This is a genomic window from Halalkalibacter sp. AB-rgal2 (assembly GCF_041821005.1).
GTDB lineage: Bacteria > Bacillota > Bacilli > Bacillales > Bacillaceae_D > Halalkalibacter.
Window position 1 is genome coordinate 1 of record NZ_JBGUAV010000036.1, and the last position, 41008, is coordinate 41008.

Genomic DNA, 41008 nt, shown 5'->3' on the forward strand with positions numbered 1-41008 from the left:
ACAAGCAAACCAACAACCACAATCAGTTCTTCAACTTCTTGGATAATCGATTATTGGTTGAAAAAGACTCTGTATTTTTACAGGGTCTTTTTTATATGCAATGAATGGTCCAGTAATTGACAGGAAGTCCTTTTCTTTAAGGCTAAACTTCTAAGTCTAAATGACGATATAATAAGTAGAAGAGTGTAGAAAGTTGAGGGTTATTTTATGATATTGAAGATTTATGACGAAACGTATCAATATAATAATGAAATATCGGTATTAGAGGATGTTTTCAAGAAAATTAATGACATGATTGAGCAATCAGATGAATTTTTTAGTCATTTAGAAGTAGATCAAGCTGAGGTTTATGAGAATCATGATGCTTATTTAGTGGAACATATTGCTTCAGTGAAAGAAATTACAGTCGTTATGAGAACAAAGAAAGAAATTTTAATCGAAACGATTCAAACGACAGAAGTCTATCTCACGGGCGCATTACCAGAAGTTGAAGCGTTATCTGAAGCGTTTTATCAAAACCCAACAGAGCAAACATGGGATACATTCGGACAATTAGTCGAAGGAATGAATTGGCTCATTCAATTAGTTCAATCTATTAAGCAAATTGACTTGGAAGTACCGTATATGGAGCAATATGTCGAATCATTAACGACGATGGAATCAGAGCTCCCTACTTTATTAGAGGCTGTAGAAAACAAAGATGCGATTTTGATTGCGGATATTATAAATTATGAGGTTCTCCCTGCTTGGCAACAATTGAAATCGACGGCAACGAAGACGATTGATGAGATAGGTACTCGTCCTGAAGCTAACTAGAAAGAAGTGTTCTATATGTATAAAGGAAAGAAGATATTAATTATTGGTGGTACGGGGACAATTGGTCATCATTTACTGCAAGAGTTATTAACGTATAACCCTGATGTCATAAGGATCTTTAGTCGGGATGAGTATAAGCAATTTGAAATGCAACAGCAGTTTCAAGAGTATCGGAACATTCGCTATCTGATCGGTGATATTCGTGATGAGAAAAGGGTTTCAAGAGCGATGGAGGATATTGATTACGTGTTTCATCTAGCAGCGATGAAGCATGTTCCAGCTTGTGAATATAACCCGTTTGAAGCTGTAAAAACAAATGTATTGGGCACGCAAAATGTCATACAAGCAGCATTAGAAAATGGAGTCAAGCGTGTTCTATTTACAAGTACGGATAAAGCGATTGCTCCATCTAATACATATGGAGCAACAAAGCTCACTGCTGAACGGTTAATTTCAGCCGCTCAATATCAAAAAGGACCGAAAGAAACGATTTTCTCATCTGTTCGTTTTGGCAATGTGATGGGCTCAAGAGGGTCGGTTATTCCGCTATTTAAAAAGCAAATTGTCGAAAAGGGACGAATTACGATTACAGATGGTTCGATGATTCGTTATATGATGACTCCTTCGCAAGCGATCCAGTTAATTTTAAAAGCGAATGCAATTGCTCAAGGTGGAGAAGTATTCGTATTAAAAATGCCTATTATTAAGTTACATCATCTAGCTGAAGTGATGATTGAAGAGATAACAAAGACATGCAGAATCAATAACAATGTGGAAATAAAAGAGATAGGCTTACGACCTGGTGAGAAGCGATATGAAGAGCTGATGACAGAGGATGAATCGAGAATTGCAACGGAAATTGAAGAAATGTACATTCTTCCACCACCATATGGATCAAAAAATAATTCTTATCAAGGTGAGCGAAACACCAATCATTATCAGCTTCCAAGCGATTCGGACGCTATCCCGAAAGAAACGGTTAGAAAGTGGCTTATAGAGGAGCAATTGATATAAAACTGCAATACTGATGAAGTGTACGGGAGGTTTAACATGTTAGTAGATAATATTCAATACTTACGAAAGCATTATCGTTACATCCGAGAATTAATACAAAAGTATGAACCTCAACTCAAAAAAGAACCAATGGAATCGATCCAATCTCGTAAAGGCTATCCTACCCTACAAATAACAACAAATGAACGTCAAACGTTCCTCCATAGTAAATATGATCCATTAAATGAAGCGAATAAGTGGATCGAGCAATATGCTGACCAAGTTGATCAATACGAGCATGTTTTATTTTATGGAATTGGGTTTGGTTATCATATAGAAGAATTTATGAAACGATGGCCAAATAAAACCTTCTCTTTATATGAACCGAGCCCAGCTGTTTTCTACCACTTTATGAATCAGCGGAAGCTAACAGAGTTACCTATTCAACAAATGAGGCATTTATTTATTGAATGGACACAAGAAAGTGGTAGTCAATTTGTTCAGCAGTTTGCAAGAGAAATCAGTAAAAAGGTCCTTTTAATCCCTATTCCGAGTTATGAACGGATATTTCCGTCCCAATACGAGCAATTCTTAACAAATTATAGAGACTATGTACAGCTGAAAAGCTATTCACGAAATGCGGATTATTTCTTTGGGAAAAGATGGACGGTAAACAGCCTTATGAACGTACCTACTACGTTAAACACGCCTAATATCTTTGAAAAAAAGGATGTGTTTAAAGGAAAGCCGGTTCTCATTGTTTCAGCTGGCCCTTCATTACAGGATGAGTATGAAAACTTGCGCTATATTAAAGAAAAGAAACTAGCGTATATAATCGCGGTAGGTTCTGCCAATAAAGCATTAATCGCTCAAGACATTATGCCAGATGCTGTTTGTACGTATGATCCACAGCCACATAACTTTACTGTTTTTAAACCGATGTATGAAAAGAACATTTCATCTGTACCGATGATCTATGGTACGACAGTTGGGTTTGAAACGTTAGATTATTATCGAGGCCCTAAGCTACACTTTGTGACAACACAAGATGCGGTAACTCCTGCCATTACTAGAGATGAATCGATCCCGAAAATCGATGATGCTTTTTCTATTGCGATCGTAACATTACAGCTAATGGCTACATTAGAGGCGGGCTCAATTATTTTAGTAGGGCAAAATTTTGCTTTTAGAGAGAACCTTTATTATTCCAATGATATTAATCGAGGGAATGAATCAGCTGAGCTTCAGGAAAAGGATATAAAAGAAAGTCTGTACGTTGAAGATGTGCATGGTGGTCAAGTGAAAACGAACTCAGCCTTTAACCAAATGAGACTTTCAATCGAGTCATATATAAAACGATATGCAAATGTGAATGTTACGAATACGACGAAAGATGGTGCAAAGATTGAAGGTGCACCTTTCATTCCTCTTGAACAAGTCATAACAGAAGAGTTAACAGCGGCAGTAGTGAAGGAAGAGTGGTATGTAGATGAGAATAATGACCGATATCTAACAATGAAAGACTCCATTCAAAGCATGTATCAATCAATTATCCAATTTATGAAGGATTGTTCCAACGTATTTGCTGCTTTGGAGAACATAGAGCATAGCTTAAATCAAAAGAACCGTGCAAAGATTGAGCTAGGGTTTGTGGAATACGACAAAGCCTTTAAGCAATTTGTGTCTAATCAGTACGGGAAAGTGATTATCCAACCTGCTACACGAGATGTTTATAAAACTTTTGTAGACAGGCTACAGGAAATAAAGCATATCCCAGATGTCTTTAGCAAAGCTAGCTCCTTACTAAAGGAATCAAGTTTGTACATGAATGCGTGTCGACTGATGTTTAATGAATTGACTCCATTTGTTAAGAAACAGTTAAGTGAAGGTCAAAATGAAACGATAAATTATCCAAGTAATTGTGGAGTATTCCGTTATTCCAGTCGTTGGGAAAGAGATTATTTAACGATCATTGATGTCAAAAATGGCAAAAAGGCAACTCAGCTCCCAATCGAGCAAACAGCGAAAACAGGAGAAACGATAAAATTTAACTTTAAAGGAACATCTCTTAAAGTAAAGGCATGTACAAGAGAGGATTATGCAGCAAGTATCCTTATCAAAATTGATGGTATAGAGCAAACTTTTTCAACTAGAAATCAAAATATCAAACAAAGCTATGTGTGTGAACATGGTGAGGTTGTATTTACTTGTGAGGAATTAGAGGATCACATGCATCAAGTAGAGATTGAGCTACTCGAGAATAAGCCTTTTGTTTTTACAGGAGTGGAAGTTGGAGAGGGCAGAGTCTTCCATATCGATGAAGTAACGGATGTTGAGTCACTAGAAGTAGGAAAACGAATTAGGTGCCATTATAAAGCTACTTATAATAAGGTTGGGGAGTTTTCTAACCTAGGAAAAGCGGTAGGAGCATTTATTCCACCAGAATCGGCAGCTTATCCAGATGGTGATTTTTATTTTATTATGGTCGATGTTGAAGAGGGGAAGAAGAAGCTGATTGCGGATCGGAATGTGCAGCATAGTATTTCGTGGGATTCATTAGAATATTTTGGAGTCCCTAAAGGGAAAAAGTTGAATTTAGATCGTGAAGAAGCATTTATAAGGTTACTTTTAGGGGGAAGTGCTTTTAAAGATCATAACAGCAACAAAAGCTTTGAAAATCAGCAATTAGGAGCATGGCCGCATACGAATGAATGGGATCAATTTGTAAACACAGAAGATTTTATTATAGAAGGTGTTGCAAGTTGGTGTAAAGATATGGCCGAAATAGGAATGAAAAACACATGGTATATTGGTAATGAATTTACTACAACGATCATTACAGAAGAAAAAAGACAAAATGGAAGAATCCTTAGAGGGAACTTTGATCACAAGTATTTATTATCATTGAATCGAAAGTTAATAAGAGAAAGTGAAGGTTTCAGACCTTTGATTCTAATATAAGGGGAATAAATAAAAGGGAGTTGAGTCCAACTGAAAGGTGTAATACTTGCTGGGGGAAAGGGAACTAGACTGTATCCTTTAACGAAAGTGACAAACAAACATTTATTACCAGTCGGTCAAGAACCAATGATATACAATCCAATTAAGCAGCTTATTTCAGCAGGAATAAATGATATTTTAGTGGTTACAAGTACAGAACATATGGGACATGTAGTTAACCTGCTAGGAAGTGGTAATCAATTTAAATGTGAATTTACTTATAAAGTTCAAGAAGAAGCGGCTGGAATTGCAGATGCCCTACTATTAGCAGAAGGTTTTGCAAACGGAGAGAAGATTGTAGTGATTTTAGGAGACAACATTTGTGACACTTCAATCAAAAGAAATGTACAAGCTTTTGAAAAGCAAGATAGGGGAGCGAGGGTATTACTAAAAAAAGTAGGTGATCCTGAGCGATATGGGGTAGCTGCTATTGATGAAAGGAAAGTTATTCAAATTGAAGAAAAGCCAATGGCTCCTAAGTCTGATTATGCAGTAATTGGTTACTATATGTATGATGATAGCGTGTTTGATTATATAAAAAAAATCGAACCATCGGGTAGAAATGAATTAGAAATTACTTCTGTTAACAATATATATATCCAGGACAATCAGTTGGAATACGATATTCTAGAGGGGAACTGGACAGATGCAGGGACTATTGAATCATTGCAATATGCTAATGAGATCATGTATCGAACAAGTAATAAAATACTAGATTTTTAAGGTGAAGGATAATGGATTTAAAGGAGAAGTAGGATGCTTTATTTTATAACAGGCGGTGCTGGTTTCATTGGAGCAAATTTCATTCACTATATGTTTAATAAATATAAAGATAAAATAACTATAGTGAATATTGATAATCTAACTTATGCAGGTGATGAAGAAAATTTAAAAAATATAGACTCTGTTTCTAAAGAAGGTCAGTACTTTTTTGAAAAAGTTGACATTTGTAATAATGAAGAAATAGAGCGCTTATTTCATAAATATAGACCTGATTACGTTCTTAACTTTGCGGCTGAGTCTCATGTCGATCGAAGTATTAAAACACCGCAAAAATTTTTGAAAACAAATATTTTAGGTACACAAGTTTTATTAGATGCTTCATTAAAGTACGGTGTTAAAAGGTATCATCAAGTTTCTACCGATGAGGTCTATGGATCCTTAACGGATGTAAGTGACTTCTTTACTGAAACCACCTTATTGGATCCTAGCTCCCCCTATTCAGCTTCAAAAGCATCAGCTGATTTAATATGTCAGGCGTACTATAGAACGTATCAGCTGCCTATTACAATTAGTAGATGCTCCAATAATTATGGACCATACCAACATCAAGAAAAGCTGATACCTATGATCATTCATAAAATTATAGAAAGAAAAAGAATACCTATATATGGTGATGGTTTAAATGTTAGAGATTGGTTATATGTAGAAGATCATTGCTCTGCATTAGATATCATTTTACATCATGGGGAAGATAACCAAGTTTATAATATTGGTGCTAATAATGAAAAAACAAATATTGAGGTTACCTTGAGCCTAATCAATCAAGTAAGAGACATTCTATCTATTAATCGTAGTGATTTTATTGATGTTAATGGGGATTTAATAGAATTTGTCGAAGATCGGAAAGGTCATGATAGAAGGTATGCGATAGATAGTACTAAATTAAAAAATTCATTCAATTGGAGCGCTACTATTGACTTTAATGAAGGAATCAAGCGTACTGTTGAATGGTATTTAAAAAGGCTTCATTTAATATAGCGATAAGGAGATAACAAATGGCTGAAAGGTTGATAGAAAACAAACCTATCCCTGTAACAGAACCATCTTTTCCACCTTTAGAGGAGTACGTCGAGTACTTGAAGGAAATTTGGGAAAGCAAACAACTAACTAATAATGGTTCAATGGTGCAGAGACTCGAAGCAGAACTGAGAAAGTACTTAGGTGTAAAGCATTGTTATTTTGTGACTAATGGTACTATGGCATTGCAGTTAAGTATGAAAGCACTAAATCTAACTGGTGAGATTATTACTACACCATTTTCATTTGTTGCTACTACATCGGCTATAGTCTGGGAACAGTGTACTCCAGTATTTGTAGATATAGATCCAAAAACTTTAAATATAAATCCCGATTTAATAGAAGAAATGATCACAGAAAAAACAGAGGCTATTTTAATTACTCATGTTTTTGGAAATCCTTGTGATGTTGATCGGATTGAAGAAATTTCCAAGCGTCACAAATTAAAGGTGATTTATGATGGTGCTCATGCTTTTGGAGTAGAGTATAAAGGACAACCCTTGCTATCGTTTGGTGATATTTCTACTGTGAGTTTTCATGCTACTAAGCTATTTGGTACAGTTGAGGGCGGCGCAGTCATTACAAACAACGATGAAATAGCACACAAAATCGAATACATGAGAAACTTTGGAATGAGTAATGGAGAATTATGGGGATTAGGGATTAATGCAAAGAACTCTGAATTGCATGCTGCGTTTGGGTTGTGTATGTTACCGAAAGTGAATGAACTTATTTCTAGCAGAAAAGTAGTTAGCCAAACGTATGATAAACTATTTTTCACTAGTAGTCTAGGTATTACAAAGCCTTCATTAGTGATGAAGACTAGATATAATTATGCATATTATCCAATCCTCTTATCAAATGAGAAAATATTGTTAAAAGTTATGAACAACCTTCAAACAGAGGGTTTTTTTCCTAAAAGATATTTTTATCCGTCATTAAATACATTGTCATATGTAACTTATCGATCAAAGGCCATTTCTGAAGAAATTTCAAAGAAGACACTGTGCCTTCCTTTATATAGTAACTTAACAATTGAAAATGCAGAGGAAATTGTGAATAACATTATTGAAAGTATATAATTTATGCTTCTAATTTGTGGAGGGTTAGGTGTGGATAAGAAAATAAAAATTTTAGTAACGAGTATTGGCAGTTTAGTTGGTCAAAATATTCAGGAATCTCTTGAATTTAATGCTTCAAATAGAAGAGATAAGGTAAATTTAATTGGAACAAATAGTATTGCGGAAAGCCCTAATAATTATAAATGTGATTATTGTTATTTAGTCCCTAATACAAGTACTAATGAGTATGAATTGATAATAAAAAAAATAATCCGTGAAGTTGAGCCTGACCTAATTTTAAGTGGTAGGGATGAGGATACGGAAGCTATATACAGAATAATGGAATCAAATCCAGACCTAAAAGGGAAAGTACCTTATGGTAATTTAGATACACTATTATTTGCACTTGATAAAATGAAAACATGGGAATTTTCTAAAAAGTACAAGCTTCCCTTTGCGGAATCAATTGAAGTAAAGAAAAATAGTGACAAAAAAAGCTATTTGGATTTTATTAAGAAAGTTGGTTTTCCTTTGATAGCAAAACCGGTAAGAGGTTATGCTTCAAAGGGTGTATTCTTTATTAGGAACAATGAGGATATCAACTTTGTTTTAGAATTGGATGGATACATGTTACAAGAGTATCTGGGAGATCCAGAATTACTTGAAACTTATTTTAGGTTAATGGAAGGTCCAATTCCTTTGTTCTCTCATGCACCCAATGTTATTCACTATTCATGTCATACAATACTAGCACCAAATGGTGAAATTGCTCCCGTATTCATTTCAAAAAATGAGCATGATGCAGGAAGGACTCTAGGATTTACAAAAGTTGAAAATAAAGATTTGGAAAAATTGACATTAGATTATGCTAATGCATTATTTAAAGAAGGTGGAGCAGGCCCTGTAACTGTGCAATTTAGAAAAGATAGAAATGGAAAGTGGAAGGCTCAGGAAATGAATATGAGAACTAACGGTAATACATTTCCACGATTAATGTTAGGTCAAGATGATATTGGATTAATTATTAAATATTTTGTCAGCGACTTTGATTTCCCGATTCTAAAAAATAAAGATGAAAATAATTATCTAGTCAGTAAAAGTCTGCTGAGTAACTTTATAAATAGTAATGAAATAGAAACATTAAGAACAACAAAAAAATGGACAAAAGCAAGTGAGGAGATCGAATGAATTCATCTGATAAAATAGCTCAACTTGTCTGTAATACTCAATATGATGATTTGCCAGAGGAAATTATCTTGAAAGTCAAAAGAGCAATCATTGATACTATAGGAGTTACATTAGTAGGAGCGCAAGATCCAATTGGACACAAAATGAGGACATTTGTAAAGGGTGAATCTCTAACCCCAGACTCTAGTGTTATTGGGGGAGGATTTAAGACTAGCTTATCAGCGGCAACTCTTGCAAATGGGACAATGGCACATATTTTAGATTATGATGATTCAGGGGCAAACACTCAAGGACATCCAAGTGCACCGATTTTACCAGTATTATTAAGCTTAGCTGAACGCTATCATATTGGTGGAAAAAAAATAATAGAGTCATACGTTGTTGGTGTTGAACTTTTTTCGTGTTTATCTAAAGCAATGCCGATGTTACATATGAGAGGTTGGCATCCGACAAAGGTGTTAGGTACTTTAGCTGCCACGGTTTCAGCGGCAAAAATCTTAGATTTAGATTATTCACAAGTTAAAATGGCAGTAGGTATTGCTGGATCTCAAGCATCAGGGTTAACTATGAATTTTGGAACAATGACCAAAGCATTACACGTAGGAAACGCTGCTCAAAGTGCAATTACTTCGGTGTTGCTAGCTAAAGATGGTTTTACTTCATCAGACAATATATTTAAGAATGATGGGGGGTTCTTAGAAGTATATTCGAATCGAGAAGAGGATGATTTAATAAGAAGTTTAGAGTTATGGGGTAAGCCATATTCAATCATTCAACCTGGAATTAGTGTGAAAAGATATCCATCTTGTGCATTAACGCATAGAGCAATAGATGGTGTAATTGATATGAAAAATAGTCATGAATTCACTTACCAAGATATTGAAGAATTAGAATGTCGAACCTCTCCTAGAGCATTACATGTATTGAAATATAAGAAGCCTCAAACTATTTTGGAAGCAAAGTTTAGTATGCAGTATGTATTATCTGCAGCTGTAATATTTGGTAAAGTAGGCTTGAGCGAATTCACTGAGGAGAAGCTTAACAACTCTGAAGTTATCAGATTAATGGAGAAGGTGAAAGTTAGAGTTCATAATGATTGGGAAGAAGGAGACAACCTTAGGGAAGATGAGGTTGTTATTACTTTATATTCTGGTCAAACAATTAAGAGAAAAATTAAATTTGCTAAAGGGTCGGCACTTTCACCTATGAGTCTAGAAGATCTAATTGATAAATATGTTGACTGCGCTAGTTGTTATCTAAATACAGACGAAATAAATAGTTCATTAGAGCTATTACTTGATTTTGAAAAATTAGATAGTATCAATAGGTTGATGTCGATTATTTCAAAAACAGCGTAAGCGCTCAGTTAAAGGAGTGACAATATGAAAAAATTGAATTCAACAGGCCCAACTATACATGAAACTGCTAAAGTTAGATTTAGTCAAATTGGAAAATGGACTGAAATCGATGAACGGGTTCGAGTTACGGAAAGCAATATAGGAGATTACTCATACGTGTTACATGATTCAGAAATGATATACACTACCGTTGGGAAGTTTTGTGCGATTGCCCCTTTCACGAGAATAAATGCTGGAAATCATCCAATTTCAAGGCCTGCTCTTGCCAATTTTACTTACAGGTCTTCTCAGTATGACCTTGGTGAAAATGATCAAAATTTTTTTCAGTCGAGAAGAGAGCAAAAAGTTACAATTGGTCATGATGTTTGGATAGGACAAGCAGCTTTAATTATGCCTGGTGTGTCTATTGGTACGGGTGCAGTAGTTGGAGGGGGGGCTGTAGTAACAAAAGACGTTGCGCCCTACACTATTGTTGCTGGAGTCGAGGCAAAACCGATACGAAGAAGGTTTAGCCGTGAAATTGAAAATGCATTATTAAGGATTGCCTGGTGGGATTGGGATCATAGTAAGATTAAAGACTCTATGGCTGACTTTCGAAATCTGTCAATAGAAGAGTTTTGCGGAAAATATGATCCAAAAGAATATTGAAGGAGGTTTAATGTTGTTGTGGGGAGTTCTCATTGTAACAAGCCTATCATCAGTGTTTGTTGTATGACTTATAATCATGAGAGCTTTATCTCTGATGCGATTGAAAGTTTTTTGATGCAAAAAACTGATTTTGATTTTGAGATAATAATACATGATGATGCATCAACAGATAAAACAAAAGAAATAGTTGAATATTATGAAAAAAAATACCCAAATATCATTAAGCCCATTTATCAAAATGAAAACCAATACTCTAAAGGTATTAGAAGAGTGACTGCACAATTTTTAATCCCCAAAGCAAAAGGAAAATATATAGCTTTATGTGAAGGGGATGACTATTGGACCGATCCATATAAGTTGCAGAAGCAGTTTGATTATATGGAAGCGAATCCTACATGCTCTCTATGTACTCATGCAACAAAGGTTATAACGTTTAATAAAATGATGAATGAAGAAGAAGACATTCGAAAACCATCAGATAATAATATAGTTAGGTCTAATGATGAAATAATTATGCAGGGGGCTGAAATAAACCATACATCATCATTTTTTTTCCAAAAAAGAATATTTAATGACCTCCCAAATTGGTACTTTTATTCTACAGGTGATGATGCTTTAAGGCTATTATGTATATCTCATGGATATGTTAGTTATTTAGATGGAATCATGTCCGTTTATCGGAAAGGCATAGTAGGTTCTTGGTCTAACCGTGTAAGGAATCATAAATGGAATCGTATTAAGCTATATGAAAATAAATTAAAATTGCTTGATGAATTTAACAAAAGCACATTGAAACTACATGATGGAATTATAACTAAAAAAAAGCAAAAAGTATTATATACGTTGGAGTTCTATAAAAAGATAGCAAATGATGGGGAAATATGGGCAAGGGCGATTATTAATTACATGCATAAACAAAAAGATAAAGCAATTAAAGTTGCTATTTTTGGAGTGGCGGATACTGCTAAAGAAATAAAGAAACATCTTAATGATCATAATGTTGGCGTATCGCTGTTTTTAGATAATTATCATTATGGACAGACTGTGGAAAACGTACATATCGTTCATCCAGAAAGCTTAGTCGAAAATAAAAACGGTATTAATTTAGTAATTATTACTGTTTGGGGAAAACAATATGTAGAAATAAAAAAACAATTACTAGATTATAATCCAGCTTTAAATGTACTAACTATGAATGATATTAGCGAATATTAGATTAAGGTAACTTAGTTTATCAATACTTCAAAAAAGGTGAGTAGATGAATAATAGTAAAGCCATTGACTTTTTTGCTTGGAAACATCATTACTTTGAACATTTATTTCCTATATGGGAGTCACTTCCTCCAAAATATAAAGGAAATTTTTATGTGAGTACTCACATACATGAATTGAACCGATTTTCTATACCTACAATTGATGATCATTTTAAGATATCTAGTAATCTACAGCACATAATTCATGAGTTATCTAAACAGAAAAATCGACTTCTTGTTATTCCGAGTATTTATGGTGATTTTATTGATACAATTAATAGACCTATTGCTTTAGTTAGTCATGGCGCTGGTCAAACCTATAAAGAAAAAGAGTATACGTTAGTTCCATTTCGAAAAAATGTTATTCTTGACATCCTTCCAAACGATCATATTGGACAAGTTTTTAAGGAAAGGTATCCTAATACTACAATAGAAGTTGTTGGTTGTCCTAAGTTAGATGAATGGTATAGAAATTTTGAACCTCCTCAAAATCCAAGGCCGGTAATATCTCTATCGTTTCACTATGATCGTAATTTTGTACCCGAAACGAGAACGTCGTTCCCGCATTTTAAAGAGTCTTTAAAATGCTTAGCAGAAGAAGCTGAAAAGAAAAATTGGTGTGTATTAGGCCATGGGCACCCTCTAATGATTGAAACATTAATTCCGTACTATGAAGAATACGGATTTGAAGTTGTTAAAGATTTTAATGAAGTCATGAATAGAGCTGATTTATATATATGTGATCATATGTCTACATTATATGAATTTGCAAGTACGGGAAGGCCTGTAGTGGTGTTAAATGCTCCATGGTATAGACGAAGAGTTGAGCACGGTTTACGATTCTGGGAGTTTGCTAATGTTGGTATAAACTGTGATGAACCTAATCAATTCATTTCCTCTATTGAAAAGGCTTTGGAAGATCCATTAGAGCAGAAAGAATTACGAAAAAAGGCTGTTCAAGGAGTATATAAGTATACTGATGGCAGGGCATCAGTAAGGGCAAGCAAGGCATTGGTGAAATTTGTCGAAGCAAATAAAGTTCACTTACCATCAAGAAGACAGACTCAGGTAAAAGGTTATTCCGGAATTAATACCCTTTTGAAAAAGCAAATAGATACAAGCAATAGCAAAATTATCATATATGGTGCTGGGGATCATACAACAAGGTTATTAAATAAATTGGAAAGCATTAATGTTATTGCCGTTGTTGACAAGGATCCTAGCAAGGTCGGAACGTACATTGATCAAATTCCTGTGCATTCTAAAAATATGATCAATCAATTAGGAGCAGATGTTATTTTAATTTCATCCCAAGCTTACGAAGAAGTGATCTATGAGGATTTAATCAAAGAATTTAAGGATTTGAAAATTTACCCTTTATATAAAAGTAATCAATCCTTTGAAAAAGAGATTTTCCTAGAAATATACTCATGATAGAAAAGGGGATAAGAGATGAATATATCTGCAATTGTTCCTGCTTACAATGCAGAAAAATATTTAAGGTTTGCATTAAATAGCTTAATAAATCAAAGCTATCCACTCGCAGAAATTATTATTATAGATGATTGTAGTCAAGACGATACTCTTAAGATAGCTAAAGAGTTTCAATCAAGGTTCAATGGATTGAAGATTATTCATCAAATAGAGAATAAAGGGGTTTCTTCAGCGCGAAACATTGGCATAAAAAGGGCTACAGGAGATTGGATATTATTTTTAGACGCAGATGATATAGTCGACAAAAACTTGTTAAAGAAGCAAGTAGACATTCTTTTAAGTCAATCAAAAAGTAATGTGGATAAATGGGTAGCGGTTTATCCTTCTTATGAGCAAATTGATAAAGAGGGTCAATCATTAGGGGACCTTATAAAAGGGAAACAAGTCCCTGCGAAGGAGTCATTTGGGTACTTTCTATTAAGAAACCAGATAATAACTCCTTCTGGACTATTAGTAAAAAAAGATGTGGTACTCGATTTAGGAGGGTTTGATGAATCTTTAGCTTTAAATGAAGATTGGGATTTATGGTTACGAATGTCCAAGCATTATGGCTTTTTATATGTAGAGGATGCAATAGCTAAAGTAAGAAGACATGAAAATAATACAACAAATGAAATAAGAAATGCTGTACACGGAGAAAATTCAATTTTAAACAGATTTAAGTTAGAAGAGATTAGGAATGCAATATTTAAACGGAACCTACCTTATAATCTTAATAAACTTGAATATACTTCTATGCTTTATCGTTTAGGCCATTGGGTTGACGGATATAACGAGATACAAAATATAAACGATAACGATTATGTTGCTGACCTGCTCTTCTTGAAAGCACTTTACAAAATAAAGAAAAAAGAATATGTTCGTGCTAAATACGATTTAGAATTAGTAGTAGCTAAGAACAGCAGTAATGGTGCGGCATTAAATAATTTAGGAGTTTTACAAGCTATTTTAGGTGATGTAAAAAGTGCAAAAAGGAATTTTGAAAAGGCGCTTGAATTATTTCCTGGATACTTAGATGCATCATATAATTTTGAGTTGATTAATAAAAATCAAAATAAGCATAATCTTGAATTTAAGATTACCTGGAGAACGTTAAGGAATTCATTATTAAGGTATAGCAAATAATACTATTAGGTTATTCCCCAATGCTTTCATTTGGGGAATTTTGTATGTTTGTTAATTATATCATATGCTAAAATAAATCAATAATAAAGCCGATATTACTAATAGTGATTAAAAGAGGGGTTATATAACATGAACACACAAAAACTACGCACTATCTTCGCAGAAAGCCTAAATATAGATGAATCACTTGTTACAGATGATTTAACTTATAATAGCATACCTGAATGGGATTCGATTGCTCATATGGCACTTGTGGCAGAAATCGATGATCAATTTGACATCATGCTTGATACGGATGATGTCATTGATATGAGTTCATTTGCTGAGGCGAAAAGAATATTAACGAAGTATGAGGTTGGATTTTAATGTTATTAAAAGAGAAAGTAGCATTTATTACTGGTGCATCTAAAGGCATAGGTCGAGCCATCGCTTTAGTATTTGCTGAACATGGTGCTAACGTCATTATAAATGGACGTGATGAAGAAGCATTACGTTATTTAGATCGGGAAATTCAAGATAAGTATAGGTGCTCCAGCTTAGTTCTTCCGTATGATGTAACAGATCAAAATGAGATTAAGTCTGCTTTTCGAATGATCAAAAAAGAATACGGAAAGCTCGACGTGCTTGTTAACAATGCAGGTGTTCTATCCGATGGATTAATAGGAATGATTCAACCGAGCCAAGTAAATCAGGTGATGGATGTGAACGTGAATGCGGCTCTCTATCATATGCAATATGCATCTAGACTAATGATGAGACAAAAGAGCGGATCGATTGTTAATATTAGCTCCATTATGGGAGTAGTAGGGGAAACTGGACAGGTCGTTTACGCTGCAAGTAAAGCCGCCGTTGTGGGAGCAACTAAGTCTGCTGCTAAGGAGTTAGCCTCAGCTAACATAAGAGTTAATGCTGTTGCGCCAGGTTTTATTGATACGGATATGACTCGTTCATTGGATGAGGAGAATTATAATAAGCGTCTATCAGCTATTAAAATGAAGCGAGCTGGTCATCCAGAAGAAGTGGCGACTGGAGTATTGTATTTAGCTTCAGATATGTCTAGTTATGTAACTGGTCAAGTATTGGGCATTGATGGGGGAATGATTGTTTAATGAAAGGGATGAACGTATGAAATTCTGGGAATTACAGCCAAAGGAACATATTGCCATCATTGAACAGAATGGACACACTCATACGTACGGTGATTTACAAAATAAAATTGGTCATTTTATAAATGAGATCGCATCGAATGATAAGAGACTTGGATTGATCCTGTGCCAAAATAGGTTACAGGATATCGTTGCTTATCTAGGTGCATTGCAAAGTGGAGATGCGGTCATGTTGCTAGATGAGAAGGCTCATAAGCCCTTAATAGACACAATCGTTACTACGTATAAACCAGACTGGATACATGCCGATCTTCAAAGTATTCATGCTGACTATGAACAAATAAAACACAATTTGTTCATTCGAAAAGAAAGTGAGAGCCTATCGATTTATCCAGAGCTTGCGGTTTTACTAAGTACGTCAGGTACTACAGGAAGTGTGAAATTTGTTCGTTTATCCTATTCTAATTTAGAAGCGAATGCAGCATCTATTGCCACATATTTGCAATTGGATCAAACAGAGCGCCCGCTATTAAGCTTACCTATGCAATATTCTTATGGGCTTTCAGTTATTAATAGTCATTTGAAGGCTGGAGCTACGTTACTTATCAATAATGAAAGTGTGATCTCTAAAGAGTTTTGGCAGAGATTCAATGAATGTGGAGCTACTTCATTTGCAGGTGTTCCATATACATATCAAATGTTACACCGACTTCGTTTTAATCAAATAGAGCTCCCTACATTACGCTCCTTTACTCAAGCTGGTGGGCGACTCTCGGCTAAACTAATTAATTATTTTCAGGAAAGCGCAAAACAAAAAGATGCTCGTTTCTATGTGATGTATGGACAAACCGAAGCGACTGCGAGAATGAGCTATATGCCACCAGAGTACCTTCAGAACCATATAGGTTCTATAGGAATAGCAATACCAGATGGGGAATTTTCGATTGATAAGGGCTCGAAGGAACTCATTTATAAAGGGCCGAATGTGATGTTAGGTTATGCCTTTTCTCGAATGGATTTAGAAAAGGGAGATGAATGTAATGGAGTGCTTTTTACAGGTGATTTAGCTGAAGTTAACAATGAAGGGCTCTATTCGATTATTGGAAGGAAGAACCGGTTTGTAAAGCTTTTTGGTTTGCGAATTAGTTTAGATGATGTAGAAAAGATGATAGAAAAGCAATTTCAACTTGTAGTTGCCTGCACAGGGACAGATGAACGGATGATCATAGCCATTGAAGAAGACCAATACCTGGATAAGGTGAAACGATTTGTTGGGGACGTCTACAGTATTCATCATTCTTCTTATAGCATCATCGTCGTTGAAGCAATTCCTCGCCTCACAAATGGAAAGATTGACTATACACAATTAATGGGGTGATCATATGGGTACTCATAAAGAGCCTTTTATGTTGAGGGCTAATGTAAAGCAAGGAGTATTATTAAAAGAATTAAATAAACGAACTCAGGATCATTTGCAACAATGTCTGCCCTATCGCAATATGATTCACCATATGTCAGTGTTTCCATGTGATCATCTGAATGAGCTCCCTTTTTTACCTGTTCAAGTATTTAAAATGCTTGACTTATATTCTGTTCCGAAAGAAAGCATTGTGAAGACTTTAACTTCAAGTGGGACAACAGGCCAACAGGTATCAAAGATTTTTTTAGATAAAGATACATCTGTTAAGCAGACAAGAGCGTTAGCTTCGATTATGACATCATTATTAGGAAAGAAACGCGTACCGATGATTATTATAGATAGTAAGAGTGTAATTAAGAACCGTCAAGCCTTTAGTGCGAGAGGAGCAGGAATTGTAGGTTTCTCAAACTTTGGAAGAAAGCACTTCTATTTATTAGATGAAGAAATGAATATTGATTGGGACGGTTTAGAAGCATTTTTAAGAGAGCATAAAGATGAGCAAATCTTTCTATTTGGATTTACTTTTATCGTTTGGCAATATTTTTTACAAGCTTGTCAGAAGTATAATCGGTCTATTGATTTATCAAAAGGTGTTCTTGTTCATGGTGGTGGCTGGAAAAAGCTTAAGGAAGAGGCTGTTTCTAATGAACAGTTTAAAGAAGCATTGTTTAACCAATTTGGGTTAAAGCGAGTTCATAATTACTATGGAATGGTTGAACAAGTGGGTTCCATTTTTATTGAATGTGAGTATGGTCATTTTCACACTCCAGATTTTGCTGATATTATTGTTCGTGATTCACTTACGTATGAAGCTCTACCAGTTGGTAAACAAGGGCTTTTACAAGTAGTGAGTACATTGCCAAAAAGCTATCCAGGACATAGTCTTTTAACAGAGGATGTTGGAGTTCTGCTCGGAGAAGATACATGCTCGTGTGGTAGGTTAGGAAAATTTTTTCAAATAGAAGGGCGTTTACCGAAAGCGGAGGTTAGAGGTTGTAGTGATACGGTTGCATACGACCAGAAGGGAGCGAGAGGATGAACGTTTTATTTCCAAAAGAATTAAAAATAGATTGGAAAGAACATATCCAAGAAATGTCCTCTATCCCTGTATTAAAGCCTTTTTCTCCAGTTGTGTTAGATTTCTTACAGGATTTATCTCGCGTTTTAATGAAAGATGCTGTGATGAGACAATATCCTGAAATGGTTGCTTTAGGGTATTGGTTGAGGAAAGCACGAATTTATGAGATGAAGAAAGATTTCCACAAACAAAATGAAAACAAAGTGATAAAAGCACGAGGTACTGTCTTGCATTTTGCTCCGTCTAATGTGGACACTATTTTTATTTACTCTTGGGTGATATCTTTATTAGCGGGGAACACAAATATAATAAGAGTTTCAAGAAGAGAAAATGTACAGCTTGAACGATTGGTCGACCTATTAGTTCATTTGCTAGATCAAGAAGAGTATGAAGCCATTAAGAATCGAACATGTATATGTCGATATGAGCATGATATGGATGTAACTGCATTCTTATCTCAGTATTGCCATTGTCGAGTCATTTGGGGAGGGGATGATACAGTTCGTACGATTCGCTCGATTCCTCTAGCCCCTCTTGCAACAGAGCTTGTCTTTGCAAATAGGTTTTCAAGTGCGGTTCTTTCGGCAGAATCTGTTTTACACCATTCAGAAGAGCAGCTAGGGAAGTTGGCACATAAATTTTATAACGATGCATTTTGGTTTGATCAGTTAGCTTGTTCATCACCTAGGTTAGTTGCCTGGGTAGGTAAGGAGCAAGATATTCAAGAGGCAAAAGATCGTTTTTGGAAAGCTTTGCTACATGAAATCGATATGCAAGAGTATGCTATTTCTCCAGCTGCTAAAATGCTGCGTACTTCAACAGCGTATGTCTATGCTGCAACGAATGCGATAGAGAAACTTGAAACTCCTCTATCAAGTGAAATTATGCGTCTACATACTAGTGATTTATCCGCTACGATTAGAAGTCAGCACTGTGGTATGGGGATGTTTATAGAAACAGACCTTGCTCATTTGGATGAATTGCTATCGTACATCAGAGATGAAGATCAAACGATTACTCATCACGGGTTTGAAAAGATAGAACTTATACAGATGGTTGAGAAAGCAAGTGGTAGAGGGATTGATCGTCTTGTCCCTGTTGGACAAGCCCTACAATTTAATCATGTTTGGGATGGTTATAATATGTTTATGTACTTCACAAGAGAAATTGATATTTCAATTTAGATAGGAGCGATTTTGTGGAGTTTCTAACGATAAAAGAAGAAGACTTAGAAATGATTCTACGCTGGCGAAAAAGTGAATTTGTTACACGTTTTATGTTTACTGATATCGAAGGAACTATGAAGCAACAAGAAGAGTGGTACCAAAACCTGCAAAAGGATAGAAATAGTATGTATTGGATTGTTGCTTCGAAAGGCAAGAAGCTAGGTCTTGTATCGCTTAATGATATACATTGGTCGCATAAACATGCGAGCTGGGCATTTTATATAGGTGAACCTAAGTATAGTATGATAGCAGGGATGATCGGCCCTCACTTATACAATTACGCTTTTTATGAATTAGGGCTTTTAAAGCTAACAGGTGAGGTTATGGAAGGAAATGATGCTGTTCGAAAGATGCACAAATCTCATGGTTGTAGAGAGGTCGGTTGCTTGAAGAAGCATATATATAAATATGGTACGTTTCATGATGTATATATTTATGAAATGCTAGCAGCTGATTGGGAGAAGAAGCAAGAAAAGTTAAAAAAACTATTTCCTAAAGTAGAGCAAACTACACCTAACTAATTGGAGAGGGATCCGAAATGAAAACCATCATCATCATCCAAGCTCGCATGGGCTCAAGCCGATTGCCTGGGAAAATATTAAAACCTTTAGGAGAGCATGCTGTATTAGAGTATGTTGTTAACCGCTGCAAACAGGTCAATGCCGATAAAGTCATTGTCGCAACCTCTACTCTTCCACAGGATGATCAGATTGAGCTGTGGTGTAAGCATCAGCAAATTGATTGCTTTCGTGGTTCGGAGCAAGATGTTCTTTCGCGTTATATGGAGTGTGCCAAATCGTATGAACCGGATTATGTGATGCGAGTCACTTCTGATTGCCCGTTTGTTGATTATGAAATGGCAAATGAGATGATTGAGCAGATGAAGCTAGAGCCGGCTGATTATGTGAAATTAAATGGTGAGTTGCCACGAGGGTTAGCAGTGGAGCTGTTTGCTTGGCCAGCTCTACAATATATTGATCAACACGGCACTGCTGAACGACATAGAGAGCATGTGACTTATTATGGGTATGAATATGCTGAACAATTTAATGTGACGACTTATGAAGCGCCTTTAGATAGATGTAAACCTAAGCTGCGTATAACATTGGACACGGAAGAAGATTATCAGCTTTGTCAGAGTGTAGCAGAGCATTTTAATGGAGATATGCTTGTTTCAGCAAAAGAAGTCGTACGTTATTTAGAAGAGCACCCCGATGTAGCCAAGTTAAATGCTCATATCGAACAGAAACCAGTTGTTTAGAAGGAAGTGGAAGGCAAATGAACGTATGTATACGAGTGGATAGTTCTGAACAAATAGGAACAGGTCATGTATTTCGTTGCCTTACTTTAGCGAAGCAACTGTGTGATCAAGGCTCTCATGTGACATTTGCGCAAAGGATACAGAATGGAGATATGCTTTCTTTTTTACGGAAGCAGCAATATGAGGTAATTGAGCTTGCTGATGTACAGGATTGGGATGAAGAGAAGGATGCCAATCATTTCTTACAACAGATTGATAGAGATTTCGATTGGGTCATAGTCGATCACTATCAGCTGTCTTATGTTTGGGAGAAGAGGGTTGGTGATGGTTTACAAGCTCGAATTGCTGTCATTGATGATTTAGCTAATCGAAAGCACGATTGTGAACTTTTATTAGATCAAAATTATTTTAGTCAATATGAAGTTCGTTATAAGAATCTCGTTCCAGATCACTGTAAGCTGTTTTTAGGTCCTGCTTATCTTATATTACGTGATGAATTTAAGCATGGGAGACATAATGCCTTGGGCGAGAAGCGGATATTGGTCTTCTTCGGTGGAAGTGATCCAACAAATGAGACAGAAAAGGTTCTTCTTGCGTTAGATCAGAGTGAGGTAGATGGCTGGGAAGTAGATGTTGTCGTTGGAACGGCTAACCCAAACCGTGACAAGATTCAAAGAGAAGCAGATCGTCTAGGGTATCATTATCATTGTCAAATTGACTATTTAGCTGATTTAATGAGTCGGGCGACGTTTTCGTTTGGTGCTGGTGGAGTTACGATGTGGGAGCGATGCTATGTTGGTATTCCATCCTATGTGACAATCGTAGCAGAAAATCAAAGGCAATCAACAATGGATGCAGATGCCTTTGGAGCTGTTAAGTTAATTGGTTGGCATGATGACGTAGGAGTCGAGGAGTATGTTCATGCACTACGTGAGGCTTTTAACCATGAAGAAGGTTTAAAGGACATACGGCAGAAAGGCTGGGACTTACTAAAAAGCTCGAGAGAAAGTGATATCCACCCTGTTGTCCTCGAAATGATGAAGTGGAAATCGAATGAGAGGTGTTAAGAATGAAACAGTTTCATATTAATGGCCGAGAAATTGGTTCACATACAGCGCCATTTATTATAGCTGAAATGTCTGGTAACCATAATCAGTCGCTTGAAAGAGCTTTATCGATCGTGGAAGCGGCAGCCAACGCTGGTGTTGATGCAGTGAAGCTTCAAACGTATACAGCAGATACGATGACTCTTGATGTAAAGGAAGGAGCCTTTTGGATTGAAGATGATTCAAGCCTTTGGAAAGGCAATTCGTTGTATCAGTTGTACCAAGAGGCTTATACGCCATGGGAATGGCATGAAGCGATCTTCAAACGTTGTGAAGAGTTAGGGGTCATTGCTTTTAGTTCTCCTTTTGATGAGAGTGCGGTTGATTTTCTTGAATCGATTGGAGCCCCTGCTTATAAAATTGCCTCGTTTGAAAATGTTGATTTACCGCTTATAAGAAAAGTCGCAGCAACAGGGAAACCTGTTATCATATCAACAGGAATGGCAACTGCAGCGGAAATTGATGAAGCTGTACGTACAGCAAGGGAAGCGGGATGTGAGCATTTGGCTTTATTAACGTGTACGAGTACATACCCAGCGACTCCGGAAAATACGAACTTAAGAACGATGCCACATATGAAGGGTTTATTTCAATGTGAAGTAGGACTCTCAGATCATACGATGGGCGTAGGGGTTGCAGTTGCGAGTGTTGCGTTAGGAGCAACGGTTATTGAAAAGCACTTTACATTGTCACGAGCTGATGGTGGAGTGGATTCTGCTTTTTCTATGGAGCCGGATGAAATGGCGTTGTTAGTATCTGAAACGAGGAAAGCATGGCAAAGCTTAGGGGTCATTCATTACGGACCAACAACAGCAGAAAAGCCTTCCTTAAAGCATAGGAGATCATTATACTTTGCTGAAGATCTGAAGGTTGGAGAAACATTAACGACCAAAAATGTTCGAGCGATCCGTCCTGGGTTAGGTTTGCCAACAAAATACCTTGACTTCGTTATGGGCAAATGTGTAAGACAAGCTGTAAAAAAAGGTCAACCCGTTTCATTTGATGTGTTGATGGAAGAAGGAGAATCAAAATCATGAATGTACTAGTAACAGGTGGAGCTGGCTTCATCGGTCGTTGGGTTGTGAAAAGACTGTTAGATGAAGGCCATCAAGTAACAGTTTTAGATGACCTTTCCAATGGTCAGGAGCGTAATATTGAGGAGTTTCGTTCACATCCGTGCTTTGTTGAATTTGTAAAAGGTGATTTAAAGGATGAAACGTTATTAACAAAGCTGTTTGCAGGCGGTGAGTTTGAGCTTTGTTATCATTTAGGGGCATCTATTAATGTACAGGATTCGATCGACGACCCACGTACGACGTTTAATAACGACACGTTTGGGACGTTTTATATGATGGAGCAGTGTCGAACGTATAACGTGAAAGTGGTCTTTATGAGTACATGTATGGTATATGATCGCTGTTTGGATGAAGAAGGAATTACAGAGGAACATCCAACGAAGCCAGCCTCTCCTTATGCAGGCGCAAAAATCGCTGCGGAGAACATGGTGCTATCTTATTATTATGCGTATGATCTCCCCGTGGTTGTTGTCCGTCCCTTTAACACATATGGTCCCTATCAGAAAACAGGTGGTGAAGGTGGCGTGATTGCGATCTTTATTAAGAAAAAACTAGATGGTGAAAACGTACATATTTATGGAGATGGTACGCAAACACGTGATTTGCTTTACGTGGAAGATTGCGCAAGATTTGTAGTAAATGCAGGTTTTCACGATGAGGTGAACGGGGAAATTGTAAATGCTGGTTTAGGTAAAGACATTACCATAAATGATTTAGCCTATCAAATTGTTGGTGATAAGCAGCGAATTAAACATGTAGAGCACATCCACCCTCAAAGTGAAATTCAGAAGCTGTTGTGCAATTATAAGAAAGCTTCCAGCCTAATGAATTGGCAGCCAGAGATTTCATTAGAGGAGGGCATTAAGCGCACAGAGTCATGGATTAAAGAGGGACACCTTGATGGTTAAATTGGCGATTGATGGTGGTGCACCGGTTCGTGATTCATTTCTTCCTTATGGGAAGCAATCAATAGACGAGAAGGATATTGAGTCCGTTTTCTCAGTCATTCGAAGTGCAATGATTACGCAAGGACCGATGATTGAAAGGTTTGAGCGGAAAGTGGCCAAATCTGTAGGGGCAAAATACGCTGTAGCGTTTTCCAATGGAACTGCTGCTCTTCATGCGGCTTATTATGCAACTGGATTAACTAAAGGTGATGAGGTAATCACAACTCCGATCACGTTTGTCGCAACTTCAAACGCAGCCTTATATGTTGGAGCAAAGCCGGTTTTTGCTGATATAGATGAACAGACGTATAATTTATCCGTTGACCAAGTAGAGAAGAAAATCAGTGTCAATACGAGAGCGATTGTTTCAGTAGATTTTGCAGGGCAACCGGTTGAATATGACCGTTTTCGTGCATTAGCAAAAAAGCACAATCTAGTTTATATCAGTGACGGAGCTCATTCGCTAGGAGCCGATTACAAAGGGAAGCCAGTAGGAACTCAAGCAGATATGACCATGTTTAGCTTTCACCCTGTTAAGCCTGTGACGACAGGAGAAGGCGGAATAATTGTGACAGATAGTCCTGAATATGCAGAGCGTTTAACGTTATTTCGTTCTCATGGAATAAAAAAAGAGGGTCTACTTGATTATCATGGCCCATGGTACTATGAAATGCATGATCTCGGTATGAATTACAGAATGACAGATATACAAGCTGCACTAGGGTTTACCCAAATGGATAAATTGGATTCATTTATGAAGAGAAGAAGAGAGATAGCTACACTCTATTCGGAGTCCTTCATTGCAGAAAAAGGAATTGAGGTTCCGACTGTTCACCCTGATGTGCTATCTGGTTGGCATTTATATATAGTAAGGCTTCGTAGTCGATGCTTTGCAGTTGACCGAAGAGCGATTTTCGAGGCGCTTAGAGCTGAGAATATCGGTGTTCATGTCCATTATATACCTGTTTATTTGCAGCCTTATTATCGACAGCTTGGGTATCAAGCAGACTGCCCGAATGCTAATGACTGGTATGAAGAAGTCATAACGTTACCGATCTTTCCGTCAATGACGAATAGAGATGTGACTGATGTCATAGAAGCTGTGAAAAAGGTGGTTCATTATTATAGAATTGAGGCTTAACGAATCTCGTTAAGCTTTTTCTTTGTCATTTACTTAATAAAAGTGAATGATAAGCCGATATAAAAGAAAAATGAGCGAGTTTAGGAGGAAAAAGGATGAGTATCCAAACATCAAACTCGTCAATTACAACATCTAGTGTTTTCTCACATAAGCCATTGACGAATGAAGCCGTAGGCATACAGCATGATTTAAAGCAAAAAGAATCAGTATTACCTCAAGTAAAGGAAGAACGCATTAATAGAACATATTTAGAAGAGCAAGTTGAAGTCATGAATGATTTCTTAGATGTAAGTCAGAAATCGTATAAATTTCATATACATGATGATTTAAATCGGCTGTATGTTCAAGTAGTAGATCGACAAACAGAAGAGGTTATTCGTGAAGTGCCTCCGGAAGATTTTCTCGATATGTTTGCTTCTATGCTGAAGCAGGTAGGGTTACTAGTTGATAAACGGATTTAATCTAGGAGGGAATTAAATTATGGTAATGAGAATGACTGGTTTTTCCAGTGGGATGGATATTGAACAAATTGTTAGTGATTTAATGAGAGCTCGTCGTATTCCGGTTGATAAGTTGATCCAAGATCGTCAAACGATTGAATGGAAGACTGAGGATTATCGTGAGATCAACCGTAAATTAAGTACGTTTCATACAAGTATATTTGATACGATCTTACGACCATCAAATATGCTTGCGAAAACCGTTTCAAGTACGAATTCTGGCCTTGTGTCAGCTACAGCTAATTCAGAGGCAGGTAATATGTCGCTACGAATTAGTCAGGTGTCACAGTTAGCTACAGCAGCATCTAACAATAGTACAGGACGGATTACACAAGAAGGTGAACAGCTTTCTACGACGCAATTTCTAATGGATCAACCATTCAACGCAGATGGTGAAACCGTATGGAGAAAAGGGATTGTTAGAGATGAAACGATTAGAATGTCTTCTACTTCTAATGTGGTTTCCTTAGATCCTGGTGATGAAACGATTGTGAATCCTGAGGACGCTGTTGTCAAAGTGAATGGGCGTCTATATCATATTACGGAAGATGCGAGTGACCTAGATGGGCCTGATGGAGAACAGTTAGTCTATTTTAATGCTAACGAAGGTACATTGCAGTTTAAGAATGATATTGCGAGAGAAGCGTCTGTATCTGTTACTTATATAACAGAAGCACCTGAGGATACCACTCATGCCGCTTATCATTACACAACTGGAAATGTGACAACGTATGATCGGAATGGCGAAATAAATGATAAATTTGTTGTTAGAGGAAATCAGTCATTAACATCAGTATTTAATCAATTGAATCGTTCATCGGCAGGGGTTAATGGGTTCTATGATCAGGAAACGGGAAAAGTGTCCGTATCAAGGACTCAAACTGGTCAATTTAATCCAAATGCAGAGGGAACAGAAGGTTTTACGGGCGAGATGAGATTCGATGGTGCTTTGTTTAATGAGTTATTTAAGCTTGATTCAGAGCAAGAGACAGCGGCAAAAAATGCAACATTTACAATGAATGGACTGGAAACTTCTAGACAGTCTAATACGTTTACAGTTGCAGGCATGACCGTTACGCTTAAGGAAGAATTTACTCAGGAAGTAACTCTTAATGCCTCTACTGATACGGACCGAGTAATGGATACGATTAAAGGGTTTGTTGATGAATATAATGAGCTTTTGGATCATATTAGTGGCAAGCTAAGTGAAAGCCGTAATCGTGATTTCAGACCTTTAACAGATGAGCAGCGAGCAGCGATGTCTGAAGATGAAATAGAAAAATGGGAAGAACAAGCTCGAAGTGGATTGTTGAGTAGAGATCCTGCACTCAGATCCATCCTTGATAAAATGAGAATGGATATGTATAGTCCGGTTAATGGCGAACTTGAAACGGTATTTAATCAATTAGCGACTATCGGTATTACGACTACTCAAAATTACCTAGACGGTGGTAAGTTAGAAATTAATGAAGAAAAGTTGCGTCAAGCCATTGAAGCCGATGCAGAAGGTGTCTTCCAATTATTTGCGGGTGGAGAGTCTGATGGACCTGCTAATGAGCAAGGAATTGCACGACGAATCAGAAACTCTGTCGACAATGGAATTACAACATTAGCTGAACGTGCAGGTGGCTTTAAAGGGAAAATGCAGCCGCATCAGTATACACTAGGTCGTAATTTAAATGATTTAAATGATCGTATTTCTGATTTTGAACGTCGATTGACAATGGTAGAAGATCGCTATTGGAGACAATTTAATGCGATGGAAGCTGCAATGGCAAGAGCCAATCAACAAGCAGAAACGCTATTTTCTGCTTTAATGCCAATGCAATAACGATTTTAAATTAGGAGAAGGGTGAATTCGTATATGGCAACTCAGTTACAGTCAGTTTATAAGCAAAATTCAATGCAAACCGCTTCACCTGGTGAATTAACATTAATGCTATACAATGGTTGTTTGAAATTTATTAAACAAGCGAACAAAGCGATTGATGAAAATAATGTAGAAGCTAGAAGTCATTCGATTCAACGTGCTCAAGATATTATTCGTGAATTGATGGTCACATTAAAAACGGAGTCAGAAACTGCTGAAAATATGATGAGGCTTTATGATTTTATTTTAAATCGTTTAATAGAGGCTAACGTTAAGAATGATGCAAAGGCTTTGCAGGATGCAGAAGAGCTTGTCATCCAATTCCGTGATATGTGGAAAGAAGTCATTCAGCTAGATCGTAAGGAGAGACATGGTGAAGGTGGAAAAGCCTAATGTCCATTATCAAGAAGAATCATGAAGAATCTCAATCGTTATTGACGTTTTTGAAGACGGATTTGCCAGAGGACCCAGATAAACGTGATCAGTTCATAAGTGAACTAGAGACAAAGTTAGATGTTAGGGAGGCTCTCATTAAGCAAATCAAACGTCCACCAACAACGGATGATGAAAAGGAATTAGCGAAGGAAATAATCATGATGAATGATGAGATATCAGAATTACTCGTATCTAAAAATCGAGAAATTCAGCGAGATATTGAACAGACGAAAAGAAAGAAACAAACCGGACGTAAATACGACAACCCATATGATGGCCCAACTTCAGAAGGGATCTTTTTCGATAAGCGTGGGGTTTGAACGAGAGAAGTTCGATTTCAGCATAAAGATATGTTGAGGTCGAGCTTTTTTTTGACTAATCAGAATGAGTGATTTTAGATTTTTACTTTTCGGATATAGAGGGTATGGATACAAAACGTTTTAGGACGTGTTTAAACAAGGAGAGATTCTTCACCTACTCTTAAAGGAAGAGATGAAAACATTTCGTTCCTTGTGGGAATCCGCAAAAACGGGTTTCAAAGCTACCATGCTTGTGTGATAGCACGGTCTCAATATGACGTCAGTCTCGTTTCAATTTAAAGAGCTCGAGTTCATTCTCTGCGATTTTATATGTTTGGAATGCTAATCTTCCTTCAATGTCTGTGAGTCTGGATGTAACCTCTGAATGAAACTCGGATAGTTTACCTGTTTGTTCATAGATGAGATTTTGTTTGTTCTCGATGCGTGAGGTCGTCTCATTTAATTGCTGTAAATTGCTTTCCATCTTGGTTAAACGTTCATTCGTTTGGGTTAGACGTTCATTCGTTTGGGTTAGACGTTCATTCGATTTTTGTTGCTCCACTTTTATTTCGGACATTTCTGCTAATATTTGCTTCAATAGTTCCTCGCTCATTGGTTATCCTCCTTTTGATATTAAAATTTATTGTATAATCATTTGTATTTTTTCTGTCATGTCCTGATAGTTGATGGTATTTCTCTGACTATCTCTCTAATTCTCTATCTTAGTGCTGTATTCTCCTGCAAGTCATTCAATTATTGCGTATCTTACTGATTCGCTAGATATCATTTAGATCTTTTACAACAAGAATATTGGAGTTTTATTCATTTTCTATATCAAAAAGCGCTACATTTATATCAGAATCAGTAAGTGCCTTATGATTTCTTACCATTACTATAACATATTATGATTTGATGTAGAATTGAAAGATGATAAGGATCATATTAGAAAAAGTCAAGCCATTTGATAATAGATTGAATGTCATATTCGTTGACCTGCAATAGGAATAGCTCGGATCGTTGAATATGACGGTTAAATGGAAGGGCATTGAAAAAGTTCGATATTCATTTTTTCAATGCCCTTTAAGGAATGTGTGTAGCCCGTTGCCAGAGCTTTGCTTGTCAAATTAATGGTTCCCCACTTTGCTATGTTGATTTTTGTGGAACTATTTAACGTAATATAGCTCAAATAGCGGAATGATGATTACCTTTGTTGTAAGGTGTTATCATCAAAAACTTTAATCCTTAAATACGTTTTTATAAAAAACATAAAAAATCCCGATATCATCTATTGTCTATTGGGAATTTCATGTATAATAAAAAAGAGAATATATGTTCGTATTCGTGCGTGGTGTCTATGATATAATAAAATGTATAATAAGGGGAAAAGAAGATCATGACAGGACAGCTATCTGTTGACTGGTTGAAGCCGAAGAATGATTTTGTGTTTAAGGTATTGTTTGGCAGTGATGATGAAAGCTCAAATCAGCTGTTACTTGCGTTCTTAAATGATGTGTTTGTCGTTCCAGAAGGACAAAGCTTTGTCAAAGTCGAAGTGTTAAATCCGATCCTAAACAAGAGAAGTATAGAAGATAAAGAAGCTATTCTCGATGTTCGCGCAAAAGTGATTGGTTTTGGATATATTAATATAGAGATTCAATTGTTAAATCAGAAAAACATCCATAAACGTTCTCTATTTTACAGTTCGAGATTATTTGAAAGGCAGTTAAATGAAAAGGGGAAGTATCATCTTTTAACAAAAGTTGTGGCGATTAATCTTATTGATTTTATTTATTTTCAATCAGAAGAGTATGCTAGAAAATTTGCTCTAAGAAATGATGTTACATTCGAGCAGTATCCTGATGATTTAATGCAGTTGTACTTTTTTGAGTTGCCTAAGTTTAGAACATTAGAACAAAACGGGAATATTGCAGAGGATGATCGTATGGCGAAATGGATACGCTTTTTAACAAATACTGATGATAAGAGGTGGGAAGAAATGGCTAAACAAGATCCGATGATCGAGCTTAGTGTGGAAAAATTACGAATTGCAAGTATGGATCCAGATATTCGTATGCAGTATGAAGCACGCGAAAAGGCACTTCGAGATATTGAATCGATTCGAGGTGAGGCTTTTGAAGAAGGGATAGAAAAAGGAATTGAAAAAGGAATTGAAAAAGGAATTGAGAAAGTCGCGTTAACGCTACTAAAAGAGGGAGTGGAACGTGCATTTGTCTCTCAAATGACTGGTCTTTCAAAAGAAGAAATTGAAAAAATGATGGCGGAGATGAAAGGCTAAAGAGCTTTCGTCTCCGTATTTCCTTTTTTAAGCTCAATGAGTTTATTAAATTTCAAAAAAATGAAACCGATTTCGAGCGAATGATTTTATGCTATAATGTAGCCAAAAGCTAAGAAGTGACTGAAAAGGGCAAATCGACTTTTCCAGTCTGACATGTGAATATCCATGCTCACAATTGTTGCTCATTTTGATATGAGCAGTCTAAACGTATCAAGCTTTTCAAGCAGACAATAAAAAAGGGGACCGGAAATGAATGCCCTTAAGCTAAGTAGGGAGAGGTTTGAATGAAAAAGGGTGTGACGATTTACGACATTGCAAAAGAGGCTCAAGTGTCACCAGCTACCGTTTCAAGAGTTTTGACAGGCAATGCGAAAGTGAAGCCGGCGACGATGAAGAAGATTACAGCAGTGATTGAGAAATACAATTTTAAGCCGAATGGATTAGCGAGAAGTTTATTGCACAAGAAAACCAAAATGATCGGATTTATTCTGCCAGACATTAACCATCCCTTTTTCTCGACATTTGTGTTAAAAGGGGAAGCGCATGCACTTGATGCAGGTTATACATCTTTTGTTTGCAACACGATGAATGATAGTGAAATGGAATCGAAGTATTTACATGCATTGTTAGAAAAACAAGTCGATGGGATTGTGTTCTTAGGTGGGCGGATTAATGCCGTTGATGTGAATCCTGCATATGTCGATGAGATGAATACAATCATGGAGCGCGTTCCTGTTCTGTTTGTGAATGGACAAATGCCAGGGGTGGATGCACATATTGTGCGAACAGATGAAGCCTTAGGTGTTCGGCAGCTAGTTGAATTGTGTAAAAATTATGGGCATCAAAAAATAGGTTTTCTTGGTGGTGTTTTCGGGATTACATCGACAGAAATGAAGATTGAAACGTTTAAAGAAGAGCTGAGGAAGCATGGAATGGATGTTGTCGATGATTGGGTGATTGCTTCTAACTTTACGATTGAATCAGGGGAGGAAGCGGCTGCGAAGCTGATGAGTTTAGATGAAAAGCCAACAGCCGTCATCTGTGTCAATGATTTTGTTGCGATGGGTGCCATTAATCTGTTTCAGAAGCATGGTTTATCCGTCCCGGATGATATGTCTGTCGCTGGTTTCGATGATATTTATTTAGCGCAGCATTTTCCGCCTGGAATAACGACGGTTTCGCAAAATTATGATCAATTAGGGAAAATGGCAATCAATCAATTAGTTGATTTAATCGAAGAAAAAGAAGTGTCAAAGGAGACGATCGTGCCTACTTCATTAATCATTCGCAATTCTTATAAATCCATACCAAAAATGAATTGACAACATAGGATTCATCTATGTTACGATAAATGAAACGGGTTTCATAATTGTGAAAGTGAAATCGGTTTCAAATGATAGTAATATTGGTGAAAAGCCACAGCATATTTTTATAGGAGAGCTGAGGGGACGACATGAAATATGAAGAGATGATGAGCAAGCTTCATTCATATGCACCGATCGAAAATTGGTTCTCTTCGCATGAAGGGAAGGAACGGTTTTTTCAACAAATTCAAATAGAGAAAACGTATCAAACGATTCTGGAAGAAGTGAAAATGGAGACTGTTCGACTAAGGTCGTCAGAAATACCGGACCTCCCCTACTCCCTTTTTAAACTCTTTTCACAAACAGGCTCACGGAAAGAATACGAAGCTGCTTATTTTGAAAGAAGACGACGATTAAATACGTTTGCGCTGATGGTATTGATTGAGCCTAAGAATGAGGAGAATCTAGCAAACTTGCATGAGATCATTTGGTATATTTGTAATGAGTATTCGTGGTGCTTGCCAGCGCATATGTCTAATGATGGTGAAAGCTCACGTCGTATCCAAGAGGATAAGCCAGAATCGAGAGAGATTGATCTATTTGCCTCTGAAACAGCTTTTGCGCTCACCGAAATCGCAGTTTTACTCGAACCATCACTCGATCCTCTTATTCGAAAACGAATAAAGGAGGAAGTGAGAAGACGTGTTCTGCAGCCTTTCTATTATTATTCCTACCATTGGGAACAGGCGGATCACAATTGGGCTGCGGTTTGTGCTGGTTCGATTGGAGCGGTAGCGATTTATAGTCATGGAGATGATCATGAATTTGCGACAATTTTAACAAAGGTTATGAAGGCGATGGAATCGTATTTGTCAGGCTTTTATGATGATGGTGCTTGTTTAGAGGGATACGGCTATTGGCAGTATGGATTTGGGTTTTATGTCTATTTTGCCGACTTATTAAAAAAGAAAACAGCCGGACAGATTGATTTGTTGCAGTCTGAGAAGGTGCATCAGATCGCCTTGTTTCAGCAAAAGGCCTTTTTGACTGGGAATCGAACTGTTCGTTTTTCTGATTCAGTTGCGACAGGAAACGTTTGGTTAGGACTGACACATTACTTGAATCAACGGTTTTCGGATGTCGATATACCGAAGAAGGAGTGGGGGGCGAAGTATACGGATGATCATTGCAGTCGCTGGGCTCCTGCTATTCGAGAAATTCTTTGGCTTCAAACTGATGTGAAAGGAAAGCCGTGGTTGCCTCAAAGCTACTATTTAGAGAAAACGCAATGGTTTGTATCAAGGTATGAAGTGAATGAAAAATTGTATGCGTTTGCAACAAAGGGTGGTCATAATGATGAACCTCATAATCATAATGATGTTGGGCAATTCATCCTAGCATGTGATGAGGACATCTTTCTCACAGATTTAGGAAGTGGGGAATATACAAAGCGTTATTTTAGCAAAGAACGTTATTCGTATTTGTGTAATGGTTCTCACGGGCATTCGGTGCCGATAGTAAATGGTCATCACCAAAAGGCTGGTGCTCCTTATCGAACGAGCTCATTTCACGTTGTTGAGAATGAGCAGTGTGATGAGGTTGGAATGGAATATGCTGATGCTTACGGTTTGGATTATGTCCGTCAGCTTGAAAGATCATTTAAGTGGGAGAAGACGTACTCACCGGCTTTAATCATTGAGGACATGTATTCAGCAGACCGACCTGTTTCATTTGTTAGTCGGTTTATGACACAGATTCAAAAGATAAATAAAGTAGTTGGAGCTGTTCTATTAGTAGGGAATGAACAGTGCTTACGAATCACATATGACGAACAGCTTATTCAAGTTCAGGAGAACGTCTTAACATTTTCCAATCATTTTGGTGAAGAAGAGCAAGTTGTTGCATTGGATTTTACTGTAAGAAGACCGATGGATGAGGCACACATTCATTTCGAATGTCGATTTGAGAAGAAAGGGTGAAGGGAAATGAAAGAGCAACAGTGGGTAGAGGAAGCATGGTCACAGATTACGGCGAAATTAGACAGAACCTCGAAGAAAATTGGAGCGTGGTTTCCTCATGTGAGTGTAGATGGTACATATGAGTGCGCTGATCCGCATTGGTGGACGGCGGGTTTTTGGCCTGGACAGCTTTGGCTTGTGTATCGTGAAACGAAAGACGAGTCGTTTAAGGCAATTGCGGAGAAATGTGAGCGGCAATTAGATGATGTGATTACGGGCTTTGATCGACTTGATCATGATATGGGATTTATGTGGACGTTAACAAGTGTCGCTCGCTATAAGCTGTTAGGGGAAAAAGATTCACGGCGTCGGGCGTTATTAGTCGCGAATTTGTTAATGGGGCGGTTTAATGCGAATGGGAATTATATTCGTGCGTGGAATCCGTGGTTTGAAGGGGATGAAAATACAGGCTTTGCGATTATTGATTGTATGATGAATTTACCGTTATTGTTTTGGGCTTCAAAAGAGACAGGCGATCCACGCTACAAAGCGATTGCTACTCGTCATGCGCATACGGTATTGGAGCATTTTATCGAAGAGGATGGATCTGTCCATCATATTGTCAACTTCGACCCAGTGACAGGTGAGCGTGTCGAGTTTGTTGGCGGACAAGGCTATGCCTCGCATTCAGCTTGGTCAAGAGGGACTGCGTGGGCGGTCTATGGCTTTGCCCTCGCATATGCTCATACGAATGATCACAAATACTTGCAAGCAGCGAAGAAGGTCGCTCATTTCTTTATCGCCCATTTACCTGATGATCATGTTCCATATTGGGACTTCCGCTTACCTGATGAGGTTCCTCATTACCGTGATTCCTCAGCAGGAGCGATTGCCGCTTGTGGCTTATTGTTATTAGCTGATCAAGTCGCAGCTCAGGATGCAACACCATATAAGCGTGCTGGTGAGCGGATTTTACGGTCATTATATGAGAATTATAGTGCTTGGGAAAATGAAAATGAAGATGGCCTGATTCTCCATGGAACAGGTCATTACCCTGAACAAAGTAATGTCGATAAGCCACTCATTTACGGTGACTATTATTTTGTTGAAGGGATTGCAAGGCTACGAGGGAATAAGGAGTTATTTTGGTTATCTTAAAATGTCGAAGAGAAGAGGGATCTTGATGCTAAAACGTGCAAATAAATTTCAGTATACCCCACCGGAGAATGGCTATCCTGAGTGGAACAACAATCCAGAGATTTTTCAGTTAAATCGTTTACCTGCTCATGCGACAGCGATTTCATATCTTTCGGTTGAAGAAGCTTTAAAAGGAAAGAGAGAGTCTTCACCTTTTTATGAAACATTAAATGGTACGTGGAAATTTCACCATGTTGAGAAGCCATCAGACCGTAGCCTAACATTTTATCAAGCGGATTATGACCATAAGCAATGGGATGGTATACAAGTACCTGGACATTGGCAGTTGCAGGGCTATGATTATCCGCATTATACGAATTTACGGTATCCGTGGGAGGAGCGTGAGGATATTAAGCCTCCTTTTGCCCCAACAGAATACAATCCAGTCGGGCAATATGTTCGAACGTTTACCGTTCCTGACCAATGGAAGGATCAGCCTGTTTATATTAGCTTTCAAGGAGTCGAATCGGCGTTTTATGTGTGGGTGAATGGGGAGCTTGTCGGTTATAGCGAGGATACGTTTACACCTGCTGACTTTGACCTGACGCCTTATATACAAGAAGGAGAGAATAAACTAGCGGTTGAGGTGTACAGATGGTGTGATGCAAGTTGGCTTGAGGATCAGGATTTTTGGCGGATGAGTGGTATTTTCCGTGACGTTTATTTGTATTCAACGCCTGTTTCTCATGTCGAGGATTTTTTTGTGCGTACTGATCTAGACCAGCAATATCGCAATGCTCACTTATACATTGATGCAGACGTCTCTCATTACAATGAAGAGTCATTATCAGGATTAACGTTAAAAGCAACACTGTTTGATTGTGACGAGCGAGAGGTTGTGAGTGCTGAGTCTGCTGTTGATGGTGGGAAAGTGTCGATTCAAGCCTTTGTTGAAAATCCAGAAAAGTGGAGTGCGGAATATCCGAATTTGTATACGCTCGTATTAGCATTGGAGGATCAGTCTGGAAATCTCATTGAAGCACAAAGCTGTCGAGCAGGCTTCCGTGCTGTTGAGATCAAGGATGGATTGGTGAAGGTGAACGGTCAGCGTGTTGTCTTTAAAGGAGTTAACCGTCATGAGTTTGCTGCAGACAAAGGACGCGCTGTTACGTATGAGGATATGGTTCATGATATTCAGTTGATGAAGGCGTACAATATTAATTCTGTTCGTACATCACATTATCCGAATCATCCACTTTGGTATGAATTGTGTGATGAGTATGGGTTGTATGTCATTGATGAGACGAATTTGGAGACGCATGGAACGTGGAAATATGGGCAGAAGGAGCTTGGAGAAACCGTTCCAGGCAGTCGACCTGAGTGGACAGATAATGTCATCGATCGTTGTAACTCAATGCTTCAGCGCGATAAAAACCATCCGTCCATTGTGATGTGGTCTTTAGGGAATGAATCGTTTGGTGGGGATAATTTCTTGAAGATGAGTCAGCATCTAAAAGAACAAGACCCAACACGCGTCATCCATTATGAAGGGACGTTCCATTATCGGAAATCTGATGCAGCCTCAGATGTAGAAAGTACGATGTATATTCGTCCTCGTGCTGTTGAGGAGTATGCGAAGCAAGCGGAACGAGGCGAAAATGAAGGGAAGCCGTATATTTTATGCGAATACAGCCATGCGATGGGCAATTCGTGTGGGAATTTGTTTAAATATACAGAGCTATTTGATCAATATCCAATCTTACAAGGTGGATTCATTTGGGACTGGAAGGACCAAGCGCTGAAGACAAGGACTTCCGAGGGGATCGAGTATTTAGCATATGGCGGTGATTTTGGTGAATCTCCCACCGATGGTAACTTTTCAGGGAATGGTTTAATTTTTGCTGATGGCCAAGTAAGTCCGAAATTAGCTGAAGTGAAAAAATGCTATCAAAATGTTCGGTTGCATGATGTCGATATCGAAAATGGGCGAATTCAAGTGAGTAATCTCTTTTTGTTTTCCAATTTAGCCGATTATGTACTGACATGGCAGCTGCTAAAGGATGGAGAAGAGGTGGCTAGCGGTGAGCAGGTAGTGGACATTGCTGCGGGTGAGTCGCAGGAAGTAAAGCTCGAGGGCTTCGAGGCGATTCAATCAGAGCAGTCTGAATATATTGTAACCGCATCATTCGTCTTAAGGGAGAATAAGAGCTGGGCGAAAGCTGGCCATGAGGTGGCGTTTGAGCAATTTGTGTTAACGACTGTTGAAGATAAGGCAAATATTAAGCAGGAAGAGACTGTTCAAGTAAGTGAGGCTGCCGAGTTTGTAACATGCGAAGCAGGGGAAGCGCTGATTCGTTTTCAACAGGAAACAGGTGAGATGATTTCGTATTCGTTTGCGGGCGAAGATCTAGTGAAGTCAGCGCCTAATCCTTACTTCTGGCGAGCTATGACAGATAATGATCGTGGAAATAAGCTTCATGAGCGTAGTCAAACGTGGCGACAGGCTAGTGAGGGACGAGAACTGACCTCTTTTACTTTTTCAGAAGAAGCTGGTAAGGTCGTCGTTGAATCGACATTCGCCCTGCTTACGACGAGTAAATCAATGTGCAAGGTCGTTTATACGATTTTCGGTGATGGTACGGTTCGGGTGAGACAGCAGCTTGTTCCAGGTAAAGACTTACCTGAAATTCCAGCTGTCGGTATGTTGTTCACAATCGATCGGGACTATCAGAATCTAACGTGGTACGGTCGAGGACCACATGAAAGCTATTGTGATAAAAAGACAGGAGCAAAGCTAGGTGTCTATGAAGGAAGTGTAGAAGAGCAGTTTGTTCCGTATTTAAAGCCACAAGAAAGTGGTAATAAAACAGATGTCAGGTGGGCAACTCTTGTGAATGATCGTGGAGTTGGATTGATGATAAAAGGGTCTCCGACGATTGAATTTAGTGCATTATCTTACACGCCAAATGAGCTTGAGAAGAACGATCATTCTTACAAGCTTCCAATAAGTGAACAGATTTGCGTCCGTGTCAATGATCAGCAAATGGGTGTAGGTGGAGATGATAGCTGGGGGGCGATTACGCATCCAGAATTTACACTGTATGCCGATAAGACGTACACATTTACGTATGAGTTAAAAGGGTTTAGGAAATAATAATAAGCCAGGAGCTCGTGGGAGTTTCCTGGCTTATGTTACTTCAACATATACGGAGAGAAAACGACAAATTTTGCAATTGTGATCAAAAATAAAAGCCTAGCGTGTAAATGTATTCATAAGTCGATCCATTAGGGGAAGTTTCTTTTGGTCGTTATAATCGATTGAAGAATCGTATATGTGGAACGAATTCTTACCTCTTCGTTTCGCATAATACATCGCCTGATCAGCAGCATTTACTAATGATTCGTCATTATCACTATCATTCGGATACTGGCTTATGCCTATACTAGGTGAAACGGAAACATCTTGATCCTTTAAGGTGAAAGGCTTACTGACTGCAGAGAGAATTCGTTCAGAGATATGCTTAATAACATCCACTTCTGTATCTTCAAATACAATGATAAATTCATCACCACCGAGTCGAGCGAGTAAATCCTCTTCACGTATGACGTTCGATAATCGTTTGGCGACTTCCTGTAATAGAAGATCACCTGAGTCGTGACCGAGTTTATCATTTACTTTTTTAAATCCATCTAAATCAATGAAGGCTAGTGTGACACGATATTGACGCCGCTTCGCTTTAGCTAATACTTTCTTTAAATTTCTTTGGAGGTATAGACGATTTGGCAATTCTGTCAGTTCATCAAAATAAGCAAGTTTTCTTAGTTTAGCCTCTAATTGTTTTTCTTCGGTAATGTCAAGGATTGTACCGTTTACTTTCTCGACGAGCTTATTAGAATTAAAAATGGGTGTGGCTTTAATATGAATCCATTTTAAATCGTGGTCGGTTTTTAGAATACGATATTTTTCATTTATGCTCTTGCCTAGTTTTAATTGCGTCAGTGTTTTGATAAATCTACTTTTATCATCTGGGTGAACAAATTCTGATAATTTCTCAGGTGGAATTTGTAACGTTTGTTTTGAAATGTCGAAAAGCTCTTCGACCCCTTTGGACACATATAATTGATTAGAAGTAAGATCATACGTAAAAATCATAATATCGATGCTTGTATATAGCTGTTGGAGGGAATGCTTACTTTTTTTAAAATGCTTCTCATTCCAATAGAGTTGCTGACGTTCGTGTCTTAATGAATCTACCCATTTTCCTAGTAACCAATTGATGAATATGAATACGATTGCAAATAATAGAAATAACGGAATACTGGATATGTGACTGAAGAGGATCATTAAGACAATTAATATTAAACTATAGCTGACTGCAACCATTTGCCCAATAAAGATCATCTTTCTCACTCTTTTCTATTAATATATAGGAATACGGTATAATAGTATCATAGTAATAGAAGGTTGTAACGTAGAAAAGTGGAGAATGCTTATCTCCTATTTTATAAGTCATTCAGCGGAATTGGAGAAATGCTGTAAAAAAAGAGGGTGTCGAAACATAGAAAAACCGCTTCTTAAATTATAAGGAGCGGTTTGTTTTATGTGTATAAGAAATATGTACGGGGTGAGGTTGAACCGAGGATCTTATACACATAACACTCAGGATGCAGGGGGTGAAACCTGCAGTGACAAGAGTGGGGTAAGTATATTTATTTATTCAATCCTTTTTAGTTGACTGTATGAATACTGAATCTCTAAGTATATTATACTGGTTAATTTGTAATGATTCAATACATTTTATAATATTTTGTAAAAAGTTTCAAAATATTGGTTTTTGCTGAAGTTGATACAAGAAAGCGAGAAAGGAAGAGTAATAAGAAAGCGCTATCATAAAAAATACGAAACTTTGCCGAAAAAGGCAGAATATCGCGATTTTTTAGGTCTTGAAACCGTTTGACAATGAATTAAAGCGCTGTTATAGTAAAACTGTGGAAACACCACAGTATTTTAGTTACGAAGGGAATGTGAAAGCATGCAAGGAAAAGTAAAATGGTTTAATGCAGAAAAAGGTTTTGGATTTATCGAGCGCGAAGACGGAGATGATGTATTCGTACACTTCTCAGCTATCAACTCAGAAGGATTCAAATCTTTAGACGAAGGTCAAGACGTTGAATTTGAAATTGTTGAAGGTGCTCGCGGACCTCAAGCTGCGAACGTAGTTAAGCTTTAATTCACATTCCTGTTTGGAAATGAATGATAGCTAAACAAACAACAGGCCTACCCTAGACTCTAGGGTAGGCTTTTTCAGTGCCCTTGGCTTTTTCGTATGAAGCGGCATTAATTGGATAGAGGGATCTTCATTGCTGGTGCTCCTGTTCTTCATTCATACGTTACGCGCCTGAATATCAGTGTCAAAATGTTAATGAGTGATATAGAAGCAAGAGGAGACTCATTCCGTTAAAAATGAATATATACTGAAATGAAACTTCATTCCACTAATGAGGCGAGATCAATGGAAACAGAGCGGAATGAGGTTCCATCGAATGAATGAAACGTACTAGACGTTTGGTTTCGGAGTTAGGCGGGTACATATACGATAAAGTTTGGATAAAGGAAGCCACTGAAAAAGTACAAAACGGCTTTCTCAGTGCCTTTAACTTGTTTAGCAATGGCTTCACCCGTCACTCGCTTGATACACTCTTATCAAGCTTTTCAAAACAAGTAACGGATGCGCTCATTGCTTAAAGGTCACCAAAAAAGTTAAAAACCAAACTTTATCAGTTCTCTTTGATTTCTTACTAGATGAAATAAGAGGAGGTTGAGAGTCATGGCTGTTGTACCCGTATTGAAAAAAACAGTGAATAACAAAAATGATTTTCTAAGTATGATGACGAGAACGTTGGCGTTCTATTTGCGTAATCATCAACAAGGGACTGTTCAAGACACATTATCCATGTTGGAAAAGTTAAATGAAGACGTGTTAGAGGATATGTTTGATGAGTTTATGGATGTTTACCATGAACAGACAACGATTTTTATCCGTTCGTCGCTAAAGGCTTGTTATCCTCTTCAAGGAGGGAATGATTACGATAAGAAGAAATTTATTAAAGA

General features: G+C 37.5%; 37 protein-coding genes. 35 read left to right on the forward strand and 2 right to left on the reverse strand.

Annotation, left to right across the window (positions count from 1 at the left end):
* Window positions 1-207 precede the first annotated feature (207 nt).
* The 27 genes from ACERJO_RS19475 to fliT all read left to right on the forward strand — a co-directional run bounded on the left by ACERJO_RS19475 (window position 208) and on the right by fliT (window position 28222).
* A complete protein-coding gene (locus ACERJO_RS19475) occupies window positions 208-816 on the forward strand; it encodes a DUF8042 domain-containing protein (RefSeq protein WP_373648591.1) in 609 nt (202 codons plus the stop codon).
* 15 nt (window positions 817-831) lie between these two features.
* Window positions 832-1830: an SDR family NAD(P)-dependent oxidoreductase gene (locus ACERJO_RS19480; protein WP_373648592.1), complete on the forward strand. Its 999-nt coding sequence runs from the start codon at window positions 832-834 to the stop codon at window positions 1828-1830.
* 36 nt (window positions 1831-1866) lie between these two features.
* Complete coding sequence (locus ACERJO_RS19485; RefSeq protein ID WP_373648593.1) at window positions 1867-4770, forward strand: motility associated factor glycosyltransferase family protein; 2904 nt, start codon at window positions 1867-1869, stop codon at window positions 4768-4770.
* Between the two features lie 30 nt (window positions 4771-4800).
* Window positions 4801-5532: a sugar phosphate nucleotidyltransferase gene (locus tag ACERJO_RS19490; protein WP_247106653.1), complete on the forward strand. Its 732-nt coding sequence runs from the start codon at window positions 4801-4803 to the stop codon at window positions 5530-5532.
* A gap of 33 nt (window positions 5533-5565) precedes the next feature.
* Window positions 5566-6570: a dTDP-glucose 4,6-dehydratase gene (gene rfbB, locus ACERJO_RS19495; protein ID WP_247106491.1), complete on the forward strand. Its 1005-nt coding sequence runs from the start codon at window positions 5566-5568 to the stop codon at window positions 6568-6570.
* Window positions 6571-6587: 17 nt separating this feature from the next.
* Entirely contained in the window at window positions 6588-7691 is a 1104-nt protein-coding gene (locus tag ACERJO_RS19500; RefSeq protein ID WP_373648594.1) for a DegT/DnrJ/EryC1/StrS family aminotransferase, read from the forward strand.
* A gap of 30 nt (window positions 7692-7721) precedes the next feature.
* Window positions 7722-8858, forward strand: coding sequence for an ATP-grasp domain-containing protein (locus tag ACERJO_RS19505; RefSeq protein WP_247106494.1), 1137 nt, complete (start codon window positions 7722-7724; stop codon window positions 8856-8858).
* Complete coding sequence (locus tag ACERJO_RS19510; protein WP_247106496.1) at window positions 8855-10216, forward strand: MmgE/PrpD family protein; 1362 nt, start codon at window positions 8855-8857, stop codon at window positions 10214-10216. The genes ACERJO_RS19505 and ACERJO_RS19510 overlap by 4 nt, the downstream gene beginning before the upstream one ends.
* 24 nt (window positions 10217-10240) lie before the next feature.
* On the forward strand, window positions 10241-10864 hold the full coding sequence (locus tag ACERJO_RS19515; RefSeq protein WP_247106497.1) for a DapH/DapD/GlmU-related protein: 624 nt from the start codon (window positions 10241-10243) through the stop codon (window positions 10862-10864).
* 18 nt (window positions 10865-10882) lie between these two features.
* Entirely contained in the window at window positions 10883-12079 is a 1197-nt protein-coding gene (locus ACERJO_RS19520) for a glycosyltransferase family 2 protein (protein ID WP_373648595.1), read from the forward strand.
* A gap of 44 nt (window positions 12080-12123) precedes the next feature.
* Complete coding sequence (locus tag ACERJO_RS19525) at window positions 12124-13551, forward strand: CDP-glycerol glycerophosphotransferase family protein (RefSeq protein ID WP_373648596.1); 1428 nt, start codon at window positions 12124-12126, stop codon at window positions 13549-13551.
* 18 nt (window positions 13552-13569) lie between these two features.
* Window positions 13570-14736: a glycosyltransferase gene (locus tag ACERJO_RS19530; protein ID WP_373648597.1), complete on the forward strand. Its 1167-nt coding sequence runs from the start codon at window positions 13570-13572 to the stop codon at window positions 14734-14736.
* Between the two features lie 129 nt (window positions 14737-14865).
* Complete coding sequence (locus tag ACERJO_RS19535) at window positions 14866-15102, forward strand: acyl carrier protein (protein WP_373648598.1); 237 nt, start codon at window positions 14866-14868, stop codon at window positions 15100-15102.
* Complete coding sequence (locus ACERJO_RS19540) at window positions 15102-15845, forward strand: SDR family NAD(P)-dependent oxidoreductase (protein WP_373648599.1); 744 nt, start codon at window positions 15102-15104, stop codon at window positions 15843-15845. The genes ACERJO_RS19535 and ACERJO_RS19540 overlap by 1 nt, the downstream gene beginning before the upstream one ends.
* A 16-nt stretch (window positions 15846-15861) precedes the next feature.
* Window positions 15862-17220 carry an AMP-binding protein gene (locus ACERJO_RS19545; RefSeq protein WP_373648600.1) on the forward strand — a complete coding sequence of 453 codons (1359 nt, stop codon included), beginning with the start codon at window positions 15862-15864 and terminating at the stop codon, window positions 17218-17220.
* Window positions 17221-17224: 4 nt separating this feature from the next.
* Complete coding sequence (locus ACERJO_RS19550; RefSeq protein WP_373648601.1) at window positions 17225-18301, forward strand: LuxE/PaaK family acyltransferase; 1077 nt, start codon at window positions 17225-17227, stop codon at window positions 18299-18301.
* A complete protein-coding gene (locus ACERJO_RS19555) occupies window positions 18298-19524 on the forward strand; it encodes an acyl-CoA reductase (protein WP_247106513.1) in 1227 nt (408 codons plus the stop codon). Before ACERJO_RS19550 ends, ACERJO_RS19555 begins: the two co-directional genes overlap by 4 nt.
* A gap of 14 nt (window positions 19525-19538) precedes the next feature.
* Window positions 19539-20087 (forward strand): UDP-4-amino-4,6-dideoxy-N-acetyl-beta-L-altrosamine N-acetyltransferase, encoded by a 549-nt coding sequence (gene pseH, locus ACERJO_RS19560; RefSeq protein WP_247106515.1) that lies wholly within the window; start codon window positions 19539-19541, stop codon window positions 20085-20087.
* 17 nt (window positions 20088-20104) lie between these two features.
* Complete coding sequence (locus tag ACERJO_RS19565; protein ID WP_373648602.1) at window positions 20105-20827, forward strand: cytidylyltransferase domain-containing protein; 723 nt, start codon at window positions 20105-20107, stop codon at window positions 20825-20827.
* 17 nt (window positions 20828-20844) lie between these two features.
* Window positions 20845-21894, forward strand: coding sequence for a UDP-2,4-diacetamido-2,4,6-trideoxy-beta-L-altropyranose hydrolase (pseG, locus tag ACERJO_RS19570; protein ID WP_373648603.1), 1050 nt, complete (start codon window positions 20845-20847; stop codon window positions 21892-21894).
* 2 nt (window positions 21895-21896) lie between these two features.
* On the forward strand, window positions 21897-22970 hold the full coding sequence (gene pseI, locus ACERJO_RS19575) for a pseudaminic acid synthase (RefSeq protein ID WP_373648604.1): 1074 nt from the start codon (window positions 21897-21899) through the stop codon (window positions 22968-22970).
* Window positions 22967-23917, forward strand: a complete 951-nt coding sequence (locus tag ACERJO_RS19580; RefSeq protein ID WP_373648605.1) for a dTDP-glucose 4,6-dehydratase — start codon at window positions 22967-22969, stop codon at window positions 23915-23917. Before pseI ends, ACERJO_RS19580 begins: the two co-directional genes overlap by 4 nt.
* A complete protein-coding gene (gene pseC, locus ACERJO_RS19585; RefSeq protein WP_373648606.1) occupies window positions 23910-25097 on the forward strand; it encodes a UDP-4-amino-4,6-dideoxy-N-acetyl-beta-L-altrosamine transaminase in 1188 nt (395 codons plus the stop codon). Before ACERJO_RS19580 ends, pseC begins: the two co-directional genes overlap by 8 nt.
* A gap of 95 nt (window positions 25098-25192) precedes the next feature.
* Entirely contained in the window at window positions 25193-25558 is a 366-nt protein-coding gene (locus ACERJO_RS19590; protein ID WP_373648607.1) for a flagellar protein FlaG, read from the forward strand.
* Window positions 25559-25577: 19 nt separating this feature from the next.
* Window positions 25578-27428 carry a flagellar filament capping protein FliD gene (gene fliD, locus ACERJO_RS19595; RefSeq protein WP_373648608.1) on the forward strand — a complete coding sequence of 617 codons (1851 nt, stop codon included), beginning with the start codon at window positions 25578-25580 and terminating at the stop codon, window positions 27426-27428.
* A 33-nt stretch (window positions 27429-27461) separates the two neighbouring features.
* Entirely contained in the window at window positions 27462-27860 is a 399-nt protein-coding gene (fliS, locus tag ACERJO_RS19600) for a flagellar export chaperone FliS (protein ID WP_373648609.1), read from the forward strand.
* On the forward strand, window positions 27860-28222 hold the full coding sequence (gene fliT, locus ACERJO_RS19605) for a flagellar protein FliT (protein WP_373648610.1): 363 nt from the start codon (window positions 27860-27862) through the stop codon (window positions 28220-28222). The genes fliS and fliT overlap by 1 nt, the downstream gene beginning before the upstream one ends.
* A gap of 259 nt (window positions 28223-28481) precedes the next feature.
* Here the strand turns inward: fliT and ACERJO_RS19610 are convergent, their stop codons facing one another.
* The gene (locus tag ACERJO_RS19610; protein WP_373648611.1) at window positions 28482-28814 is read right to left on the reverse strand and encodes a hypothetical protein; all 333 of its coding nucleotides are present in this window, start codon (window positions 28812-28814) and stop codon (window positions 28482-28484) included.
* Window positions 28815-29594: 780 nt separating this feature from the next.
* Here ACERJO_RS19610 and ACERJO_RS19615 point away from each other — a divergent pair.
* The 5 genes from ACERJO_RS19615 to lacZ all read left to right on the forward strand — a co-directional run bounded on the left by ACERJO_RS19615 (window position 29595) and on the right by lacZ (window position 38050).
* Entirely contained in the window at window positions 29595-30497 is a 903-nt protein-coding gene (locus ACERJO_RS19615; RefSeq protein WP_373648612.1) for an Rpn family recombination-promoting nuclease/putative transposase, read from the forward strand.
* Between the two features lie 284 nt (window positions 30498-30781).
* Window positions 30782-31819 carry a LacI family DNA-binding transcriptional regulator gene (locus tag ACERJO_RS19620; protein WP_247106535.1) on the forward strand — a complete coding sequence of 346 codons (1038 nt, stop codon included), beginning with the start codon at window positions 30782-30784 and terminating at the stop codon, window positions 31817-31819.
* 131 nt (window positions 31820-31950) lie between these two features.
* Window positions 31951-33780, forward strand: coding sequence for a heparinase II/III family protein (locus tag ACERJO_RS19625; RefSeq protein ID WP_373648613.1), 1830 nt, complete (start codon window positions 31951-31953; stop codon window positions 33778-33780).
* Window positions 33781-33786: 6 nt separating this feature from the next.
* Entirely contained in the window at window positions 33787-34917 is a 1131-nt protein-coding gene (locus tag ACERJO_RS19630; protein WP_373648614.1) for a glycoside hydrolase family 88 protein, read from the forward strand.
* A gap of 25 nt (window positions 34918-34942) precedes the next feature.
* Window positions 34943-38050 carry a beta-galactosidase, LacZ type gene (gene lacZ, locus ACERJO_RS19635; protein ID WP_373648615.1) on the forward strand — a complete coding sequence of 1036 codons (3108 nt, stop codon included), beginning with the start codon at window positions 34943-34945 and terminating at the stop codon, window positions 38048-38050.
* Window positions 38051-38149: 99 nt separating this feature from the next.
* On the opposite strand, the gene ACERJO_RS19640 is transcribed toward lacZ, so the two are convergent.
* Entirely contained in the window at window positions 38150-39298 is a 1149-nt protein-coding gene (locus ACERJO_RS19640) for a sensor domain-containing protein (RefSeq protein ID WP_247106542.1), read from the reverse strand.
* Window positions 39299-39929: 631 nt separating this feature from the next.
* Between ACERJO_RS19640 and ACERJO_RS19645 the strand changes: the two genes are divergently transcribed.
* The 3 genes from ACERJO_RS19645 to ACERJO_RS19655 form a co-directional block, all read left to right on the forward strand.
* Window positions 39930-40127 carry a cold shock domain-containing protein gene (locus tag ACERJO_RS19645; protein ID WP_012960443.1) on the forward strand — a complete coding sequence of 66 codons (198 nt, stop codon included), beginning with the start codon at window positions 39930-39932 and terminating at the stop codon, window positions 40125-40127.
* 317 nt (window positions 40128-40444) lie between these two features.
* Window positions 40445-40642, forward strand: coding sequence for a hypothetical protein (locus tag ACERJO_RS19650; protein ID WP_247106544.1), 198 nt, complete (start codon window positions 40445-40447; stop codon window positions 40640-40642).
* Window positions 40643-40724: 82 nt separating this feature from the next.
* Window positions 40725-41008: hypothetical protein (locus ACERJO_RS19655; protein WP_373648616.1), on the forward strand; the 284-nt coding region annotated here is incomplete at its 3' end.

Excerpts from the sequence above, each read along its gene's own strand:
- ACERJO_RS19630 (WP_373648614.1), top strand. The coding sequence starts at position 33,787 with ATGAAAGAGCAACAGTGGGTAGAGGAAGCATGGTCACAGATTACGGCG.
- ACERJO_RS19565 (WP_373648602.1), top strand. The coding sequence starts at position 20,105 with ATGAAAACCATCATCATCATCCAAGCTCGCATGGGCTCAAGCCGATTG.
- ACERJO_RS19500 (WP_373648594.1), top strand. The coding sequence starts at position 6,588 with ATGGCTGAAAGGTTGATAGAAAACAAACCTATCCCTGTAACAGAACCA.
- pseC (WP_373648606.1), top strand. The coding sequence starts at position 23,910 with ATGGTTAAATTGGCGATTGATGGTGGTGCACCGGTTCGTGATTCATTT.
- pseI (WP_373648604.1), top strand. The coding sequence starts at position 21,897 with ATGAAACAGTTTCATATTAATGGCCGAGAAATTGGTTCACATACAGCG.
- ACERJO_RS19535 (WP_373648598.1), top strand. The coding sequence starts at position 14,866 with ATGAACACACAAAAACTACGCACTATCTTCGCAGAAAGCCTAAATATA.
- ACERJO_RS19650 (WP_247106544.1), top strand. The coding sequence starts at position 40,445 with ATGAAACGTACTAGACGTTTGGTTTCGGAGTTAGGCGGGTACATATAC.
- fliS (WP_373648609.1), top strand. The coding sequence starts at position 27,462 with ATGGCAACTCAGTTACAGTCAGTTTATAAGCAAAATTCAATGCAAACC.
- ACERJO_RS19550 (WP_373648601.1), top strand. The coding sequence starts at position 17,225 with ATGGGTACTCATAAAGAGCCTTTTATGTTGAGGGCTAATGTAAAGCAA.
- ACERJO_RS19530 (WP_373648597.1), top strand. The coding sequence starts at position 13,570 with ATGAATATATCTGCAATTGTTCCTGCTTACAATGCAGAAAAATATTTA.
- ACERJO_RS19625 (WP_373648613.1), top strand. The coding sequence starts at position 31,951 with ATGAAATATGAAGAGATGATGAGCAAGCTTCATTCATATGCACCGATC.
- ACERJO_RS19555 (WP_247106513.1), top strand. The coding sequence starts at position 18,298 with ATGAACGTTTTATTTCCAAAAGAATTAAAAATAGATTGGAAAGAACAT.
- ACERJO_RS19475 (WP_373648591.1), top strand. The coding sequence starts at position 208 with ATGATATTGAAGATTTATGACGAAACGTATCAATATAATAATGAAATA.
- ACERJO_RS19525 (WP_373648596.1), top strand. The coding sequence starts at position 12,124 with ATGAATAATAGTAAAGCCATTGACTTTTTTGCTTGGAAACATCATTAC.
- fliT (WP_373648610.1), top strand. The coding sequence starts at position 27,860 with ATGTCCATTATCAAGAAGAATCATGAAGAATCTCAATCGTTATTGACG.
- lacZ (WP_373648615.1), top strand. The coding sequence starts at position 34,943 with ATGCTAAAACGTGCAAATAAATTTCAGTATACCCCACCGGAGAATGGC.
- ACERJO_RS19545 (WP_373648600.1), top strand. The coding sequence starts at position 15,862 with ATGAAATTCTGGGAATTACAGCCAAAGGAACATATTGCCATCATTGAA.
- ACERJO_RS19485 (WP_373648593.1), top strand. The coding sequence starts at position 1,867 with ATGTTAGTAGATAATATTCAATACTTACGAAAGCATTATCGTTACATC.
- ACERJO_RS19590 (WP_373648607.1), top strand. The coding sequence starts at position 25,193 with ATGAGTATCCAAACATCAAACTCGTCAATTACAACATCTAGTGTTTTC.
- fliD (WP_373648608.1), top strand. The coding sequence starts at position 25,578 with ATGGTAATGAGAATGACTGGTTTTTCCAGTGGGATGGATATTGAACAA.
- ACERJO_RS19640 (WP_247106542.1), bottom strand. The coding sequence starts at position 39,298 with ATGATCTTTATTGGGCAAATGGTTGCAGTCAGCTATAGTTTAATATTA.
- pseG (WP_373648603.1), top strand. The coding sequence starts at position 20,845 with ATGAACGTATGTATACGAGTGGATAGTTCTGAACAAATAGGAACAGGT.
- ACERJO_RS19610 (WP_373648611.1), bottom strand. The coding sequence starts at position 28,814 with ATGAGCGAGGAACTATTGAAGCAAATATTAGCAGAAATGTCCGAAATA.
- ACERJO_RS19580 (WP_373648605.1), top strand. The coding sequence starts at position 22,967 with ATGAATGTACTAGTAACAGGTGGAGCTGGCTTCATCGGTCGTTGGGTT.
- ACERJO_RS19645 (WP_012960443.1), top strand. The coding sequence starts at position 39,930 with ATGCAAGGAAAAGTAAAATGGTTTAATGCAGAAAAAGGTTTTGGATTT.
- ACERJO_RS19615 (WP_373648612.1), top strand. The coding sequence starts at position 29,595 with ATGACAGGACAGCTATCTGTTGACTGGTTGAAGCCGAAGAATGATTTT.
- ACERJO_RS19540 (WP_373648599.1), top strand. The coding sequence starts at position 15,102 with ATGTTATTAAAAGAGAAAGTAGCATTTATTACTGGTGCATCTAAAGGC.
- ACERJO_RS19620 (WP_247106535.1), top strand. The coding sequence starts at position 30,782 with ATGAAAAAGGGTGTGACGATTTACGACATTGCAAAAGAGGCTCAAGTG.
- ACERJO_RS19510 (WP_247106496.1), top strand. The coding sequence starts at position 8,855 with ATGAATTCATCTGATAAAATAGCTCAACTTGTCTGTAATACTCAATAT.
- ACERJO_RS19480 (WP_373648592.1), top strand. The coding sequence starts at position 832 with ATGTATAAAGGAAAGAAGATATTAATTATTGGTGGTACGGGGACAATT.
- ACERJO_RS19515 (WP_247106497.1), top strand. The coding sequence starts at position 10,241 with ATGAAAAAATTGAATTCAACAGGCCCAACTATACATGAAACTGCTAAA.
- rfbB (WP_247106491.1), top strand. The coding sequence starts at position 5,566 with ATGCTTTATTTTATAACAGGCGGTGCTGGTTTCATTGGAGCAAATTTC.